The following is a 57,155-nucleotide window of genomic DNA, read 5'->3' as shown; positions in this document are numbered from 1 at the left end:
CTTTCCCGCCGCGCTCCAGATCGGGAAGGCAAACACCCGGTCCACGCCGCCTTTGGCGAAGAACGCTGCGCCATCGCCCCAATCGGCCTGCTCGGCGGTGACGGTAAGCCGGGGATTCAGCGCATGGAGCTGCGCGATGACAGGCGCCCAGAAATCGGCCAGGAGCGACTTCAGCACGCCCGCATTGTCGAGATCGTCCATCATGTGGTCGATCCGGAAACCGTCCACCCCGTCCGCAGTATCGCCATCGCCGTCGGGATCGGCCCACCGTGAGAGGTAGCGCGCGAACCAGGACTTGACCGCCGGTTCAGCCAGATTGACCGTGAAGATCTGCCGCTTCTGGCCAGGCCATGCGCTGAAGTCGTTGGTCCCGAGCAAGGTCGGCACCGGCGCGCGGTTGGTCGCATCGCGGTAGAGCAGAAACTTGCCATGAGGGCTTTCTGGATGCCCTGCAGATTCCATGCGCCACGCGTGCTTGTCGGAGACGTACTGGATTTCCTCGTCGAGAATGATCTTCATCCCCCGCCGGTGCACATCGCGCACCAGCACCGAAAAGTCAGCCATGGTACCGAATTCGGGATCGATCCCGTCAAAGTCGTCGGCGAAATAGTTGTGATAGAACTGCGAGGGGTAGAGCGGGGTAAGCATGACCGTGGTCACGCCGAGCCGCTCAAGATAGCCGAGCCGCTGACGGATGCCGTCGAGATCGCCTTGCCGGTCGCCATTGCTGTCGGCAAAACTGCGCACGAAGATGTGGTAGACCATCTCCGGCCGCGCCTGCGCCGACCCGACCGACCCAAGCAGGGCCGCCAGCGCGATCATCCACCGGATCACAGCAGCAACGGATTGAGCGGCGAGGCAGCAAGATCGCCCGGCTGCAGACCCGGCAGCCACTGCGCCAGATCGGATTGCTGCATCCGGTTCACCGGCTCGGCCACGGTCATTTCCGCATCGATGTAGATCATCGTCATGACCGAACGCGGCTCCCGGCTGCGGTTCGGTCCCGCGCGGTGGAAGGTCCATCCGCCATGGAAGCTGACATCGCCCAGCGCATAGGCCGCGCGGTCGATCGGGAAGCCCTGCGCTTCCATGTCAGCCGTGATCCGCGCCTCGCTTTCGTCCGAGATCGGCAGATCACGGCCGATCTCGCTGCGATGGCTCCCGGCATAAAACTCCAGCGGCCCCATCTCCAGCGGCACCGTCTGGAGCGGAATCCAGGCCGTGACCGCGCGGTCGGTCGCAAGTGGCCAGTAGTACTGGTCGGCATGCGCCGGCGTGATTCCGCCAGAGGGTTCCTTGTAGAGCGACTGGTCGTGATAGAGCCGCACTGCCTTCACACCCAGAAGCTGCGCCGCGACGCCCGCCAGCCGCTTGCCAAAGACGAAACGGCGCGCTTCCTCGGAGGAGCGCCACAGGTTCATCACCTGCAGGAAGGCGCGGTCGTAGGTCTCGCGCTCTTCCAGCGGCTTGACCTGCGTGTTGAGTGCCAGCGTCAGCCGGGTGATTTCGGCACCGTAGTGGGCCAGTTCCTCCGCATCGAGCAGGCCCGGCAAACGCACGAAGCCGTCGTTCCGGTAGTGGGCAATCACATCTTCGGCGATGGTGAAGGGCATATCCAGCATGGCAGCGTTTTCAGTCCGATTGCGAGCGGAGCTGTTTATACCTGTCAGATAAGCGGATATCATGCGGCGAGATTGTGGGCATTCCCGCGATAAGCTATCAATATCTTGTCATGCTGCCTGCTCTGTCCGAACCTGTCGCGCTTCCGCTCGGACGCTCGGTACGCATCGACCGGGTGGTGCAGCGCGCCGCTGATCCCCTGCCGGAACGCTTCCTCCATTTCCACGGACCCGCCGAACTCGTGTTCATGAAGCAAGGCACCGGATGTTTCATCACCGAAGCGGGCGAATGGCCCTTTGCGCCGGGTGCGGTGCTCTATGCGCCCGGCATGGCCATCCACGATTTCGCCTTCGCGCCCGGCGACCGGAACTGGACCCTGGTGCAGTTCGATCCGCGGGCCATCGACCCTGCGCTCGCCGCACTCCCACGCGCAGCCTGCGCAGCAGCGCCGGAACCGGTGGCCGCACTGCGCATCACGCTGCTGCTGGACTGGCTGGCCGCGAGCCTTGCGGACCAGGCGCCCGAACCGCAGGTGTGCTTGCTGCTCGAAACCTTGCTTCTCGCCCTCCTTGGCGCTTTCGGCCAACAGAGTGGAGACGCCCAGGCAACAGTCTCCGGGCTCGCGCATTTCCGGCCGCTGCTTCTGCACTGGGAGCGGTTTCCCGACAAGCCGCTCACGCTCGCCGAAGCCGCCTCGCGCTGCGCCCTTTCGCCCTCTTATTTCTCCCGGCTGTTTGCGAAGACTTTCGGCAGCGGCTTTGTCGCTTACCAGACTCGCCTTCGCCTCCAGCAGGCCGCGCGCATGCTGGCGACAGGCGACCTTGCGGTCTCGCAGATCGGCTATCGGACCGGCTTTGCCTCGCACGCCTATTTCTCGCAGTGTTACCGCGCGGCCTTTGGCGTCAGTCCCAGTGCGCATCGCAAGATGTTGCTGGTTGGCAAGGGGGCAAGCGGGTAGGATCGCGGCATTGACGGGGCAAGGATGAGCCAAGGATGGGCCAAGGATGGGCCAAGGATGGGGCGGTGACCGGATCGAAGACCAAGATGCGCGTCCTTGATGCGCTGCAGCCGCCGGGCCCCGATGCAACGCCTGCGCGCTGGCAGCAGCGGAAGAGCGCGCGCACCCGGCTGCGCATCATCGAAGCGGCGATCGATTGCCTCGTCGAGAACGGTTTTGCGGGCCTCACCACGCAGGCAGTGGTCGAACGCACCGGCGTTTCGCGAGGCGCGATGCACCACCATTTTCCAACCCTGATCGCGCTTGTCGGCGCGGTCGTCGAGCACGTGTTCTTTGAACGCATGCGCCTGTTTCTCGAGGACTACCTTGAGAGAATGAAGGACGCCGCAGAATCCGAGCGGCTCGAGATCGCGACCGCTGCGCACTGGCGCAGCGTGCAGACACGCGAATATGCAGCCTATCTGGAACTGGCGGTGGCAGCACGCACCGACCGCGAATTGGATCAGTTTTTCGGCCCCGTCGCGCGCCGTTTTGACGAAGTGTGGATTGCCGAGATGATCGAGGCCTTTCCGCACTGGCGCGACCAGTGGGAGCAGATGAAGCTCGCCAGCGACTTCGTGAACGTGGTCCACATGGGCCTGCTGCTCCAGCAACCGGTGTTCGGCGATGCGCGCACCCGCCGCACCCAGCGCCTTTCGGACGAAGTGCTGCGGCAGGTCTATGCCGGCAAGCTAGTGGTCTGAGGCATGTCGGAGCGGTGCTGCTCCACGCGGTAGACGCGCATGCGCGGCCTCTCGAACAGGCGCTCCTCGTCCTCGGTGATCTCGCGCCGCGTATCCGGCTCGGCGAGCGCGGCGAAGCAGGCGGCCATGGCGGCCTCGTCGGCAAACTCGATCTCCATGGCGACATCGAAATCATGGTCGACATCGGTACCGTCCAGCGGATGGAGATGCTTGCGCTCATAGCGGATCGCCCAGGGGCCGAGCACCTTCTCGCCGATCAGGCGGTGATGCGCCTCGTAATAGGTGATGAAATCGGCCTTGCTCATATCGGCGCGGCGCTTGAGCAGCGTGAGGACAGTCACGGTCATGCGGGTCTCCCCTTTCGCAAGGCAGTTCTATCCCATTCCTGCAGGCCCGGCGGCTGACGAATAGGTTAGGTGGCCGGGATCGCCTCGACCGGAACCTGCAGTCCCGCCAATGCCAGCGGCGCCGGGCGGTGCGAGGCGATCAGCAGCCCGGTGCCCGTCGCATCGAGCCACGTACCGAGCGCGGTGACAAGTGCAGCCTCGGTCGCAGCATCGAGGCCCTCGGTCGGCTCGTCGAGGAGCAGCCAGGGGCGCTCGGCCAGCAGCGCCCGGGCCAGAGCAAGCCGCTTGCGTTCGCCGCCCGAGAGAATGCCGCCGTCCTCGCCGAGCACGCTATCCAGACCCTGCGGCATGCGCATGATCCGGTCCCAGAGCTGTGCCGTGCGCAGGGCCAGCTCCATCGCGGGTGCGTCGATGCCGGGCCGGGCGAGGCGCAAGTTGTCCGCCACCGTCCCGGCGATCAGCATCGGCTCCTGCGGCGCGAGCGCGGTCTGGGCGCGGATGGCCGTCTCGGAAAGCGCCGCAAGTCCCTGGTCGCCAAGCGAAAGCCCATGTGCAGGCGCGCGCAGACCGGCGAGCGCTTCGATCACGCGTGTCTTGCCCGAACCCGACGGGCCGGTCAGCGCGATGCGGCTTGCCGGCGCGAACAGGGCCTGGCCGAGCCCGATCGGCAAGGCGGCCGCTGCTGCCGGCGTGTCCTTGCCCTGAGGCACCGGCAGCGCCAGCAGCACGCGCAGCCGTTCGGTGCCCTCGGTGACAGCTGCCTCGCGCGCGCTGGAGCGGGCGATGGCGGCAACCGCCTCGACGCTTGCGGTTGCGGCGAGCATGGCCAGTGCGGTGATCGGCGCGGAGGCCGTGCTGACCAGCAGGGTCGCCCCGGCGGCCACTGCGCTGCCGAGGATCAGCAGGCCGCTGCTCGCCGCTTCGATCCGTGCCAGCTGGCGCTGCGCCTCATCCAGCCGGTCCGCCTGCGCCACCAGCTGGGCGGTCACGCGGTCCGCCAAGCCATAAGTGATGATCTCGCTGCGGGCTGCAGCATAATCGACCAGCATGCGCCGCAGTCCAGCGGTTGCCGCAGCCGCTTCGGCAGCCGGCGCGGCGCTGAGGCGCACCGGCAAGCGCGCCAGCGCCGCGAGGAGCAGCGCGAGTGCGGCCACATGCAGCAGCGCAGCCAGCCATCCCGCCAGCGCGACGGCAGCGAGCCCGACCAGCATTGTCCCGAAGGCCGCCGGGATACCGGGCCGCCGCACCACAAGGTCTTCGAGCGCGGCAATATCGCCGATCAGCCTCGCGCTGGCATCGCCGCCGGACAGGTCCGGCGCGCTGCGCGCGTCGGCATGGGCAAGCCGGGCAAACAGTATGCCGCGCAAGCCGGCAAGGGCATGGAGCGCAGCCTCATGGCTCCACAGCCGTTCGCCATAACGGGCCGCCGTACGCACGACGGCGAGGCCCCGGATCGCGGCGGCAGGGATCAGGTAGTTGAAGGCGGCAATGGCACCAGCGCCGCTGGCACCTGCCAATGCCGCCGCGGTGAGGAACCAGCCGGAGAGGGCAAGCAGGACCAGTCCGCCCACCCCTGCAGCCAGAGCGGCAGCAAAGCCCAGCGCGATGCGGCCCTTGACGCGCGGCGGCAGCGGCAGCGGAAAGCGCGCCGCGATCACAGCGCGATCACCTGATCTGCGTGGGCGACAAGCTGCTCGTCATGCGTCGCGACGATCACCGCACGCCGCTTGGCTTCCGCAACGAGCAGCGCGATGATCTGTTCGGCGCTGGCGATATCGAGATCGGCCGTCGGCTCATCCGCCAGAAGCAGCGGGCGATCCGCGATCAATGCGCGGGCAAGGCCCAGCCGCCGCCGCTCCCCGCCCGAAAGCCATGCGCCGTGGTGATCGATGGGCGTGGCAAGTCCGGCATTGCGGCGCGCAAGCAGGGCATCGAGGCCGACCCGGCGCACCGCCTCGGCCACTTCCACATCCGTAGCCTCGGGGCGGCCCAGCCGAAGGTTGTCATCAAGCGTCGTCGGCAGCAGCAGCGGCACCTGTCCGGCCCACGCGATGGCTTCTGCGGGGCGGGTTTCCAGCGTGCCTTCGCTCGGCATGACTTGCCCGGCAATCGCGGCGAGCAGGCTGGTCTTGCCGCTCCCGGTCGGTCCCGTCACGCAGACAAGGCCGGACGCGCCAAGCTCGAAACTGACCGGCGCGATGCAGTGACCCGGCCACGCGATCACAACATCCCGAAGCGAGACCTTGTCCGCCATGGCTGCCGCATTCACAGGCTCGGGCACCTCGGCCAGCGCCTTTTCCGCTGCCTCGCCCAGCTGCTTTTCGTGGTATGCGGCCGCAAGGCGGCGCATCGGGAGGTAGAATTCCGGCGCCATCACCAGCACGAAGAACGCTCCGCGGTAATCGAGCTGCTCCGGCGGGGTGAACGGCAGCAGACCCAGCAGCGCGAACCCGCAATAGACCGCCACCAAGGCAACGCTCAGCGCCGCAAAGAATTCGAGCACGGCGCTCGAAAGGAACGCCGCGCGCAGCACTGCGATCGTGCGCTCGGCAACATCCTGCGCCGCGCCGCCCGCGGCCCGCGCGACGCGCTCCTCCGCACTGAAGTGGCGGATGATCGGCAAGTGGCGGATGCGGTCGACATAGAGCGCCGAAAGCGCGGTGATCGCCGCCATCTGCCGGTCCGCCGCTTGCCGCGCCGCGCCGCCCGCCAGGATCATGCCGATCACGAACGGGATGAGCGTCAGGAACAGGATCAGCGCGGCTACCCGGCTCTGCAGCGCGACGATCAGCACAACCAGCAGGGGGGCCAGCTTGGCCGAATGCCGCACCGGATCGAAACGCGCCGCGCGGGCCTGCTCGGCGGCCACGTGATCGATGCCCAGCGTCGCGGTCGCCCCCAGTGCCGGAGCGGCAGGCCCGGCCAGCGAGACGAGCTGCGGAAACAGCGCAGCGCGCCGCAACCGGGCAAGCGTGCGCCCTTCGTCGAAGCCGATGATCTGCGCCCCATACTGGCTGGCGAGCCGCAGCAGGCCGCCCAGCAGCATCAGCGCGGCGCCGGCGGCGATGCCCGCTGTCCCTTGCAACCGCGCTTCCAGGGCGCCCGCGGCACCCCATGCAAAAAGCGCAGCGCCCACACTATCGGATGTCCAGGCAAGGCCTGCCGCTTTGGCTGTCTTCATGATCTGGATTCGGTTAATGGGCAGGGGACGGCAGTGGCAGACTCGGCTCTGCCTCTAGGCGCGGGCCACGAAAGGGTACAAGCGATGGATATGGCAGTGGTGGAACTTTCCCGGCTGCAGTTCGCATTGACCGCGCTGTACCATTTCCTGTTCGTGCCGCTCACACTTGGCTTGTCGTTCATTCTGGTCATCATGGAAAGCGTCTATGTGATGACCGACCGCCCCATCTGGCGGGATATCACCCGTTTCTGGGGCAAGCTCTTCGGCATCAACTTCGTGCTGGGGGTCGCGACCGGCCTCACCATGGAGTTCGAGTTCGGCACCAACTGGTCCTACTACTCGCACTATGTGGGCGATATCTTCGGCGCGCCGCTGGCGATCGAGGGGCTGATGGCCTTCTTCCTCGAGGCGACATTTGTGGGCCTCATGTTCTTCGGCTGGGACAAACTAAGCGCCCGCCAGCACTTGTTCACGACCTTCATGGTGGCAGTCGGCTCGAATTTCTCGGCGCTGTGGATCCTGATCGCGAATGGCTGGATGCAGCATCCTGTCGGCGCGGCGTTCAACCCCGTCACCATGCGCATGGAAGTGACCAGCTTCTACGACGTCGTCTTCAATCCGGTCGCGCAGGCCAAGTTCGTCCACACCGTCAGCGCCGGCTACGTGACCGCCAGCGTGTTCGTGCTCGGCGTCTCCTCGTGGTACTTGCTAAAGGGTCGGCACCTTGAGCTTGCCAAGCGCAGCTTCGCGGTGGCGGCGGCGTTCGGGCTTGCTTCGGCGCTGTCGGTCGTCGTGCTGGGCGACGAGAGCGGCTACACGCTGACCGACAACCAGAAGATGAAGCTCGCTGCGATCGAGGCGGAATGGCACACCGAACCGGCACCGGCCGGGATCGCGGTGTTCGGCCTGCCGTCGAACGCGGGACGCGAGACGCTTTATGAAGTGAAGATCCCTTATGTCCTCGGCATCATCGGCACGCGCAGCCTGACGGGGCAAGTCGAGGGCATCTACCCGCTGGTCGCGCACGCGCGCACCCGCATCGAGCACGGCCTTGTCGCCTATGATGCAGTGGAAAAGCTCAAGGCCAACCCGAAGGATCTCGCCGCTCGCGTGCAGTTCGAGAGCGCCAAGGATGATCTCGGCTATGCCATGCTGCTCAAGCGTTTCGTGGCGGACCCGCGCAAGGCCGATGCGGCGACGCTCGACAAGGCGGCATGGTCGACCGTGCCCAGCGTGCCCGCGCTGTTCTGGCTGTTTCGCGGCATGGCGGCGCTGGGTTTCCTGTTCATCGCATTCTTTGCGACGGCGCTGGTGCTCGCCAATACGCGGCGCTTCAACGCCAAGTGGTTCTTGCGCGGCGCCGTGCTGATCATTCCGCTCCCGTGGATTGCAGCAGAACTGGGCTGGCTGGTGGCCGAGATCGGACGCCAACCGTGGGCGGTTGACGGCGTCCTGCCAACGTTTCTTGGCGCATCGAGCCTGACACCTGCGCAAATCTGGACGACGATAGCGGGCTTCACTCTGCTCTACAGCGCACTCGCGGTGATCGAGGTGCGGCTGATGCTGTCGGCGATCCGGCATGGGCCGGAGGGCTATACGCCGTGGCAGCCGCGCCGCGATCCGGTGCCGCCGCCCGCCACGCCCAATCCGTTCCACAGCGTTCCCGCCGAATGAAGGAGAGGCGCGATGGCGCTGCCGCTTGATTACGAGACGCTGCGGCTGATCTGGTGGGCGCTGATCGGCGTGCTGCTGATTGGCTTTGCGCTGACCGACGGGTTCGACCTCGGAGCGATGGCGCTGCTGCCGTTCGTCGCAAGGAGCGACCTTGAACGCCGCATGGTGATCAACACCGTGAGCGCGACGTGGGAAGGCAACCAGGTGTGGTTCATCCTCGGCGGCGGCGCGATCTTTGCGGCCTGGCCTTATGTCTATGCGGTGAGCTTCTCGGGCTTCTATCTCGCGATGTTCCTCGTGCTGGCGGCGCTGATCCTGCGGCCGGTGGGGTTCAAGTATCGCTCCAAACGGCCTGACCCGGCCTGGCGCGCGCGATGGGACTGGGCGCTGTTTGCAGGCGGGCTGGTCCCGGCGCTGGTGTTTGGCGTGGCGGTGGGCAACGTGCTGCTCGGTGCGCCGTTCCGCCTCGATGGCGATCTGCGGGCGACCTACGAAGGCTCGCTGCTCGGGCTGTTCACCCCGTTCAGCCTGCTCGCCGGCCTGCTCTCGGTGGCGATGCTGGTGCTCCACGGTGCGGGCTGGCTGGCGATGAAGCTGGAGCCGGGGCCGGTCCAGCACCGTGCGCGGCAATACGGTGCGGGTGCGGCGGTGCTGGTACTGGCGCTATTCGCCGCAGGCGGGGCCTATGTCGCATGGGGCGGCCTTGGCTTCCGCGTCGCCGATATGGTCGATACGGCTGGCCCGTCCAACCCGCACCTTGCCCGTGCGATGGCAGCGCCGGGCGCATGGCTCGACAACTACAGCGCGCATCCGTGGATGATCGCTGCGCCGCTGCTTGGCCTGCTAGGCCCGCTGGTGGCGTTCGCGGGCCTGCGTCGGCGGAGGGATGCACTGGCCTTTGCCGGTTCGTCGATGGCGGCTGTGGGCATCATTGCGACGGTCGGCCTTTCGATGTTCCCCTTCATCCTCCCCAGCGCCATCGATCCGGCATCCAGCCTGACGGTGTGGAACGCGTCGTCCAGCCACCTCACGCTGTTCATCATGCTGGTGGTGGTGCTGATCTTCCTGCCGATCGTGCTGGCCTACACGACTTGGGCCTACCGGGTGATGTTTGGGCGTGTGGGCGCGGAGGAAGTCCGCCTCAACCCTGACATGTATTGAGCGAAAGCAAGCACCTATGTGGTATTTTTCATGGATTCTCGGGCTTGGTCTTGCGGTGAGCGTGGCGATCCTCAACGGCATCTGGCACGAGTTTCACTCCGACCCCGCCGGTGACAAGACCGTGCAGGACTGACGCATGAAGGAACGCATTGCGGTCATCTCGGCGGCGGCGAACGGCATTGGGCTGGCCATTGCCGAAACGCTCTGCGCTGATGGCTGGCGGGTCTACGCCGGCGATCAGGACGCAGATGCGATTGAAGCATTGGGCGGACGGGAAGACCTCGTCGCCACGGTGTGCGATGTCAGCGATGCGGCTTCGGTTGCCCGGTTCTATGCCTGGGTCGAGGCTGATCTTGCGGCCCGAGGCGCCGAGGGCATCGATCTCCTCGTCAACAATGCAGGCATCTCCGGTCCGACCGCGCGGCTGGAGGACCAGCCCATCGACGCGTGGAACGCCACCATCGACGTCAATCTCAATGGCACCTTCCTGATGACCCGCAGCGCGATTCCATTGCTGCGCCGCCGTGCCCCCGGATCCGCCATCATTTGCATGAGCTCGACCGCCGGCCTCTTCGGCTGCCCGCTCAGGGGGCCCTATGTCGCGAGCAAGTGGGCGCTGATCGGGCTGACCAAGACGCTCGCGATGGAACTTGGGCCCGAAGGCATCCGGGTCAACGCCATCTGCCCCGGCAGTGTGGAAGGTCCGCGCATCGACCGCGTGATTGCGGCGGATGCGGCGGAGCGAGGGTTCACGACTGATGAAGTGGAGCGCGAATACAAGCGGCAGACGTCGCTGCGCACCTTTGCAACAAAGGAGGACGTGGCGGCCATGGTGCAATACCTGATGTCACCCGCCGGAGCCCGCATATCCGGGCAGGCACTTGCGATCGACGGCCATACCGAGAGCCTGTCGCTGGATATGGAGGCTTGATGCGCGCGGTCTGGTACGAAACGACGGGGCCCGCGGCGCAAGTGCTGCGGCTGGGGGAGATGGAAACCCCGCAGCCCGGTCCTGGCGAAGTGCGCGTGCGGCTTTGCGCATCGGGCGTGAACCCGTCAGACGTGAAGTCCCGCGACGGACTGCGCGGACCCATCGCTTTCCCGCGCGTCATCCCCCATTCCGATGGCGCGGGCGAGATCGACGCAGTTGGGGAGGGAGTATCGCCTGCGCGGATCGGACAGCGGGTCTGGGTGTGGAACGCTGCCTATCGGCGGCCCTTCGGCACCTGCGCCGAATATGTCTCCCTGCCCGAGGCACAGGCGGTGTCATTGCCCAAGGGTACCAGCTTCGAGGCCGGAGCCTGTCTTGGCATCCCTGCATCGACCGCTTGCCATGCCGTCTTCGCCGATGGTGACGTCACCGGGCAGACTGTTCTGGTAACGGGTGGTGCCGGCGCCGTGGGCCACTACGCCATCCAGCTCGCCCGCTGGGGCGGCGCCAAGGTCATCGCGACGGTGAGTGGCCCCGAAAAGGCGAAAGCGGCTGAGGCTGCTGGCGCGCATGCGGTGGTGAACTACCGCGAGGGCGATGTCGCGGCGGCTATTCTTGCAGCCAACCATGGCAAACCGGTCGACCGCGTGGTCGAGGTGGAATTCGGCGGAAACCTGCCGGTGACCTCCGCCGTGATCGGTGAAGGCGGGGTGATCGCCGCTTACGGTTCGATGGCGGATGCGGAACCGAAGCTCCCATTCTACCCGCTGATGTTCCGCAACGTCACGCTGCGTATGCTGATCATCTACTTGCTCTCCTCGCCGGAACGCGCACGCATGCTCGCAAGGCTTGACGCCGCGCTGGAGGAAGGCGCGCTCAGCCATGCGATCGCCGCCAAGTTCGATCTGGCGGACAGCGCCAAGGCGCATGAGGCGGTGGAATCCGGCGGGCTGATCGGGAATGCGGTGATCACGATTTCCTGAACAGCCATGTGACTTTGGCAATTGACGGATGGGCCGACAATCGCCCATCCCTTGCATGACCGCGCGCCTGAACCGATGCGCGCGAGCGGGGGTGAGACAGCATAATGGCGGCGCAGGCGCAGCAGTTCGAACAATTCGCCGGCCATCCCAAGGGAGTCTACTACCTCGCCTTCACCGAGATGTGGGAGCGCTTCTCGTTCTACGGGATGTCGGCGCTGCTCACGCTCTACATGGTGAAGGAGCTGCTGCCGCTCCATGCCGGGAAGGTGCTGGGTCTCGCCACTATCCGCCATGGCCTCAGCTTCAACGGTGCGATGAGCGATGTCGCCTTCGCCTCGATCATCTATGGCTGGTATGCGGGCCTCGTCTACTTCACCCCGATCATCGGCGGCTGGGTGGCGGACCGGGTGCTCGGCCCCAAGCGCACCGTGCTGATCGGCGTGCTGCTGATGGCCGCCGGACACGCGGCGATGTCGTTCTACGAGAGCTTCGTGATCGCGCTGGCGCTGCTGATCATGGGCTCGGGCTTCCTCAAGGGAAACATCTCCGCGCAGGTCGGCACGCTCTACCCGCGCGAGGATGAATCGCGCCGTTCGCGCGGCTACACGATCTTCGCGACCGGCATCAACATCGGCGCCGCCAGCGGCCCGGTGACGACTGGCCTTGTCGCCGCGATCTGGGGCTTCCATGCCGGGTTTGCCGTGGCGGCGGTGCTGATGCTGGTGGCCATGGTCGGTTACATCATGGGCCAGCGGCACTTGCCCGATTTCAAGCCGGTGGCGACCGCGCGCGAGAAGGCGCCGCCGCTTACGCCCGCAGAGCGCCGCCGGGTCGCGGTGCTGATCTTCGTCATCGCGCTGACCTTCCCCGCCGAGATCACTTACCCGATGGTCTGGAGCATCGGCATCCTGTGGGTCGACCAGTGGGTCAATCTCGCCACGCCGCTCGGCACCGTTCCCTCGAGCTGGTTCGCCGGCATGGACTCGTTCGGCTCGATCCTCGCGGCGCCGATCCTCGTCGCATTGTGGAGCTGGCAGGCCAAGCGCGGGCAGGAGCCTGCCAACGTGACCAAGCAAGGCATCGGCACGGCGGTCGTCTCGTTCGCCGCGCTGCTCTTCGCGTTCAGCAATTACGGCGTGACGCAGGAGCACAGCGTCGGCGCATTCTGGGCCATCGCCGGCTGGCTGATCATGGGCCTCGGCTGGATGTATTACTGGCCGACCACGATGGCCATCGTCAGCAAGGCCGCCCCGCCGCGGGTCGCCTCGACGCTGATGGGTGTCGCCTTCCTCTCGCCGTTTGCCGCGCATGTCACGGCGGGCTGGGTCGGCAGCTACTTCGGTGCGATGAGCCCCACCGCCTTCTGGATCATGGACGCATCGATCGGCGTGGTCGGTGCGGCGGTGATCCTGCTGCTCAGAAAGCCGCTGATCCGTGAACTGGACGGGACGCCCGAGGCGCGCGCATGACGACCGAGACCGAATGGCAGGCCCGGGTCGACCTTGCGGCCGCGCACCGGCTGGCGATCCATTTCGGCTACCATGAGGGCATCGACAACCACTTCACCCTGCTCGTACCCGGCCATGCGGACCGCTTTCTGCTCGCACCGTTCGGGCTGCACTGGTCGGAAATCCGCGCATCCGATTTCCTCGTCGTCGATTTCGCGGGGAACAAGCTGGCGGGCGAGGGGCCGGTGGAGGACACCGCGTTCCACATCCACGCCCCGCTCCATGCCGCCCGGCCCGACGCGCGCTGCGTGATGCACACCCATATGCCCTACGCCACCGCGCTGAGCATGCTGGAAGAGCCCGAACTGCTGATGGCGGGCCAGAACGCCATCGGCTTTGCCGGCCTCGTCGCGCTGTGCGACTACGCGGGACTGGCGCTCGACAGTGGCGAGGGTCGGCGGATGGCGGCGGCGCTGGGCAGCAAGTCCGTCCTGCTGCTGCGCAACCATGGCGTGGTGACCACAGGTGCCAGCGTCGCCGAGGCCTTCAACACGCTCTATTTCTTCGAGCAGGCCGCAAGGACGCAGATACTGGCCCAATCGACCGGGCAGAAGCTGCGGCTCGTTGGTGAACCGGCACTCGGGCGGACGGTCGAGCAGTACACCAAGTCCGCGCTGGTCGAAGGGCTGGACCGGATCGAACTGCACTTTGCCGCGCTCAAACGCATGCTCGACCGGCAAGGCTCCGACTATGCTGCCTGAGGCTGCCAAGCCCCGCACCACCGCGCCGCTGGTCCTTGTCGGCCTCATGGCGACCAGCCTGTTCATCAACTACATCGACCGCGGCAACCTCGCGACCGGTGCGACCCAGATCCGCGCTGATTTGAACCTCAGCGCCACGGCCTACGGCGCGCTCGCGGCGGGGTTCTACTTTGCTTATGCGTTCTGCCAGCTGCCGGCGGGCGCGCTTTCAGACCGGATCGGCGGCAAGGTGGTGCTGGCCCTCGGCGCCCTGCTGTGGTCGGTCTCCACACTCCTGACGGGGTTCGTGCAGGGATTTGCCGGGCTGTTCGTGCTGCGGCTGATGCTAGGCATGGGCGAGAGCGTGGCGTTCACCACGACCTCGAAGATCATCGCGAGCAATGTGCCCAAGGCGCAGATGGGCCTCGCCAACGGCGTGCTCGGTTTCGGCTATCTGGTGGGCCCGGCGGCGGGGACGCTGATCGGCGGCCTGCTGATGGCGCGCTGGGGCTGGCGGCCGACCTTCGTGCTGTTCGGCGCGCTTTCGCTGCTGTGGCTGCTGCCCTGGAGCCGGGTGCGGATCCACGAAGCCAAGCCCGCCGCAGGTGACGCGGCGCCGGTGGTGACCCTGCGCCAGATCCTGTCCCGCCGCGCCTTGTGGGGCGCATCGCTGGGGCATTTCGCGGGCAACTGGAACTGGTACTTCATCCTCGGCTACCTGCCGATGTACCTCGAAATGCAGCGCGGCTTTTCCAAGCAGCAGATGGCCGAGGTCGTCTCCAGCGCCTACCTCGTCAATGCGCTTGCCGCGCTTGCCGCAGGCTGGGCGTTCGACAAGCTGATCCAGCGCGGATGGTCGCCTTCACTGACGCTCAAGGCTCCTCTCGCCTTGGCGCATCTGGCGGGGCTGGGATGCATGCTGGCGATGCCGTTCATGCCGATCGGCGCCTGCATCGCGCTGCTGTTCGTTTACGAGGTGTTCCTGGGCTTCTCCTCGCCGGCCTATTTCATGATCCCGCAGATCATGGGCGGACCTGCGGCCGCCGCGCGCTGGGTGGGCATGCAGAACATGATGGGCAATATGCCCGGCGTGATCGGCGTGTTCTTTGCGGGCGTGCTGATCGACGCCGGGGGCGGCTCCTACGGGACGGCGTTCCTGCTTGCTGGCCTGGTCAATGTGCTGGGGCTGATCGGCTGGCTGGCGATCCTGCCGCGCGTGGCGCCGGTCGCGTGGGAGAGGGCCTAGCGGCGGTGCCGGATTGCTGATCAGGACCGGTCAAAAGCGACAATAGCGACACCGTGTCGCTTTTCATTTCCCGTCCAAGTCTATGACTAAAAAAGGAAAAAACGCAGAAAGCGACAGTAGCACGGTTTTTTGGTGCGACTTTTTCCGCGTGGGCATCGACGATGGGAAAGAGCGCGGAGGCGAAAGACGGCCTTCCCGCATGGCCTTGGCAGAAATCGTCGATGTAGGAAAATCCGCCAGCATGCGGGAAGCCGTCGCTAGCGCCCCTTCCATTCCGGCGCGCGGCCTTCGGCAAAGGCGCGCGGGCCTTCGAGCGCATCGTCCGATTGCAGCATCGCCTGATAGGAGGGTATCGCGCCGCTGCGCATGTGCCGGTAGGCCGCCTCGATGCCAAGCGCCTCGGTTTCGCGCAAGATATCGCGTGCGGCGGTGATGGCGAGCGGGGCGGATTTCGCGATGGCGCCCGCCAGTTCCAGCGCGGCGTCCAGCAAGGCATCGGGCGCGACCACCCGGTTGACGAGATGGAGTGCCAGTGCTTCCGCCGCATCCATGCGCCGCCCGGTCAGGATCATTTCGCGGGCGAGCCGGGCGGGGATGGCCTTGGGGAGTCGCAGCAAGCCGCCGGAATCGGGGAGCATGCCGAGCTGGGCTTCGGGGAGCCAGAACTTCGCGGTATCGCTGGCAACGATGAGGTCGGCCGCCAGCGCCAGCTCGAAACCGCCGCCGACGGCAAGGCCGTTGACGGCAGCGATGACCGGCTTGGTCAGGCTGAAGTATTCGGTGAGGCCGGCAAACCCGCCCGGGCCGTGGTCGGCATCGACCGCCTCGCCATCGTTGGCGGCGCCGAGATCCCATCCGGCGGAGAAGAAGCGCCCGGTGCCGGTGATCACGCCGACGCGCAGGGCGGGATCGTCGTTCAGCGCCTTGAACGCGGCGTAGAGTTCGAGGCTGGTCGCGACATCGATCGCATTGGCCTTGGGCCGGTCAAGCGTGATGATCAGGATGCCGTCGCGGCTTTCAAGCTTTACGGCGCTCATGGCTGGGGCTCCCTGATGCTGATGAGGGCGTCGACTGCCATCGCGCCGTTGGGCAGCGCGAGCAGTGGATTGACGTCCATTTCCTCGAGCCGGTCGGCATGCGCCATGGCCCAATCGGCGATGCGGGCGATGGCATCGAACAGCGCGGGCATGTCGCAGCCCGGCTTGCCGCGATAGCCGGCGAGGATCTTGTGGAACGGCAGACGGGCGAGCGCGGCTTCGATGTCTGCCGGTGTGGCGGGGAGAAGAACCTGTTCGGTCTGGCGCAGCAGTTCGACGAAGATGCCGCCCGCACCGAGCGTGAGGAACAGACCGAACTGCGGATCGCGCCCTACGCCGACGATCAGCTCCGCCACTGCACCGAGAGCCATTTCCTCGATCAGGAACCGGTCTGACAGCGTCGTCATGCCCTCGGCGGCGGCGAGCAGGGCCTCGCGGCTCGTGAGGTTCAGGGCCACGCCGCCGAGTTCCGTCTTGTGGGCAAGATCGGCGCCTACGGCCTTGAGAACCAAGGGAAAGGGGGCTGGCAATGCGGCGTCTGCCAGCTCGGGACGGCTGGCCACGAGGCTGCGCGGAACTGGCACGCCGACGCCGGCAAGCGCGGCCTTGCTGCGGACCTCGTCCCAGACGTGCGCTTCTCCGGAGCAGGGCCGAGGCTGCTCTGGTAGCGCTGAGGGGGCGGGGCGTGCCCAGGCCTCGCCGATGGTGGCGGCGGCGGCGATGGCGCGCAGGACTTCGGCAAGCCCGGCAGCAGGCAGGATGCCATCCGCGATCAATGCTGCGGCGACGGTTTCGGGCATCGTTTCGGCAAGGCTGCTGGCGACGATCCGCACCGTGCCCGGCGGGGCGGGATGCGCCTGCACGGCAGCGCGGAAGGCCTCCAGCGTCACATCCCAATCGGCGGCGGTGCAGCGGTCGGCACGGGGGAAATCGAGGATCAGCAGCGAGGCCTCGAAATCCGCGCCCAGCATCGCGCCGAAGCAGGCCGTCTGCGCTGCGAGATCGCCCCAGATGTAAGTGTGGTAGTCGAGCGGATTGGCGACGTGGACGCGGGGACCGAGCACTTCCTCCAGCGCGGCTTGCGTGGCAGGCGGGAAGTCGGGCGTCTCAAGGCCCGCCGCTTCGGCCAGATCGGCGGTGAGCGAGGCTTCGCCGCCCGAACAGCTGGCGCTGGTGATCCGGCGCCCGCGCAAGGGCCCGGCGACATGCAGCAGCTTGAGCGTCTCGAGGAACGTCGCGGGATCATGCGCGCGGGCGACGCCGAGCCGCGCGAACAGCGCATCGGTGAGTGCGTCGGCCCCTGCCAGCGAACTGGTGTGCGACATCGTGAGCGCGGCGCCCTTGGCCGAAGCGCCGGTCTTGAGTGCAACCAGCGGGACACCGGCGGCGCGAGCGGCAAGGCAGGCCTCAGAGAAACGCGCGACCGAGCCGAGGCCTTCGAGATGGAGGCCGATGGCGCTGACCCGGTCATCGGCGATCAGCGCCTCGATCAGATCGGCGGGCGTCACATCGGCGCAGTTGCCGACCGAAATGACATAGCCGATGGGCAGGCCGCGCGCCTGCATGGTGAGGTTGAGCGCAAGGTTGCCGCTCTGGCTGACAATGGCGACGCCGTTTCCGCTGTCGATGGGAAGGCAGCCGTGTTGATCGGGCCACAATGCCACGCGGTCGAACAGGTTGAGCATGCCATAGCAATTGGGGCCGATGAGGGGCACGCCTTGGGCGGCTTCGAGGAGCGCGGCCTGCCGCTGCCGGCCTTCCTCGCCGCTTTCGGCGAAGTCCGCCGCATAGCAGATCGCGCCGCCGGTGCCGCCAAGGTCAGGCGCCAGCGCGATGGTTGCGGGCGCGGGGGCGGCGATGAACACGGCATCCGGCGCGGAGGGCAGCGAAGCCATATCCGCGAAACAGGGCAGCCCGGCCATCTCGGCGCGCTTCGGGTTCACCGGCCAGATCGGCCCGGCAAAGCCCAGCGCGCGGCACTGGCGCACCGCTTCCTCGGCCGCCTTGCCGCCGACCAGCGCCAGACTGCGGGGGCGCAGCAGGCGGTTCAGGCGATGCGCGCTCATGCCTCCAGCGGGCGCAGCAGCGCGCGGCTGATGATGTGGCGCTGGATCTCGCTGGTGCCATCCCAGATGCGCTCGACGCGGGCATCGCGCCAGAAGCGTTCGATGGGAAGCTCGTCCATCAGGCCCATGCCGCCGAAGATCTGGAGCGCGTTGTCGGTGACGCGCGCCAAGGCTTCGGAGGCGAAGAGCTTGGCCATCGCCGCGTCGGTATCGGTCATCGTGCCCTGGTCGTCCTTCCACGCGGCGCGGAAGGTGAGGAGTTCTGCGGCTTCGAGCTCGGTCTTCATGTCGGCGAGCTTGAAGCCGGTGCCCTGGAACTTGCCGATGGCCTGCCCGAACTGCCTGCGCGTGGCGGCCCATTGCGTTGCCATTTCAAGCACGCGCTGGCCGCGCCCGACCGAAGTGGTGGCGACTTGCAGGCGGGTCGAGCCGAGCCATTGGCCCATGAGTTCGAAGCCCTTGTCGAGTTCGCCGAGGAGGGCCGAGGCGGGCACGCGGCAATCCTCGAAGATCAGCTCGCACTGGTGGTAGCCGCGATGCGAGACGCACTTGGGCCCGCGGCGGCGGGTGAGGCCGGGCGTGTCGAAATCGACGAGGAAGCAACTGATCGTCTTCTTGCCGCCCGCTTCGCCGGTGGCCGCGCAAAGGATCACGAAATCCGCGACATCCGCGTGGCTGATGAAATGCTTGCTGCCGTTGATGACGAAATCGTCCCCATCCCGCCTTGCGAAAGTGCGCATCGAGCGGACGTCGCTGCCCGCATCGGGTTCGGTCATGGCGAGGCAGTCGTGGCGTTCGCCGCGGATGGTGGGGAGGAGGTATTCCTCGATCTGGCCGCCCGTGCAGCCGCGCAGGATATTGCTGGGGCGCGCAATCATCATCTGCAGGCCGTAGCTGGCGCGGCCAAGCTCGCGTTCCATCAGCGTGGTGTCGAAGGTGCCGAGGCCGCCGCCGCCGAGTTCTGCCGGCATGTTGACCGCATAGAGGCCGAGTTCCTTCGACTTGCGGCGGATCTCTTCGGCGAGGTCGGCGGGGACGTTGTCTGTGTCCTCGACGAGCTTTTCGTGCGGATAGAGTTCGGTCTCGACAAAGCGGCGGACCGTTTCGACCAGCATCTGCTGTTCGGAGGAAAGTTCGAAATGCATCACTTCTTGTCCCGTCTGATTCCGATGGAGCGGCCGACCTGCGCCGGGCGTTCAAGCCCTGCGTGGGCGGCGAGCACCGCATGGACCGTTGCGTGAAGTTCCGGCGGCATGGGTGCAGATTTGCCCGCGTTCATGTCGACATGCACCAGCATCTGCTCGCCGGTTGCCAGCAGCTCGCCCGTCTCGCCATGGTGCATGGTGTGGAAGATGTGGAGGCGCTTGTCGTCGGCATCGATGAGCTGGAGCGCGAGATCGAGCGGATCGCCGAGGTGCGCTTCGGCAAGGTTGAAGATCATCGTCTGCACGGTGAACAGCGAATGGCCGCCCGCGCGATAAGCCTCGTCGATGCCGATCTTGCGGAAGAACGCGTCGGACTGGTCGCCGAAGACGAGGAGATAGCAGGACTCGCTCATGTGCCCGTTGTAATCGACCCATTCGCGCGGGACGGTCGGGCGGATCAGGCGCAGCGGGGCGGGGATCGCCTCGCCGGGCTGGAACGGGTCTGCGGCGACGCCTTCGAGCGGGGTGGTGAGGCCGTGGGGTTCACTTGGCGGCATGGTTGGCCTCCTTGGCTGTCCAGGCGCAGACGCCCGCAGTTGTGCCCTTGGGGAGATCGGCAGCCTGCACCACGCGCGGCAGCAGCCTTGCACGGCCTTTGTCGCAGACCAGCGTTTGTTCGCCATATCCCGCCACATCGAGCAGGACCTGGTCCCAGTGGCGGTACTGCACGTCGTGGCCTTCGCCGGGGTAGCGGCGGAAGGTGACTTTGCCCGCGACTTTGCTGGCCCAGAACTCGCCTTGCGAAGGGGGGACGACCTTGTCCGCCTCGCCGTAAGTGAAATAGGCGGGGGCGGGGAAGGCCTTCACCGTCGCGGGCGCGTCGCAGAAGCTGCGGTACTCGCGGGCGACAGCGCGGGCATCGCCGTGCTGCCCGGCGATGAAATAGGCATGGGCGCCTTCGTCGGCGGCGCGGTCGGCAAAGCCGGGGACATGCGCGGCAACGCCGTCTGGCGGCATGGCCCAGAATGCGCGGGGGGCGCCGACCTGGCTTGCCAGCATGGCTTCCAGCGCGGCGGGCTCGGCCTTGCATATGGCGCTATCGGCCGGCGCTTGCGCGATGGCCGCCAGCATGTGCCACGAGGTGATCCGCTCCGGCATAGCGGCCGCGATGTGTCCGGCATAGGCGCCACCACCGGAAATGGCGACCAGCGCGAAGGTGCCGATCCCGAGGTGGCCGAGCACCTGCCGCACTTCGCTGGTATAGTCGGCAAAGGTCCACGCCGGGTCATAGGCGGTATCGCCGAGACCGTTGCGCTCGACCGCGATGATCCGGACGTGCAGGCGGCGGCGCAGCGTATCGAGGAAGGCGACCAGCTCGGGCGCGCGGGCGCTGGTGCCGACACCGCCGATGAAGAGCATGGGATGCCAGCCTGCCTCGCCCGTATCGGTGAAATGGACGCTGCGACCCTCGCTAGTTTTCAAGCTCTGCACCGGCGTGCCGATGGGATCGAACCGGTCGGGGAAGGCGATCGGCTCTGCTCGCACCGGCATGGCAAGCGCGAGTAAGGACAAGGCTAGCAGGCGGCGGATCACCGTACCGGCTCCGTTTCCAGATTGCGGTCGAGCGCGGGGATCTGGGCCAGCTCCCTGGCGAGATCGAGGTTGCGGCACAGCAGCAGATAGACCGCTGCGGAGACCGGTAGCCCAACCAGCATCGAGACATCCGCCCGGCCAAGGCTCTGCGCCACCGGGCCGACATAGAGCTCGGTCTTGAAGAAGGGGATCATCGCGGCAAAGCCGACGAAATAGGCGGTGAGGCCGCGCCAGTTCCAGCGGCCATAGATCCCGTCCGCCATGAACATCGCGCGGATCGAATAGTGCCCTTTGCGCACGAAGAAGAAGTCCGCGAGGTTGATCGCGGTCCATGGGGTAAAGAGGTATACGAGCACGCCGAGGAACGCCTCGAACTGGTGCATGACATTGCCGGACGAGCCGAGCGAGAGCGACAGCGAGGCGATCAGGCACACGATGAGCGAGGCGAGCCGGGCGCGCGCGCCGAGCTGCACCGGGCGCAGGCTGTCGATCACGCTGAGCAGGGTGAGCGAGGAGCCGTAGAGATTGAGTGAGGTGATCGTGATAAGGCCGAAGAAGCTGCTGATCAGCATCAGCCAGCCGAACCCGCCGAACATGGCATCCGCGCTTCGGCGCAAGGCGACGACGATATCGGGATCGGTGAAGGTCGCGCCGGCAAAGGCGCCCACGAGCATCATCCACGTGCCGCCGATGAAGGCGCCGCAAAAGGTCCACAGGAAGGCCGACTTGATCCCGACTTCGCGCGGAAGGTAGCGCGAATAGTCCGAAACATAGATCGACCAGCTGAGCTGGTAGCCGGCGGCGGCGAAGAACTGGACGAGGAACAGGGTCGGCTTGAACTCGCCCGGCCTCAGCAGCGCGCCAAGATCGAAGGCGGTGAAAAAGCCCAGCGTGTAGACCGCCAGCGCCGCCAGCATGATATAGGCCAGAACGCGCTGCGTGGCGTGGATGACGTCATAGCCGATCCCTGCCACCAGCGCGGCGACGAGGCCGAACAGGATGATCGCAGGGGCTTCGGGCAGGCCCACCAGTTCGTGCAGCGTGCTCGCCGCCAGCGACTGGTTGAGCGCGTTGAAGCCGATGTAGGTGAACAGCGCGACGATCCACACCAAGAGCGCGCCGATGTAGCCGAACTGCGGGCGCGACTGGATCATCTGCGGCAGGCCGAGGTGGGGACCTTGCGTGCAATGGAGTGCCATCAGCACGGTGCCGAAAGCGCAGCCGCCGATCACCGCAAGGCTCGACCAGAACAAGTCCAGCCCGCCCAGCACGCTGATCGCGCCCGTTGCCAAGGTGGCGAGGTGGGCATCGCCCATGAACCACACCGGCCAGAGATGGTGCACCTTGCCGCGCCGTTCGGCGAGGGGGACGTAGTCGATCGAGCGCGTCTCAACCAAGGCCATGCGTTTTGCGATCCCCTCTTGCGTCTGGCTCTAGCCCGGCATCCTGATCTGGCGGCCCATGCCGTCGGGCGGCGGCAGTTCAGACTGCGCGGCGACCAAACCCTGTGCTGCCTGTTGCATGGCATCGGGTGCGGGCACAGACTTCTCGGCAGCGGCGTTGACGTGGACAAGCATATGTTCCGCGGTGGCAATCACCACGGCTGCTGCCCCGCGCACCATTTCGTGGAAGAGGTGGAGCCGCTTGCCATCGCAGCCGAGCACGCGGGTGCGCACCGAAACGCTGTCGCCCAGCCGCGCCTGACCGAGGTGGCGGATATGCGTCTCGACCGTGTACCACGAATGGCCCGCCGCAACGTAGTCCGCGCCCGCGCCGATGGCACCGAGCACCACGTCGGTCGCATCGCCGAACAGCTTGAGGTAGCAGTACTCGGTGAGGTGCTCGTTGTAGTCGATCCATTCGGGCTGGACGGGCGTTGCTATCGTGAGCATCCGCCCGTCATCGAGGATCGAACCGATGGCGGGAGCCGCGCTCTTGCCTGCCGCCACCAGCCGTACCCGATGCGCGCGGGCGATCTGGCCCGAGGCGAAATCGTTGCGTTCCAGCGCGTGGGTCAGATCGACAAGGCAGTTGTCGCGCAGCTTTTCGTAGGTGCGCAAGTCGATCCCGCCGGCCTGCTCGTCCGACTGGCGGGCGATGGTCTCGATCAGCTCGTCGGTCAGCTTGGGACCGATCAGCTTGGTCCACGGCCATTCCATCGAGGGGCCGAACTGGTGGAGGAAATGGCGCATGCCCTCCTCCCCGCCCGCCAGCCGGTAGACGAGGAACGTGCCCATGAACGACCAGCGCATCCCCGCGCCGAAGCGCACCGCGTCGTCGATCTCGGAGGCGGTCGCGATCCCGTCGTTGATCAGCCACAGTGCCTCGCGCCACACGGCCTCGAGCAGGCGGTCGGCAATGAAGCCGTCGATCTCCTTGCGGACGTGGAGGACCTTCATGCCGATCCGCGTGTAGACGGCGGCGGCGATGTCCTTGGTCTGTTGGCTCGTCTGGTCGCCGCCGCAGATTTCGACCAGCGGGAGCAGGTAGACGGGGTTGAACGGGTGGCCGACCACCAGCCGGTCAGGCCGCGCCATGCTGGACTGGAGTTTGGTCGGCAGGAGGCCCGAAGTGGACGAGCCGATCACCGCATGGGCGGGCATGGCCGCATCCATTTCGGCAAGCAGGCGGATCTTGAGGTCCTCGCGCTCGGGCAGGCTTTCCTGAATGAAATCAGCCTCTCGCACCGCGTCCTGCAGGCTGCTTGCGAAGGTGACGCTGCCTTCCGGCGGAAGGGCATTGCCGAACAGCCGGGTCAGTGCGCGGCGGGCATTGGCGATGACGGCGGCGGTTTTGCGTTCGATCTCAGGATCGGGATCGTAGATCGCCACGTCGATGCCGTTGAGCACGAAGCGCGCAGCCCAGCCGGCGCCGATCACGCCGCCGCCGACAATGCCGACCTTCTGGACGTTTGAACCAGCCTCGGATGTCATTTCCAAATCTCCACTGGGGCTTTGCGAGAAATCCCAGTCAAATTACCCAAAGTCCGCTCATGCTGAGCTTGTCGAAGCATCACACCCGACGGTCGCGCCAACACCCCCTTCGGCTGGCTGCTTGCAGCAGCCGCTCAGGACATGCTTCGACAGGCTCAGGGTGAGCGGGGTTGGGGCGGCTGCATTGGCCATTTGCCTCAGCGCTTCTGCAGCTTGAGCTTGGTGCGCACTTCGGCGGGCGTAAGGATGCGCGCGCCCATGCCGGTGAGGATCTGCACCGCGCGTTCCGTGAGCTGGCCATTGGTGGCAAGCTGGCCGCGGCCAAGATAAAGGTTGTCTTCCAGCCCCACGCGGACGTTGCCGCCAGCCAAAGCCGCCATCGCCACGAAGGGCAGCTGGTTGCGGCCGATGGAAAAGCCGCTGAACACCGCGCCCGGCGGCAGTTGGTGGACCATCGCCATCGTGGTCAGCGGATCGTCCGGCGCGCCATAGGGGATGCCCATGCACAGCTGGATCATCACCGGATCATCGAGCAGCCCGTCGCGGATCATCTCCTTCACGAAGACGAGGTGGCCGGTATCGAACACTTCCAGCTCCGGCCGCACGCCGAGGCGCTGCACTTCGGCGGCCATCGTGCGGAGCATGCCGGGCGTATTGGTCATCACATAGTCGGCTTCGGCGAAGTTCATCGTCCCGCAATCGAGCGTGCAGATCTCGGGCAGCAGTTCCTGCACGTGGAGCAGACGTTCCATGGGGCCGACCATGTCGGTGCCTGCGGGATCGAGCGGGAAGGGGCTCTCGCCCGGACCGAACACGATATCGCCGCCCATGCCGGCGGTGAGGTTGATCACGACGTCGGTGTCCGAGGCGCGGATGCGCTCCACGACTTCGCGGTAGAGCGCGACATCGCGGCTGCCCCTGCCGAATCCTGGGCCGGTTTCGGGATCGCGCACGTGGATATGGGCGATGGCGGCACCGGCCTTGGCCGCCTCGATCGCGGCATCGGCGATCTGCGCGGGGGTGATGGGGAGGCCGGGGTGCTTGTCGGCGGTATTGCCCGAGCCGGTGACGGCGCAGGTGATGAACGTCTCGAAATTCATGAAGGCTCCCTCCCGACCCTGTTCACCGAGCTTAATTCCGCTGCGCCGGAATGGAATGGCGAATTGCCTCGATGCCGGAAAATGGAGGAGGTCCTGAGTTTTTGTTATGTCGCGGCGTGATCAGATACGCAGCATCCGCGCCATCGCGCCCAGCAGGTCGCGCGTGAAGGCCTTGGCGGTGGTGGCTTCTGCGATGGCGTTGAAAGCGTGGATCGCGCCGGGATAGGCGTGCAGCTCGACCGGCACGCCTGCTTTCACGAGGCGCAATGCGTAGTCGAGGTCCTCGTCGAGGAAGAGGTCGAGGCTGCCGGTGCCGATCCAGGTTTGCGGCAGGCCGGAAAGGTCCTCGGCAAGCGCGGGGGAGAACCAGCCCTTGCGCGCGTCGTCGGCGGCGTAGTCCCCCTGCAGGCATTCCCAGCCGAACTGGTTGTGGAGGCGGGTCCACACGAATTCGCCGGTGATCGGGTTGCCGTAGGGGCAGTCCGCGCTGCCGGTGCGGTGATCGAGCATCGGATAGGTGAGGAACTGCGCGGCGAGCGCGGGACCGCCGCAATCGCGGGCCATCAGCGCGGTCGCTGCGGCGAGGCCGCCCCCTGCGCTTTCGCCGGTGATGCCGATGCGCGCAGCATCGACGCCGAGCGCTTCGGCATTGCCCGCCAGCCATTGGAGCGCGGCGTAGCAATCGTTCTGCGGGGCGGGGAAGGTGTGATCGGGCGCGAGGCGATACTCGACCGAGGCCACCGGAATGCCCAAGGCAGCCGCCATGCCGGATGGCGCCTGCTGCATCGAGCGCGCCGAGCCGATCACCATGCCGCCGCCGTGGATATGAAGCAGCGCGGCGCGGCCCGTCTCGCCGGGCGCGGGATCGTACCAGTAGACTTCGAGCGGTCCGCCTTCGCCCTCGATCACCTTGATCTCCGGCGCGATCGGCGGCGCCCCGACGAAGGCGAAGCGGCCTTCGGATTCTGCGCGGATCGCGGGCAAGGCCTCACGCGTGAAGGCGTTGTCCGGCAGCAGATCGATCAGCGGCAGGAAATCGGGATCGACAAGATGGCGGGTGGTCATCGGTGGCATCCTCTTTTGCTCTTGGCGCCTTCATTGCGGTCCGCAGTGCTGCTCGGCAAGGGCCTTTTGCTTGAATGTTTCGCTGGGCGAGCGCCACGCGTGGCTGCGGTTGTGTTTGCCGCGTCCTCAGCGCAGAACCGCAGGGACAAGCCACGGGAGAGACCATGACCACCGTCCGCGAGGCGACGTTCGCCCTGCTCGAAGCCTATGGAATGACGACGGTGTTCGGCAACGGCTACGGCCTCTCCGCCGCCATCGGTACGGCGCTGGCGCGCACGTCGGACAAGGTCATCGCCGTCATTGGCGATGGCGCCAGCATGTACGCGATCCAGGGGCTGCATGCCGCCGCGCAGCTCGGCACGCCGGTCAGCTTCGTGATCATCAAGAATGGCCGCTACGAAGCGCTGCACAGCTTTGGCCGCAAGTTCGGCATGCAGTCGCTACCGGGCACGCAGCTGCCGCATCTCAATTTCTGCGCCTTGGCCGAGGCGCAGGGCGTTGCCGCGCGGCGGACAGATACCGCCGCCGCGCTCGACGAAGCACTGAAGTGGTCGTTCGCGGCCGATGTCCCGAGCCTCGTGGAGGCCGTTGTCGACTAAGGGAGAGCAAGGCCATGTCCATACCGAGCGGCGCGTTCATTCAGGTCTGCCACGTGGTGGACAATCTCGAGGCGGCCTGCGCGCGCTACAACAAGCTGTTCGGCATGGGGCCGTTCATCGGCGGCGGCAACGGGGTGCTCGACAACCACGTCTACCGCGGCCGGCCCGCCGAACCGATCCGCATCCGCGGCGTCTTCGTGCAAAGCGGCGATCTCAATATCGAGCTTGTCGAACTGGTCTCCACTGGCCCCAGCGCCTTCCACGACATGTACCCGGACGGCGGGCAGGGCATCCACCACATGGCGATGTTCTGCGAGGATTACGAGGGTACGCGCGACCGCTATGTCGCAGCAGGCATGCCCGTCGCGAGCGAGTTCACCGTCAGCTTCGGCGCGCAGATCTGCTACATCGATGCGCGTGCCACGATGGGCCACATGATCGAGCTCTACCCCGAAAGCGAGATCATCCGGGGCATGTATGCGCGGGCGCGCCATGAGTCCGAGAACTGGGACGGCAAGCAGCTGATCACCCCCTGGTGAGGATCACGCCTGCCAGCAGCCATGCCTGAGAAACCGCGCCATCCGGGCTTCGTCGGCGCTGACATCGAGCCCCTGTGCTGCCAGCCATTCGTCGCTGTAAAGCGTCGAGGCATAGCGCTCGCCGGAATCGCAGAGGATGGAAACAATGGCACCGTCTTCTCCGCGCGCGGCCATCTCGGAAGCGATGCGGGCGCAAGCGACGAGGTTGGTGCCGGTCGAGCCGCCGACGCGCCGACCGAGATGACGCGACAACGCGCGCGCGGCGCCGATCGAGGCACGGTCGCTCACCACTTCCGCGCGGTCGATCACGCTGGGAACGAACGAGGCTTCGACGCGCGGACGGCCGATGCCTTCGATGTGGCACGGCTCGCCAGTGCCGGTGGATTGCGTGCGGTCGTGCCAATGGCGATGGAAGGCCGAGGAGGCAGGATCGGCAAGGCAGATGCGCGTGGGGTGGCGGTAGTAGCGCACGAAACGACCAATCGTGGCGGACGTGCCGCCGGTGCCTGCGCCGCAGACGATCCATGTCGGCACCGGATGCGGTTCGCGGCGCATCTGCGCGAAGATGCTTTCGGCGATGTTGTTGTTGCCGCGCCAGTCGGTTGCGCGTTCGGCGAAGGTGAACTGGTCCATGTGGTGCCCGCCGCACTCCGCCGCGATGCGCGAGGCGACCGCGTGAACCGTGCCCGGATCGGCGACCGCATGGCAGGTGCCACCCAGCGCTTCGATCGCCGCAATCTTCTCGCGCGCCGTGCGCTCGGGGATCACCGCGACGAACGGCAGGCCGAGCATCCGCGCGAAGTAGGCCTCGGATACGGCAGTCGACCCGGACGATGCCTCGACCACCGTCGTCTCCGGCCCGATCCAGCCGCTGCACAGGGCATGGAGGAACAGCGAGCGCGCGAGCCGGTGCTTGAGGCTGCCGGTCGGGTGGCTGCTCTCGTCCTTGAGGTAGATCGCGATGCCGGGGAGCGCAGGCAGCGGCACCGGCAGCAAGTGCGTATCGGCCGAGCGCGCATAGTCCGCCTCGATCCGCCCGATTGCCCAGTGGACCCATGCCTGATCCTGCATTTCCGACTTGCTCCCTTGTGTCCCTTGGCGAAGGGCCGGGCTTAGGCGAGGGGGGACGGCGGCTCAATGCCCGTTGCGGCCAACCATGCGGTGCGCAGCGTTTCGGGCGTGCCCGTGCCGAAGACGAAGCGGTCCGGCCGCACAAGCACGGCCTCTGCACCATGCTGGTCCAGCCAGCCGCCGAGCTCGCGGGCAAAGGGGGCCACACGGCCCGCCAGTGCACGGCGGGTGATGAGCAGAGCCTTGTCACCGACCGCATCGTCGAGCTTTGTGCCGGTTTCGGCAATCGCCTGCGGGAAATAGCTGCCCGCCCCCGCGCTGCCAGCCAGAATCGCCCCCGCGGAAATGGGCGGATAATCGGGCGGGCCGGACGGCAGCTTGCCCAGCGCCCGCCCGATCCGCATCCTGGTATCGCGCACGAAAGCCCCCCAGCGGCTCGTGGTGCAGACCATCTCGCCCATCATGATTGCCATCGCGATGGTGGCGCGCAGGTTCGGTTCGCGCTCGGGCTGATAGCTGTCGAGCAGGCTCTCGGGCGCGCCGTCACGGATCACGGCGGCGAGTTTCCACGCAAGGTTTGCCGCGTCGCGCAGACCCGAACACATGCCTTGCCCGGCAAACGGCGGGGTCTGGTGCGCGGCATCGCCAGCGAGGCAAACGCGGCCCTTGCGCCACTCCCGCGCAATGCGGGCGCGGAAGGTGTAGACCGCCTTGCGCTCCAGCCGGACCGCGCCCTCGACATTCCAGGGCTTCATCAGCCGCGCGATAAAGGCATCGTCGCTGACCTGCCCCGGAGTTTCACCCGGCAGGATCATGAATTCCCAGCGATGCCGCCCTTCGCCCATCAGCACGCACGTCGTCGGCCGCTTGGGATCGCAGATCTGCAAGTTTGTGGTGGGCAGGCGCGAGGGGTCGTCGACGAGCACATCGACGACCAGCCACGGCTCCTCGAAATCGAGATCGTCGAACACGATCCCCAAGGCCTTGCGCACCGGCGAGCGCGCGCCGTCCGCGCCGATCAGCCAGCGCGTGCGGATCGTGCGCGGGCCAGCGGGCGTGGCGATTTCGGCAGTCACCCCCTCGGCATCCTCGGTGAAGGCGCCGAGTTCCCAATTGCCGTGCAACGCTGCTTGCGGGCAGGCGGCAAGGCTTGTCCGCAGCGCCTGTTCCACCGAGGGCTGGTGGATCATGTTGGCGCCCGGCCAGCCGCCGGGACCGATCCGGTCCGACCCCTCGAAACAGAGCAGCACCTCGCCCCGTGCATTGCGGAACTCATAGCGCGAGGCGCGGCGGCAGGTGGCCATCACGGTATCGGCGGCGCCCGCTTCCTGCAGGATGCGCATGCCTTCGTGATCGATGTGCGCGGCGCGGGGGAGGGGATAGATTGCGCCCTCCTTCTCCGCGACGATCACCTTCACCCCGCGCTTTGCCAGCAGCACCGCCAGCGTGACGCCGGTCGGCCCGCCGCCCGCGATCAGGACATCGCAATCGAAGGACACCGCCTGTCAGCCCTCGGCGACCATGGTGGCCTCGATGTGACCCAGTCCGTCGATCTCGCAGCGCACCACATCGCCGGCCTTGAGGAACTGGCGCGGGTCCATCGCCGCGCCGACGCCGCCGGGGGTGCCGGTGAACAGGCAGTCGCCCGGTTCCAGTGTCATGCCGACGGAGAGATGCTCGACTTGGCTCCAGATGTTGAAAACGAGGTGTGATGTATTGGAATCCTGACGTTTTTCGCCGTTGACGAAGCAGCGTAGGCCAAGGTCGTGCGGATCGCCCACTTCATCGGCAGTGACGATCCATGGCCCCATCGGTGCGTGGGTGTCGAAGCTCTTGCCCAGCGACCATTGCGGCGAGGCGTGCTGCCATAGGCGTTCGGTCACGTCGTTGCCGACGCAGTAGCCGAAGATGGCACCTGCCGCGTCGGCGGCAGAGACGTGCTTGCCGCCCTTGCCGATCACCGCGACAAGCTCCACTTCGTAGTCGGTGGTCATCTGGCCCTTGGCGATCTCGACATCGGCATAGGGCGCGTTGACCGAAGTCTGGGCCTTGGTGAACCAGACCTGCCGCTCGGGCGTTTGCATATTCGATTCAGCGATATGATCGGCGTAATTGAGGCCGATGGCGAAAATCTTGCCGGGGCGCTGGACCGGGGCTTCGAGCGTGACATCGGCCAGCGGACGACCACCGCCCGCCGTCGCCTTGGCGGCCAGTTCGTCCTTCACCTCGTCCCACTGCCGGATCAGGTCGATCATCGTGCCCTCGACGCCGGTGTCGATCACGCGGTCGTCGACGACGATGCCGGTTCGGGTCGTGCCATCGGCGGTGTAGGTGGCGAGCTTCATGCGGGGGTTCCTTCAGGTTTGCGGCGGAAGAAGCGCAGCACGCGCAGGCGCAGCGCCATAAGGAAGGCGACGAGGCCGGCGGGCGGGGCGACCTTGCCGGCGAGCATCGGATGCGGCGCACCCCACTGGACGGCGAGCAGCGCCTGCATCGTCTGCTTGTTGGGCGGATCATCGGCGGTGAACAAGTCGCCGTCGGTCCAGTGTTCCAGCTCGTTGCCGAAGGGATCGAGCCAGTAGTCGAAGATCTGGCTGCCCATGATGTGGCGGCCCACACCCCATGCCGGTTTGCGCCCGGCGGCTTTCAGATGCTGGTGGCCAAGCATCAGGTCATCGAGATTGGCGACTTCGAACGCGGCGTGGAGCAGACCGGGCGGGCCGGGCAATTGTGCGAGGAACAGCGTGTGGTGGTCGCTGGGTATGTCGCCGCGGTCGCAGCGCAGGAACGCGCCGAGTGGGACGTCCTTCGCAGCCTCGACCTCATCTGAGGTCAAAAAGCCGAAGCGCGTCTTGTACCAGGCTTCGGAGGCGCGGAAGTCCTTCACGCGCAGCACCGCATGGCCGATGCGCTGGATATGCGCCGGGGCGCTCCGCAGCCGGACCGGCGCACGCTTGCGGGGTTTGTCGGCTGCGGTGTTGCGCGGCGGATCGGTGAAGGGCAGGGCGGGGCCGTGCGCGCTCTGGCCGGCCACGACTTCCACCTGATACCCGTTCGGATCGACAAGCCGAACCACATGGCCGCCGCCGGGCTCCTGCAGCGGCTCGACCGGCACGCTCTCGGCTGCCGCAAGTTTTGCCAAGTCTTCCATCGAAGCGGCGCGCAGGCCGACAGCGAGGAAGCGGGCTTCACCCGGTTCGGTGACATGCAGGAATGGCCGCCCGTCGCGGCCCCGGCCATAAAGCCGTCCGCCTTCTTCGAAGGTTTCGAACCCGAAGTCGGTGAGGAAGCTGCGCATCGCGGCAAAGTCGGGCGCGGCAAAGCGGACATGCGCGATGTCTTGGACCTTGATGACCGGCATGGGGCTCTCTCCCGACTGGCTCGCTGCAATGGTGGCGAATCGCAGTTGACTATATGGTCAAATATCTTGCTTTTGACCATATAGTCAAGTAGTGGAGGCGCATGGCATCGCTCCCCACTCTTTCACCCCGCGCCGCCCGCACCCGCAGCGCGCTGATCTCTGCCGGCTTTGAATTGCTGGCCGAAAAGCCCATCGATGCCATCCCGATCGACGAAGTTGTTGCCCGTGCCGGAGTGGCTAAAGGCAGCTTCTTCAATCACTTTGCCGACAAGCCTGCCTTCGCGTCCGCGATTGCCGAAGAGGTCCGGCGCGAGCTGGAAGACTGCATCACGGCGGCGAATGCGGCGGTCGAAGACCCGCTTGCCCGGATCGCGGGTGGCATGTGCGTGGGGGCAGCCTTTGCTTTGGCCGAGCCCAAGCGGACGACTGTGCTCCTGCGCAGCAATGCCAGTTCAACGCTGGCGTCCCATCCGCTCAACCGAGGGCTGGTGGAGGACATGGACGCTGCCGTGACCGCCGGACTGGTGCGCCAGGAAGCGCGGAGCAGCGGGGTGCTCTACTGGCTCGGCCTGTGTCAGGTTCTGCTGGCGAACCTCGTCGAGGAGCGCCCGGCACCCGAAGCGGCGCGCGACAGGCTTGGTGCCATGCTGCTGCTTGGGCTGACGGGGCTCGGTGCAAGCGAGGAACGGGCAAGCGCGATAGCGAAGGCCGCCTGCAAGGCGCTTTAGGCGGGGCCGCGCAGAACCACGGTGAGGTGGACCTTGAGCGGCTGCACCGGGTCCGCATTGGCCAGCCCGCGCGCCATGTCGAGCGGAGCATGCCAGTAGTCACCGGCGCCGACCGCGCAGGTCTCATCGCCCAGCGTCGCGATGCCGCGCCCGGAAATGACGTAGTAGAACTCCTCGTAAGCTCCGGTCCCATTGCGATCATCCGCATAGTGGACGTGGCTGCCCTCGGCGGCACCGGGGGGGATTTCGAGGATCAGGAACCGGGCCGGCGCGCCTTTGCCATCGAAGCGGAAGTGGCGAACGGAAACGCTGCCGGGCCCGCCGCGCATATTCTCCAGCACGTCGCGGCCTTCACGGTCATTCTCGATTGGACCTGCCGGCATGCCTACATCGAACCGAGCTTCATGAAGAACGACCAGCGTTCGGCGCGCAATTCATCGGCGGTGAGCGGCGCCAGGTCCGCCAGTTCCGCGCGCAGCGCGGTGCCGAGGCGCTTGATCGTCTCGGCATGATTGCGATGCGCGCCGCCGACGGGTTCGTAGATCACGCGGTGGATCACGCCGAGTTGCATCAGATCGGGCGCGGTCATCTTCATGGCTTCGGCAGCATCGGGCGCGCGGTCATTGCCACGCCAGAGGATCGAGGCGCAGCCTTCGGGCGAGATGACGGAGTAGACCGAGTGTTCCAGCATCAGCACGCGGTTCGCGCTGGCGAGCGCAACCGCCCCGCCCGAACCGCCTTCACCGACGATGACCGCGACGAGCGGGACGCCGATTTCCAGGCACTTCTCGGTGCTGCGGGCGATGGCTTCGGCCTGCCCGCGCGCTTCTGCATCGACGCCAGGGAACGCGCCCGGCGTATCGACCAGGGTGATGACCGGCAGGCTGAACCGGTCGGCAATATCCATCAGGCGGATCGCCTTGCGATAGCCTTCGGGCCGCGCCATCCCGAAGTTGTGCTTGAGGCGTGTGGTCGTGTCCTCCCCCTTGGCATGGCCGATGACCATGACCGCACGCCCGCCGAGCCGCGCAAAACCGCCGATGATCGCCTGATCCTCGCCGTAGAGCCGGTCCCCTCCGAGCGGAAGGAATTCGTCGAAGAGCCCCTGCACGTAATGCACGAAATGGGGCCGCTGGGGATGCCGCGCCACTTGCGTGCGCTGCCACGGCGTCAGGCGCGCGTAGAGATCCGCGAGCTGGCGGTGCGCCCGCTCGTCGAGCATCAGGGCTTCGGCCTCGCCGCTGCCGCTCTCGCGAAGCGCGGCGGCGCGCTTCGCGAGAGCTTCGATCGGCTTTTCGAACGACAGGTATTCCATCAAGCGTCAACTATACCGTCATCGACATCCCGCGATAGATGCGCGCACGATAGCGCGAATCCTCGGCATCCGGGAGGGGGGTGCCGACAAGCAGCACGGCGCGGGCAAAGCGCTTCACTTCTTCCAGATGCTCATCAAGATCCCGCGGCTCTTCCGAACGGACGCGGCGGGTGAGGTTGATCTGGTTGACCGGCGCGCCGTGGACAAGCCGCTCGTTCTCCACCGCCAGCGTGGCAGTGAACGAGTGGAGCGTCGTCTTGATGAAGTTGGCGAGCGCGAAGGCCGGGCTCTTGTCGCCCATCGGCACGTCGGGCGAGACGAGAACGAGCTGGCAATCATCGTAGAGCGAAGCCTTGCGGGCGACGCGGAAGTGATTGGTCAGGTTGTCCTTGACGAGACCGCGGAACTCCTCGGGCGTCAGCAGCGCATCGGTCGCGAAGAGGCGGGTGGGGAGCGCCTGCATCGGGGTCGAGACGATCGTGGTCGGGTGACCCCAGCGGCGGATCGCCTCGTCCATCGCGGCTTCGACGCCGCCATCGAGTGCGACGTACTCCACCGGCGGGTTCTCGATATCGTCGAGCTGGTCCTTCACCGCGGTGTAGCCCGCCTCGCTCCCGGTCATCATCACCACGCGCGCGACGTGGCAATCGGCGATGAACTGGCGTGCGGTCTCGGCGAGGTAGTCGGTCAGGTGCTCGCCGATCATCCACACTGTGCGGCCGCGCATCTGGTCGAGCCGCTCCTGCTTGGGGCTGCCGAACAGCTCGCGTTCGGTGGTCGAGCGTTCGACGCTGAGACCGCCCGAAGGCATGAAGGTCTCGCCCGAGACGGCGCGGTCGGCGAGGAAGAACACGGTTGCCTGCGCGACATCGGTCTCGGTCGGCATCTTGCCGAGAAAGAGCTGCGAGAGCACGCCGGTGCCGACCTTCTTGGCCTCGACCGCGATCTTGTCGGCGGGCAGGAAAGGCTGGTCCTCGGGCGGGGTCTTGAGCAGCCAGTCGCGGTCGGCTTCGGGCGTGGCGGGCCGCGCGCCCCATTCCGGGCTGTCGAGGAAGTAGCCCGCACCGCGCAGACGGCTGACGAGCTTGGCCGCGATGTCCGGCGTCATCAGGTAACGGTCCCAGGTGCACACGCCGTCACCTTCGCGCGCGCAGGCCAGCGCCAGCTCGCGGATCTCGCGCGGGTTGTTGGTGTCGTGCGACATGCGGACGGTGTCGTTGCGCGAAAGGCGGCTGAGCAGCGCCTCGACGCGCACGCCCCGGCGCAGCGACTTGACCGCCGCCGCGTGGATCGCATTGAGCCGCTTGTTGGCAAGGATCAGCTTGCCGCGCCGCTCGAACAGGCCGGGCTTGCCGCCGGTGCCGGAGAGGCGGTCGCCATCGACCGGGCCGGGGGCAATCGCGTTGAACTGCACTTCGGGCCCGAGATGGCGCGCCATCGATTCCACCATCGCGCGCTGGCCGGACTTGGAAGCGGCGTAGTCGGCGCGGTTGGGGTAGGCGACCGCGAGGTACTTCTCGCCGCCGAAGTAGGACGAGACGTTGAGCACGTAGCCCGAGCCTTGCGCCTTCATCAGCGGCACGACGTGGTGCATCAGCACGAAGTTCGAGATGAGATTGGCGTCGAGCGTGTAGTTCCACGCGTCGACGCTCATGTCGACGACCATTTCTTCCGCGCCCGCGACGCCGGCGTTGTTGATCAGGTAGTCGATCCGTCCGAAGGCCTTGATCGTGGCGTCGACCGCGGCCTTGAGGCTGTCGAGATTGCTGACGTCCATCCCGGCCATCGTCTGCACCCGGCGTTCGACGCCCGCGAAGCCGATGTCCTCCAGTTCGCTGACGATGCGCGCGCGGGCCACCGCTAATTCGCTTTCGCGGCGCGCGACCATCATGACCTTGCCGCCCGCCAGCGCGAGAAGCCGCGCGACCTGCCCGCCGATACCCGCCGAACCGCCGGTGATCAGCGCCACCTTGCCGAGGTGCAGGCCGGTGATGTTCTCGCTGAAGCCAGCCATTGCCTTGCGCGCGCCGGTCGCCTCGCCGATGCTGCGGGGGACGTAGAGCGTGACTTCGGCGATCTTGCTTTCCTTGATGAGGACGCGGGCGGCATGACCGGCGGCGAAGCGGGTGCATTCGCTTTCGGCATTGGTGAAGCGCACGATCTGGTTGCCCCATTCGCCCTGGCGGCGGCGGCCGTGGGCGACGTCGATCTCGCTTTCATCGCGCCAGATGCGGATCAGCTGCTCGATCGCGGCGCGCAGCACGTTGGCATAGACGTTGTCCTTGCCGTCGCTGGCGTTCGACATGAAGATGAAGCGCGGGGCCTGCAGCAGCGAACCGTGGCGCTTCCAGTAGCGGCTGAGCGTGCGGGCGAGCGCCATCGCGCCGACGAGTTCGACATCCATGAAGGTGTCGATCATGTCGTCTTCGGCATCGACCAGACGGCCGCCGAATTCGCCCGGGCCGAACACGGGCAGGAAGATGGCGCCGGTGATCGGCGTCTTGCTTTCGGTGTAGTCGGCTAGCGCGGCTTCGATGCTCGCGGGTTCGGTGCGGTTGAAGCGCACGATGGTGAGCGCCCCACCACTCTCTGGGCCGATTCCTTCAGCCTTGGCACGGGCCTGCGCGATGGCGACGTCGGCCTGGCGCGGTACGCCGAGCAGCACGCTGGTGCCGCAGTTGATCTGGATCCTGGCGATCTCGAGCGCTTCTTCCCAGTTCTCGCCCGCGACAATCAGGATCGCGAGCCCGGCGCCGTCCATCGAGCGCATGGTCGGGCGAGCGAGGTAGGTCGCGCGCTCTTCCTTGCGGACGGTCATGCCGTGGGTCACTTCGAAATCGTGGCCGTTGTAGGCGGCGGACTCGTCGCTGCCGAGGAACACGCAGGTGGTCGCGATATCGTCGGGCACCGGGAAGGTCTTGGCCTTGGGCGCGCCGCCGGTGCTGCGCTCCAGCGACATCATGTCGAAGAAGGTGTTTGCGGTCGTTCCGTCCTCGTCGCCGCGCGCCTTGTCCATCGCGGCGAACACGGTGCGGATGCGCTCGCTTTCGATGGGGCCGGGGAAGACGAGATTGACGCGGATGCCGCGCGGCCCGAGTTCGAGCGACAGCTCGCGCGACCACGCGTTCATCGCCGCCTTGGGGACGACATAGGCCGCGCGCGCATAGTAGGGCGTGCGCGAGAAGATCGTCGATACGTTGATGATCGAGCCGCCCTCCGGCATCGCCGCGGCGACGGTGCGGGCAAGGTTCCACGCAACGCCGAAGATGTTGCGCATCGCGGCGGGGACAGTCTCGGTGTCGTTAGCGCCGCGCTTCTGCAGGGCGGCGAGCTCTTCCTCGTCGAAGGGCAACTGCTCGATCGTCTGCTTGGGGCCAGCCGAGCCTGCATTGTTGACGAGGATATCGATCTGCCCGAAGCGGCGGACGACATCGGCCACGGCATCGCGCACCGACTGGGCATTGCCGCCATCGAGGATGACCGTGGCGAGGCGGGTCGCGTCGACGCCGCTCGCCTCGCGCATGGCCTGCGCGGCGGCTTCGAGGCGCGCCTCGGTGCGCCCGGTCATGACGACCGTCGCGCCCTCGGCGAGGTAGTGGCGCACGATATAGCCGCCAAGATTGCCGGCGGCGCCCGTGACGAGGGCGACCTTGCCGGCGAGGCGGCCGGTTGCCGTGGTGGCGGCTTGCGGTGCGGGATCGATGGTCTTTGCCTTGGCCATGTCACTCTCCTGAAGATTGCGCGGCGATTGCGGCGCGGGATTGAGGTGGAATCTGGCCTGGGGAGGGCAGCGGGAGGTGGGGGTGCCGCTAATGCGGACTCTTTGGTCTATGCATCGGCGCCCTCCGCTTCGGTCAAGGCCCCAAGGACGGCCCAAGCCTCGAGCAGCGCATCGCGGCTGCGCAGGCCCATAGCGGGGAGGGCGTGGTTGACGACATAGGTCGCGCCCGAATGGCGGTTGTCCCACATCGACTGGTGCGCTTCGGGAAGGCCGTCCCACGAGACGACTTCGGGCTCGGTAACTTCGAGCAGGCCCGCGGCGATCATGTCGTTCATGCGCGCGACTTCGAAGGCGTTGCACAAGTGCGTGCCGAGGATCGAGGCGGTGGGCATCAGGATCTTGCGCTGGCGGGTCCAGACCTGCGGCGCGTAGAAGGTGAAGCGGCTGCCCGCGCAGTCCTCGGCGAAGACGACGCGGCCGGTGAAGGGCTTCACCAGCGAGGTCGAGACGCCGAGCGTGTCCTGACCCGGGCGCTCGAACACCAGATCGGGCGCGCCGCGCGGATTGTCCGCCGAGCGCAGGATCTTGCCGATGGCCGAGCCGAACGGCTTCATCACGCGGTCCTGATAGTCGCGCACCGCCGCCTTGAAGACTTCGATGTCGACCTTGGCATCGGGCAGGCGCGGCATCGTGTCGGGCCAGAGGAAGTTGTCGCCCTCGCGGCGGCGGATGGATTCGAGGCTGACGATGCCTTCGATGGCATCCTCGAGACCGAGCGAGCCGAGGAATTCGCGCTGGCCGTCCGTTGTCGTCGCGACGACGCTGCGGGCATTGAAGCGGCGCGCGGCTTCGATGATCTCGAGACCCATGTCGTCCAGCAGCGCGTCCGAGCCGGGGCCGTAGTAGATCAGTACCGCCTCGCCGCCGCGCAGCGCGGCGCGGCGCAGCATTTCCTCTGGGCTCGCCGTGCCGGGCTTGCCCATGAAGCTGAAGTGATAGCCCGAGGAGGCGCCGTAGAACGCCAGCGTACCGCCCTCGGCCAGAAGCTGGAAGCTGCGCGGGAAGGCGGTTTCGCCGGCGTGGCTGACGACATAGTCCGCCAGCTTGCCGCCGTTGAGCGCCTTGTATTCCTCGATCAGCGGCGCGCCAGCCGCTTCCCAGCGCTGCGCTTCGGCCTTGTCTTCCGGCACCGTGGTGTAGAGCGCCGCAAAGCGCGGGTCCTTGCGGTTGATCGCACCGACCGCGCCCTGCTGGCCGGTGATGAAGGCGGCGCGGTCCGGGCTGGAGACGAGACCCGTGACCTGCAGGCCGGTGCGGACCGAGGAGCGCAGAGCGTCGAGGCCAGTGCCGGTGGCCGCGCCTTCGACGAAGAGCGTGCGGCCCGGTGCGATCTGCAGCGTGGTGAACAGGCAGCGCGAGATCGTGCCGAGGTTGAGCACATAGCTGCCCGCCTGCTCCAGCGTGAGGTTCGGCGGCACCTTGTGCATCTGCGGGGCCTGCACGGTCAGGAACTGCGCGTGGCTGCCGGTCTCGGTCTCGTAGCCCTGGATCGAGAAGTCCGCGTACATCGGGTCGTTGCCGACCGCGGGCGAGAGCAGATCATTGGTGCCCGAATAGACGGTGACGAGATCGCCGACCTTGATGCGACCCTCGGCGCGCGTCTCGCTGCCGAGCGCGGCGACGAGCGCGATGCCGCCCGAGCCGGTGATCTGCACGTCCTCCTCATGCGCATCGAAGGGCGAGACGGGAATGCCGGTGAGCGCCCAGATGTCGTTGAAGTTGACCTCGCTGGTCAGCATGTAAAGCAGCGCTTCGTTGGGCGCGGGCTCGGGCACCTTGACGATCAGTTCCTTCTCATGCGTCGCGGGCGGGCCGAAGCGTGGGGCGCCGGTATCGGGATCGCGGGCGATGCCGAAGGCATACTGGTAGGGCGGGATCGCGGTGACGCCGGGGTAGAACGGCGCGCCGACGGGGAGCAGGTCGCCATTCGCTTCCAGCTGCGCGGCGCGGCTCTCGTGCTCGCTGTCGATCCACACGCCGTCGCGGCGGACGGGGAGCGGGGGCGCGACCTTGTCCATGAACTGGCGGATGCCGGTCTTGCCGCCTTCGGGATCGACAATGGCTTCGGCGAACAGCGCCGCCTCGCGGGCGAGACCGGCGGACATGCCCGAGGCAAGGCCGGTGCGGACTGCATCGAGCGCGCGCTCGCCCGCCTTGCCGCGTCCGGCCCAGTCGAGCTGGCGCAGGATGCGCTGGAGGAAATCGTCAGTGAGCACGGCGTCGAGATCGACTGTGGAGGGCTTCTCCCACCCCATCGTCGCTTCCTCGCGCGCGGCGAAGGCCTTGCCGAGCGGGCTGTCTGCGCCGCGCTTCACCCAATCGCGGACCATCGCGTGGGCTTCGGTAAGGGCATCGCGGGGGCCATCGGCGAGCGCATCGACAAGGCCGATGGCCTCAGCCTGTGCCGCATCGATGCTGCGGCCGCCGAGGATCAGATCGAGCGCATCGCGCACGCCCGTCGCGCCGTGCCGGTCGGCCAGCAGGCGGGGGAGGCGCTGCGTGCCGCCATAGCCCGGAAGCAGGCGCAGGCGGATTTCGGGCTGGCCAAAGCGAGCCGTCGTTTCCGCCACGCGGACATGGCAGGCCAGCGCGAATTCCATCCCGCCGCCGAGCGCAACACCTTGCACCGCCGCGATGCACGGCTTGCCCATCAGCTCGATCTTGCGGAAAGCAAGCTGCGCGTTGTTGGGCAGCACCGTCGCTTCGTCGTGGCTGTGGATCTCCTCCAGCATCTGCCGGATATCCGCGCCCGCAACGAACGAGCTTGTGCCTTCGCCGGTGAACACGACTGCGACAACATCGTCCTTGCGGCTGAGGTGATCGACCACGATGACGAGTTCGTCGATCGCGCGCTCGTTGAGCGCGTTGACCGGGGCGTTGGTGACGGTGACCGTGGCGACGCGCTTGCCGGGGGCGACCGCGTTGTATTGAATGAGGAAGTAGCGATAGCGCTCGAACAGCGACTGCTCTTCGGACAGACGCTGCTGGCGCTGCCATGCGTCGATCGCGGTCTTGAGCTCGGTCAGGCTTTCCGGGTTGCGCAGGGTGGTGACGTCACCCAGATCGCCGCCCTCGACCAGCGCGCGGACCATGCGGCGCATGTACTTGCCCGAACGCGTTTCGGGGAACTGGCTGACTTCGATGAAATCCGCCGGAACCGCGACCGCGCCCTTTTCGGTGCGGACAAGGTTGAACAGGCGCTGGCGGTCTTCCTCGGTGAGCTTGCGGCCCGCAACGGGGACCACGAACGCGAGCGGGGTCAGCCCCTTCTCGCGATGCGGTGCGCCGACGACGAGGACGTTGCCGACCGGAGAATTGGGATCGAGCGCCTTGTCGCGCAGGACCGCGCCTTCGATTTCCTCGGTGCCCATGCGGTGGCCCGAGACGTTGATGACGTCATCCGAGCGGCCATGGAACGAGAACGAGCCATCGGGGTGCGCGATGGCGAAATCGCCCTGGGTATAGGCCCAGCTGCCCTGCCAGCGGTTCCAGTAACCACCGACCCAGCGCCCCGCATCGCCCTTCCAGTCACCTTGAACGCTGCCGTCCTTGACGTGGAAGTTTGCGACATCGCCCCAGATGGTGCGGGCGAGATAGGGGTAGGGGGCGGCAATGACGATCTCGCCCTTCTCGCCCGGTTCGGCGCGGCGCCAGGTGACGCCTTCGCTGCCGGTGCGGGTGAAGGGGGTCTTGCCGGGCACGGCGTTCTCGTCCTCGACCCACACATCGCCGACGATCCACGGCAGCGGGAAGGCGTGGGCATCGGCCTTCAGCGGATAGTCCGCGTTGCCGTAGAAATGCGTCCAGGCAATGCCGCCGTGCTCGGTCGCCCAGTAGGAGTTGATGTATTGCCGGGTCACATGCTCCATGCCGAAGGCCTGCACGGAGGGTGAGGTCGGCTCGGCGCAGAACGTGGCGACGCGCAGGTGGCTCATGTCATAACGTTGGACGTCGGCGAGGTTCGACGGGTCCGACATAATCGACTTCAAGAAGGTGACGCCCGCCTTGAAGATCGTCACCTTGTGGCGCTCGATCATCGAGGCGAAGCGGCCCGCGTGCGGGAAGACCGGCGAACCTTCGGAGACGACCGTGGTGACGCGGCTGAGAAGCGAGGCGGAAATCTGATAGCTCTGCCCGGTGATCCAGCCCGGATCGGCGACGACGAAGATCGTGTCGCCGGGGCGTGCGTCGAAGGCGACCCGCATCGATTCCGCGATCCCGGCGGTATAGCCGCCATGGACGTGGACGATGCCCTTGGGCTTTCCGGTCGAGCCCGAGGTGTAGATGAAGAACAGCGGGTATTCGGAATCGACGGCAAGCGGCTTGGAACTCGCCCAGATGGCGCGGACGAAATCGGCGTCGGGGAGCGCAAGCAGGGCTTCCTCGCTGGCGACACCGGCCTTCTGGAGGATCGTCTCCAGCGCGGCGTCGGTCAGCTCGTGGCTCCAGCGGTCGCGCTCTTCACGCCACACGATATCGGGCTGCGCGGTGTGGCGCACGACGATCACGGTATCGACGCGCGGGGGCAGGGTGACGAGGCTGGAAGCAATGGCAAGGCGGACGCGGGCGGCATCGCTGGAACCGATGCGGCCGGTTTCGCCCAGCTTGATAAGGGCACGGCCGACGCCGCGCATGACGTCGGAGCGTTCGACGGTGACTTCGCCCGCCAGCGTTTCGGCGACGGTATCGGTGATGACGGCAGCATCCTCGGCGGGCAGGCCGAAGTCGGTCGCGGCGAGAACGGACAGCGCGGTCATGACCGTCACGTAGTTGTCGAGCGCCGGGTCGGTATAGGCCGTCTTGAACGCGGCAACCTGCGCGTTGCGGTAGCTGCCGTCCGATGTGACGATCACGCGCGCACCGGCATCGGCGATGCGGTCGGACAAGGTCTTGTCGCTGAAGCCGCCGAACACGGCGGTGTAGACAATGCCGAGCCGCTTGGCCGCTTCGGTCCAGAAGATCTGCGGCACGATCGACGGCATGTTGAGCGCGATGCGGTCACCCGCCTTGAGGCCGAGGTCTTCGAGCGCAACGGCGCACTTGGCCACTTCGAGCAGCAGGCGCTTGCGGGTGACGGTGAAGGTATCGACCGGCGCGCCGCGCCCGCCGTCCGCCGCCATGTCCCAGCGGTCGCCTTCGAAAATCAGCGCGGGTTCGGCGCCGTGTCCCGAAAGGACATGGCGGTCGATCTCATTGAAAGCGGCGTTGGTGCGGGCGCCAGTGAACCAGCGCCAGTGCGGCGGGGTGCTGTCGTCGAAGGCCTTGGTCCAGGGGACGAAGCTGGCCGGGAGTTCAGGCGTGACGGGGGCGCCGGTGGCGGCGTCCCAGCCGCTCCAGGCGCCTGCATCATTGCGGGTGAGCCAGGCGCCATCGGGGCCACAATTGGCGACGAACCAGTGGATGCGCCGGGCGGCGATGTCGCCATGGAAGGCGCCGGGATCGGCGAGCGCGGCAGCGCGCATGGCTTCCCAATCCGCAGCTGTGCGCACCGGATTGATCTCGGCCTGCGGGGCCCTCTCGATGATCTGGGCCTCGGTCATGACCGAATCGCCTCTCCCTTCTTGTGTTACAAAAGGTAGGGAGCCTCATTGCGCGAGGCTTGGCAATATCATCACCCAAAAGGGCTGAAACCCGCAAGAAACTGCGAAAAATCGCGTGTAACAGGAAATATCGTTTGTTTCCCGCAGTATGACCGAAACGGCCCTATTGAGCAGTCTGGTTCGCCGCCGCGCGTCCATTGGAACCATATTGGTTCGTAGGGCAAATGTCGTGGCAAGTCGTTTTCGTGCGGTTATCCACAGGATAAGTGACGAGATTTTTTCCAGAATGTAACGCTGCGTGAAGCGGTTCGGTGCGGAGCTGCAGCGACGGTGAAAGCACCGAAACAGCTACGGGCGGTTAGCAAATGCGATTTTCAATGCCCCTTGGGGCATGTGCGACGCGCCGAACGAATAACGCTGCCTGTTGCAGCATGGACGCACATTCCGGCGCTATCGGCCTGCCGCAACCCCGAGTTCGGTCTCCATCATCCGCCGCATCTCGAACTTCTGCGCCTTGCCGGTGACCGTCATCGCGAAGCTTTCGACGACGCGGACATGGCGCGGAACCTTGTAGTGCGCGATGCGGCCGCGGCAGTGTTCGAGCACGTGCTCGGCCTCCAGCATGGCCCCGGCGCGGGCGATCACCCAGGCGCAGACTTCCTCGCCGTACTTTGTGTCGCTGACGCCGAAGACTTGCGCATCGGCGATGTGCGGGTGGGTGAGGAGGAACTCCTCGATTTCGCGCGGGTAGATGTTCTCGCCGCCGCGGATGATCATGTCCTTGATGCGGCCGGTGATGCGCACGTAGCCCTTGGCGTCCATCGTCGCGAGATCGCCCGAATGCATCCAGCCCTCGGCGTCGATGGCCTCGGCGGTCTTGGCCGGATCGTCCCAGTAGCCGAGCATGACGGCATAGCCGCGCGAGCAATATTCGCCCTGCTCGCCGATGGGCAGCGTCTGCCCGTCCGGCCCGACGATCTTGGCTTCAGCATGGGGATGGACGCGCCCGACGGTGCCGACGCGCTCTTCCAGCGGATCGTCGACGGCGGTCTGGGTGGTGAGCGGGCTCGTCTCCGTCATGCCGTAGCCGATGGTCACCTCGCGCATGCCGAGCTTGTCGATGACTTGCCGCATGACGGTGACCGGGCAGGGGGAGCCCGCCATGATCCCGGTGCGGAGCGTGGAGACGTCGGTCGTCTCCAGTTCCGGCCGGCCGAGCACGGCGATGAACATGGTCGGCACGCCGTAGAGCGCGGTGCAGCCTTCGGCCTCGACCGCCTGCAGCACGGTGGCGGGATCGAACGCCTCGCCCGGATAGACCATCGCCGCGCCGCTGGTGAGCGCGGCCATGTTGCCCAGCACCATTCCGAAGCAGTGGTAGAGCGGCACGGGAATGCAGATGCGGTCTGCTGCGGTCAGCGCAATCGTCTGCGCGGTGAAGTAGCCGTTGTTCAGGATATTGCGGTGGGTGAGCGTCGCGCCCTTGGGGAAGCCGGTGGTGCCGCTGGTGAACTGGATGTTGATAGCATCGTCCGGCCCGAGCGCGGCGGCGGCGCGTTCCAGTGCTTGCCGATCGGCGGGCGCGAGGAGGGCCTGCCACGGCAGGAAACCGGGGTGCGTTTCCGGTCCGATGGTGACGATGCTGCGCAGGTGCGGCAGGCGATCGCGGCCGATCTCGCGCAGCATGGCGAGGTAGTCGCTGGTCTTGAAGCGGGCGGCGGTGACGAGCAAGCTGCAGCCGACCTTGTTCAGCGCGTACTCGACTTCGTTGACCCGGTAGGCCGGGTTGATCGTGACGAGGATGGCACCGATCCTTGCGGTGGCGAACTGGATCAGCGTCCATTCCGCGCAGTTGGGCGCCCAGATGCCGACGCGGTCCCCCTTGTTGACGCCAAGCTGCAGCAGACCGGTTGCCACCTGATCTACTGCGGCATCGAGCGCGGCCCACGAATAGCGCTGGCCCTGATGGCATGACGCAAGGGCCAAGCCATCGGGCCAGCGCGCGGCGGCCTCGCGCAGGGCCTCCCCGATAGTCACGTCGAGCAGGGGTGTCGCGGTCGACCCCTTGGCATAGGACAGCGCGCTGCCAGGCATGGTCCTCTCCCGGGCGGGGAAGCCTTGTCCGGCCTCTCCCGCCGCTTGTTTTCAGATCAGAACTTCACGCCCGCGGTCACGCCGTACATCCGCGGATTGCCGATGTGGTTGTAGTCCAGACCGAAGCCGGTCAGGTCGATGCGCGAGGTGAAGTAGAACTTGTTGCCCAGATTGCGCGCCCAGGCCGAGATGCTGTAGCGCCCGTCGCTGCTGTTCCAGTCAAGGTGCCCGCCGAAGAGGGCGTACGAGGTCTGGCGCAGGCGCGGGATGTTGATGTTCTCGAAGAACTGGCTCGACTGGTAGGCCACTTCGGGGTGGAACGAGATCGCGCCGAACTTGCCCTGCACCATCGTCCAGTCGAAGCTGGCGTTGAAGGTGAGCGTCGGCGCGTTCGAGAGGCGGTTGCCCGCGACGTTGACGCCGCTGACGATGCCCTGCTGGATCCGGGTCGAGAGCAGGCCCAGCCCGCCGTGGAAGGTGAAGGTGTCGCTCGGGCGGACCGTCAGCTCGACTTCACCGCCATAGAGCCTGGACTTGGGGATGTTGAGCAGCTGCTGCGAGGCATCCGCCGGGTTCACGTTGATGAACTGCTGGTTTTTGTAGTTGTAGTAGAACGCCGCCATGTTGAGCGTGATGCGGCGATCCCAGAACTGGGTCTTGGCGCCGGCTTCGAAGGAGGTGACCTGTTCGGCCTTGGCGACGCCGAGCTCGACCGGTGCGAAGAAGGCCTGCGCATTGAAGCTCGGCGCGCGGTAGCCGCGGCTCACGCTGGCGTAGAGCAGGTCGCCGCTCGCCAGCTTGTAGTCGATGCCGATCTTGCCCGAGACGTTGTTCTGCGTGAAGCGCAGGTCCGAGAGCGGGATCAGGTTGGCGACGAAGCTGTCGTCGACGCCGAGCGCGTCGGACTTGAAGCCGGTCTGCGCGCCGGTGTCGTGGGTGTAGCGCAGGCCGCCGCGCAGCGTCAGCGCGTCGGTCAGCTTGTACTTGAGGTCGGTGTAGAGCGCGAAGCTCTTCTTCACCTGATCGAACTGGTTGCGGATCTTGCAGGCGACCGGCAGGGCGTCGGCGCAATCCTGTGCGTTGATCACGCCGTCACTGTTGGCGTCGGTGCCGTTGAAGACTTCGAGCGTGGTCTCGTTGAACACCTTCTCGCGGTTGAAATAGGCGCCGACGATGAAGTCGAACGGACCGCCGGTGTCGCTGGTCAGGCGCAAGTCCTGCGCGAACTGGCTGGCGCGATCGAAGTAGGGCACCTCAAGATTCTGCGCGCGGATGCCGTCGGTGTCTTCCTTGAAGAACAGCGTGCCCTTGTCATAGCTGGTGATGCTGGTGATCGCGAGCGTATCGGAGACATCGTAGTTCACCGTGAGCGCGACCGAGGTCGTCACGGCGCGGCGCTTGGTCGGCACGTTGGAGTCGATCTGGAACTGGCTGAGGCCCGGGCGGTTGACCGCTTCGGGCTGCGCGTAGATGCCGTAGTTCTGAGGGTTCTGGAAGCTGTGCGAGGCACGCAGCGTGATCTTGAGGCGGTCGCTGGGCTCGAGTTTCAGCGTGCCGCGGATGCCCCATTCATCGGTGCTGGCGAGATCGGGGAAGCCCGGGTTGACGTTCTTGAACCAGCCATCGGCCTTGGCGAAGGTGCCGGCGACACGCAGCGCGGCCTTCTCGCCCAGCGGCACGTTGACCGCGCCATTGAGATCGACGCGGTTATAGTTGCCGTAGCCGGCGTTGAAATAGCCGCTCGTCTCGCCAAGCTTGGCATCGCGGCTGATGAGGTTGACCGCGCCGCCGGTGGTGTTCTTGCCGTAGAGCGTGCCCTGCGGGCCGCGGAGCACTTCGACGCGCTCGATATCGTAGAGCGCGATGCCAAGGAACGCGAAGTTGCCCTTGTAGACTTCGTCGTAATAGGTCGCGACCGGACTCGACTGGTTGAGGCTGAAGTCCGACATCGAGACGCCGCGCAGCGCGAAGATCGGTGTGTTGTCGCCCACGGTCGAGGTGAGCTGGAGGTTGGCGACCTTGTTGACGAGGCTATCCACGCTGGTGATGCGCGACTTGGCCAGCGCTTCGCCGCCGATCGCCGACACCGAAATCGGCACCGACTGCAGGTTTTCCGAACGCTTGGCGGCGGTCACGACGATCTCGCCGCTTTCGCCCGCATCGGTTGCGGTTTCGGCTTGCGCGGTTTGCGGAGCCTGCTGGGCGAACGCGGGCTGCGCCGCGAGCATCAGCGCCAACGGGGCGACCAGCGCGGCGCTGGAAAGATAGACGGTCCTCATGATTGTTCCCTCGCTTCTGTTCAAATTTCCCCGAGTATTCTCATTGTTCGGAATGCGTCTTGGCAAAACCGGCCACCAGTCGTGCTCTTGTGGCGGCACGTTCGAGCCGGAGCGGGTTCTGGCGAAGACGTCCGATTTCTTCGGCCGTGTAGGGCCTGAAGTCTTGCGGCAGGTGGGCCGGATCGAACTTGTATATGGTCCAATTTACCAGATTGGCCAAACGGTCATCAGGAAGATCCACAGTGGCGACACCCGGTACGCGGCCGATGAATTCCCGCCCGCCCGGAACGCTGAGGAAGCGGGCGACAATGCCTTTCATCGGCGGGTTGGAGTGATCGTCGCCGCTGCCATCGGGCCGGTGGCAGCCCTGGCACTTGAGCTGATAGTCAGTGCGCGCTTGGTAGGCATCGCGCACGCCCGGGATGGCCGCCTCGTCCGCCTTCACAACCGCGCCCGCCGCGAGCGGGAGCGCGATCAGCAGGGCGAGGCGGCCGGGCTTCATTGGCCGCCTGCCGCAGCGTGGAGCTTGCCGACATCCTGCGCGGAAAGCGCAGCGCCGCCGGCGCGGATGCCTGCGACTTCGGCTTCGGCGAATGGCTTGAACTCGGGGCCGGTCTTGGCGATCTCGGTGCCGACGTGGTTGAGCACCGCCGCGACCGAGGCATCGTCAAGCGTCGCCTGCGCGGGCATGACCCCGGCGTAGGGCTTGCCGCCGACCTTGATCGGGCCGCTGACCCCGCGCGTGACGACCAGCGTCAGGTAGCGGCGACCCGCTTCGCTGGAAGCCATGACGCGGAAGTCTTCGCCGAGCGGTGGGAAAACGCCGGGGACGCCTGCGCCGGTCTTGGTGTGGCAGGCCGCGCACCGACCATAGATCGCGGCGCCGTCCGCTGCGGCATGGACCGGCAGCGTCAGCGCAGCAAGCGCCGCTGCGCCAACCCCGATGGCGAGGAGAGACGCGCGCATCACTTGGCCGCCGGAAGCGCAACGCCGATGACCGCGGCCACCGAGCAATTGTATACCGAGCTCTCCGAGCCGAGGCACCAGTTGTAGTCGTTGTTCGACTGCGGGCGGACCTGCGGGCGGTCGCCTTCGTTGCGGTTGCACAGGCACTGGCCGCACGAGGAAACGCCGCAGCAATCGTTGTAGCTGATCACATAGGCGCGGCCGTCGGCCGGGTTCGTGCAGGTACCGATCCAGGTGATGGGCGACATCTCGGTACCCGGCGGGCAGGTGTTGACCGAACCGCCGCAGCACGAGCAGAGGAAGCCGTCGATCGCGCAGTAGCGCCAGTAGTCGCAGCTCGCGCGGTCGCCGGGGTCCTGTTCGAGCCCGGAGATGATGGCAGGCCGGGCGGCGCCGGCGCCATGGGGGCCGTGCGGCGCTTCCGGGGCAGGGGGCGTGGCGGCGCGGGCGACCGGGAGGAGCGGGATCGAGGCGGCGCCCGTCATCCCGGCGCCGAGCCACGCCAGCAGCGAGCGGCGCGAAGTGCCCCGGGCGATCCCGCGCGCGAGGTTTTCGGTGATCTTGTCGAAACGCGCCATGGGTCAGGCCTCCTGATGGTTATGTTGGCGGCGGGCCAGATAGTCCTGGATCGAGGCGACGCCCCGCTCCTTTGCCTCGAAGAGGCTTTCGAGATGTTCGCGGCTGTTGACGAGGCCGAGCGAGGCGACGCGGCCTTCCTCGTCGAGCAGCACCGCATAGGGCAGCTTGGAGACGCCGAAGGCGCGTCCGAGCGCTTCGGAGAGCACGACTGGCAGGCTTTCGAGGCCGTGGTCGCGCACCATCGCGAGATAGCCGGGCTTGCCCCCGTCGCCCGCGACGACGATGTCGAGCCAGCCCGCTTCGGCGCGCGCGGCGCTGCGCACGATGGGGAGCAGCGACTTGCACATCGGGCAATCGGGCGAGGCGAAGAACAGCAACTGGCTGCGGCCCTGGCGCTGTCCGCCGATGGCAATGCCGACGCCGTTCATGTCGGCGAGCGTCATCGGCGTCGCCTTTTCGCCGAGCGCGACCTTCTGGTGCAGGGTCAGCGCGCCGGCGGGAGCGATCCGCTCGTGCAGGATGCCGACCTGCCGCGCGAGTGCAGCAATCAGCAGGGCCTGGACGATCACGGCGGTCCAGAGGAGGATCTGGCTTGTCAGCATCATGCGGCCTTCCCCAATGAGGGTTTCCAATGCGGGGCGGGGATGGCGAGCAGTTCGCTGGCGCCGAGGTAGAGTGCGAGGAGCCCAGCTGCGGCAAAGGGCGCGTCGAGCGTGAAGGGGGCATCGGGCAGGACCGCGACGATTGCTGCGAGCACCGCAAGGCCGGCTGCGCGCAGCACGAGCGCGGTGGAAACCGGCTTGCTGCGCGCGGCAAGGTCGCAGCCGCAGTCGAGCGTCTCGCCCCGGCGGCGCAGGAGGGCAAGCGCATAGGCAGCCCAGACCAGCGCGGCGATGACGGCGCCCGCGGTGCGCAGCGGCGGGACAAGCAGGCAGCCTGCGGCTACGAGTTCCAGCGTGCCCGCGTGGATCAGCAGCAACTGTGCCGGAACCGGACTGACGCCGGTGAGCCGCGCGGTCGCCTCGATCATGCGCGCCCGCGCCAGCACTTTGTGCAGCGCCGAGGCCGCGAGCAGCGCCGCGCAGAAAAGGGCGAGCGCCGCCATCAGGGCACCTGGATCAGGATCGGATTGGCCGCCACCGTCGCGCCGAGCGAGCGGACGAAAGCGCCGGTCGCCGCGTCATAGATGTCGATCGCGCCACTGGCCTGCGCCGCCACAAGGTGCGGCGTGCTCTCCTTGGTCACCGCGATGGCGAGCGTCTGGCCCTTGAGCGCAATGCGCAAGGTGCGGGCCTTCTTGATGGGGTCGACGACCCAGACTTCGGTGCCGCCGTCCTTGTGGGTGCCTTCCTGGCCGTAGGGGCTCATCAGCACATAGAGCTTGCCCGCCGCATCGGCGTTGATGACCTGCCAGCCGCCGGGGCGCCATTCGGGCGCGCCGCCGTCTGCCGTGCCGACGCTGAAGCTGCCGGGGAGAGGCTTGGCGACAGGGCCAGAAAGATCGAAGCCCTGCACCATGCCGTGGAAGCTGACGAACCACGCCGTCGTGCCCACCATCGCGGGGGTGCTGAACAGGGGCTGGTTGTCGATATCCTGCACCTTGGGCACCGACTTCGACGAGGCTGCCGCGCCGTTCGCATCAAGCGTGACGCTGAACAGCGAGCCATCGGCGCAGAGGCTGGTGAAGCCGCTGCTCCCGGTGGGGTAGATCTGCGCGCAGCCGGGGAGGTCGATCTCGTTCAGCACCTTGCGCGCGGCAAGATCGACGACCGTGACCGACTGGGCGGGGGTGAAGTTGGCGACGAGCGCCCACTTGCCGCCATTGGTCAGCTGGAACAGGTGCGGGTAAGTCACCGACTGCTGGCGCTTGCCGCCGGGGAGCACGATCTCGCCCTTGGGCTGGAGCGACGCGGCGTCCCAGATGGTGATCGCGTCGGTCCGCTCGCCGCGGGTGAGGCGGCTGTAGAAAGTCTCGGTGGTATAGAGTTCGCCCCTGTCCTTCGCGATGAGGAAGTTGGCGAACTGCGCCGCACGGACGAGGCCCTTGAGCGGCTGCACCGGATCGGCGGTGTCGACCACGGCGACGCGGCCATCGAGGATCGCGCCGAAGTGAAAATCGTGGATCGTCACCCAGCTCTGCGGCCAGGTGGCGGGGAGCTTGGCGACGCTCGGCAGGCTCTCTTCCGCAAGCGGCTGCGGGAACTTGTCAGCCGCGATGGCCGGCGAAGTCATTGCGGCAAATGCATAGAGCGCCGACGCAAGAACGGGTGCGATGGACCGCATTATCTTTCCCTTTCAAAGCGGATGGACCCCGCTTTCCCGGTGCCAAAGTGGCCCAATCCTAATAAAATTGTCAACTGTCCTATTTTGGACGTTGGACATAATTTGGGTTTGCGGTAGGCACCGATTGCTGCGCGCGGAAATGCGGGAGATTTGTGTGAATGCGATCCCGAAACTGGTGACCGACCTGCTCATGCCGGGGCGTGAGGGCGGCTATGCCAAGGGCTATGAAACGCGCGAACTGATTCTGCGCACCGCGCTGCATATCCTGATCGAGGAAGGCTATCGCGCGATGTCGATGCGGCGGATTGCTGCGGCCTGCGGCATGCGCCTCGGCAATCTTACCTATCACTATCCGACGCGCGAGGATCTGGTGCGCGAGCTGCTCAATGCGGTGATCAGCAGCTACGAAGTCGAATTCGGCGCGATCGTGCAGGCGCCGGGGCTCGAGCCGGAGGAACGCCTGACGCGGCTGTGCAGCCTGATCATCGAGGACATTGGCAGCAAGAAGACGACGCGGCTGTTTCCGGAACTGTGGGCGCTCGCGAACCATGACGCGTTTGTCTACGAGCGGGTGCATGAGCTTTACGACCGAGCGCGGGCGCCGCTGGTGGAGATCATCGCGGAAATGCGGCCCGATCTGCCGGAGCAGGACCGGCTCGATGTGGCGCTGTTCATCTCGGCCTCGATGGAGGGGCTGACGGTCTTCGCCGGGTACGAGATGCCGTTTGCGCAGCGGATGCCGGCGGTCGAGCAGATCGCGATCCGCTCGTTCATCGACATCGTGCGGAGCTTCCAGCCCGCTTAGGCGACACTTCCTTCGAGGATCTGCAGCGTCTTGAGATCCGAGTGGAAATCGAGAGCATAGTCGCCGCCCTCGCGGCCGATCCCGGAAATGCCGATGCCGCCGAACGGTGCGGTGAGATCGCGCACGAGGAAGGTATTGACCCAGACCGTGCCGCCGCGCACCGCCCGGCCGACACGATTGGCGCGGCTTTCGCTGCCGGTGTAGACGATGCCGGAGAGGCCATAGGCGGTGGAGTTGGCGAGCATGACGCCTTCGGCTTCATCCTTGAACGTCTGGAACGTGAGAACCGGGCCGAAGACCTCATTCTGGACGACTTCGCTCTGGTTGTCTTTCGGGATGATGAGCGTCGGCTCGATCCAGTTGGCGCCTTCCTTGAAGCGCTTGCCGCCGCGCACGATGGTGTCACCAGCCGCACGGGCCCGGTCGATGAAACCGAGGACGCGCTCCGCGTGGACTGGGTGGATCAGGGCGGACATGGTGGTCGCGGGATCGCGGCTGTCGCCCATGACATGCGCGTCGGTATAGGCGTGGAACTTGGCGAGGAAGGTGTCCTTCACGCTCTCCTCGACGATGATGCGGGTGCCGGCCATGCAGACCTGGCCGCTGTCGTCGAACTGGCCGGCGGCCTTCTTCGCGGCGGCATCGATATCGGCATCGGCAAAGACGAGGAGGGGAGACTTGCCGCCAAGCTCGGCGGTGAAAGGCACGATGTTTTCCGCCGCTGCCTTGCCGATGATGCGGGCGGTGGGGACAGAACCGGTGAAGCTGATGCGCTTGATTCGGGGATCGGAGGTGAGCGCGTTGCCGAGTTCGGCGCCGAGGCCCTGGACGATGTTGAACACGCCGGCAGGGAAACCGGCCTCGGCGATCAGGTCGGCGAGGACCGAGGCGGAGAGCGGGGACCAGTCGGCAGGCTTGAGGATGACCGTGTTGCCCGCCGCGAGGGCGGGAGCGCATTTCCATGTCGAGAGCATGAAGGGCGCGTTCCACGGCGTGATGATCAGCGCAGGGCCGGCGGGCATGCGGATGACGCGGTTCAGGGTGCCGCGCGAGGACCAGACGCGTTCCTCGTGGGCGGTCGCAAGGTCGGCATAGTTGCGGAAATTGGCGGCGCCGCGCAGGATCACGCGCAGGCGCAGGCTTTCGAGCAGCATGCCCATGTCGAGGCATTCGACCGTGGCCAGCTTTTCGACATTGGACTCGATAAGGTCCGCCAGCCGGTGCAGATAGGCGCCGCGCTCGGCGGCGCTGAGGGCGGCCCATGCCGGAAATGCTGCGGTGGCTGCGGCTGCAGCATGGGCGGCGGTCTCGGCATTGCCGCGCGCGATATCGGCGAGCTTGCGGTCCCAATCGAAGGGGCAGCGAGTCTCGAAGGTTTCGGGCGAAGAAACCCGCTCGCCGCCGATGAAATGGTCGGGCGAGACGGAGACGCCGTCGATATCGATGCGGGTCGGCATGGTGGCTCTCAGATGTAGTGGAGGTAGTAGGCGGTCTGCTCTTCCGCCGACTTGCCGTCGAGAATGCGCACTTCCTCGCGCTTGATCGCGATGAAGTTGTCGACGAGGTCCTGCCCGATGGCGGCGGAGAGCACCGTGTCGGCTTCCAAAGCATCGAGTGCCGCGCCCAGATCGTGCGGGGTGTGGCGATCGGTGCTGATGGTTTCGAGACCGTCGTTCAGCTCTTCGGGCGGAAGTTCGTAGCCGTTCTCGAGGCCGAGCAGGCCGGCCTGCAGCATGGCGGCCATCGCGAAGTAGGGGCTGGCGGCGCAATCGGCCATGCGGTGCTCGATGCGGGCGGCAGAGCCTGTTTCAGCAGATACGCGGACGGTGACGCTGCGGTGGTCGATGCCCCAGTTGGCCCAGTAGCCCGAAAGGCTGGCGGGCTGGAGGCGGGCATAGCTCTGGGTGAGCGGGGCCATGATGGCGGCGAGCGCTTCGTGGTGGTGCAGCATGCCGGCGATGGCGCCCTGCATGGTGGGCGACAGAGTGCCGGATGCTACGTCGTTGGCGAAGACATTGCTGCCGTCGGACTGGGTGAAGCTGAGGTTGAAATGGAGGCCGCTGCCGCTCTTGTCGGCGAAGGGTTTGGGCAGGAAGGAAAGCAGGTAGCCGCGCTTGTAGAGCACCTCGCGCGCCATCTGGCGGAACAGGAAGGCATCGTCCGCCGCCTTCATCGCGTCGGCAAAGCGCAAGGTGAGCTCGAACTGCGGGGCATCGAATTCGGCGTTGATCGACTCGATGGGGATGCCGCAGGCGGCAGCCGTGGCCCAGACTTCCTCGATCAGACCGGCGGGATCGGCGAAGGGGCCGGTGCCGTAGACGAAGCCGCCGGGGGTGTCATAGGGGACCCATTCGCCATTTGCGCCGCGCTGGAAGACATAGGCTTCCATCTCGATGCCGACCATCGGATCAAGGCCTTTGGCGCGCCACGCTGCGATCGCGCGGGCGAGGGCGGAGCGGCCGCACAGCGCGAAGGGCTCGTTCTTGAAGCGCAGCGAACCGAGCGCGATCTGGGTGTTCGCCTCCCATGAGGGACGCAGGTCGGCAGGGTCGAAGGTGACTTCCATGTCCGGCAGGCCGGTCAGAAGGCCGCCGCCGGGGGCTGCCACCAACTGCTTGTCATAGGTGACGGCAAACGTGCCGACGCACATGCGGGCGTGGCCCTTGTGTGCCTCGCTCATCGGCACGTATTTGCCGCGCGCGAGGTTCAATTGGTCGGCGAAGAGGATGCGGCACCTTTCGAAACCTTTGGGTTCGAAGCTTTCGGCGCGCACCTGACCGGGCTCGATCTTGGACATGCGGTTCATTTCTCTCCCCTTCAGCGCGCGGTCACGCGTACCGGCAGATGCTTTATGCCGTGAATGAAGTTGCTGCGCAAAAAGGCGTGGTCGCTGACTTGCTCGATGCCGGTGAGGCGCTTCGCCAGTTCCTGCATGACGATGGCGACTTCGAGCTTGGCGAGCCACATGCCGAGGCAGATATGCGGGCCGCCCTGACCGAACGAGAGGAACGGATTGCGCTCGCGGCCGAGGTCGATGCGGTAGGGATCGGGGATCGCGGTCTCGTCGCGGTTGCCCGAGATGAACCACAGGAGGACCTTGTCGCCTTCGCGCACCTGCTTGCCGTGGAAGGTGAAATCGCGGGTGGCGGTGCGGCGGAAGTGGGTGGTGGGGGAGGCATAGCGGATCATCTCGTCCGCCGCGCCTTCCCAGCTGTGGAAATCGCCGGACTGCAGGCGCTTCAACAGCGACGGATCGTTGGCGAGGGCGTGGATCGTGGCGGAGATAGAATAGCGGGTGGTGTCGTTGCCGGCGGCGACGAGCAGGCAGAAGAAATTGCGGAACTCGTCGCGCGACATCTGGGTGCCGCTGTTGGTCTTTTCGCGCACAAGGTTGAGCACGCCGATCTGTTCGCCGGCGTCCATGCGGTCGAGCAGCTTGTTGGCGTAGTCGAACAGGTCGACGGCGGCGGGCGAGCGGAAGGGGAGCATGCGGTAGGCATCGCCGTCGAGCTGGTCGACGACGAAATCGGTGTAGTCCGGGTCTGCGTTGGAGATCAGTGCATCGCCCTTCTCGACGAGCCACGGCCCGTCTTCCTGCGGCACGCCCATGATCTGCGCGAGCATTTGCATGGGAAGGCGCCGGGCGATGCGGTCGACCGCGTCGAACTCGCCTTCCTCCAGCGCGACATCAAGCAGGTCGGTGACGATCTGCCGGATCTGGTCCTCGAACTGGGCGACGGTGCCCTTGGCGAAAGCCTTGGAGACGAGCGCGCGGAAGCCGCGGTGATGCGGCGCGTCGGTCTCCTGGAAGGTCTTGCGCGCCTCGACTTCCTCGGGGCTCTGGTCTTCCATGCGGATACCGCGTGCGGAGGAGAGAAGATCGGCCTGCCGGTTGAGTTCGAGGAGGTCGGCGTGGCGGGTGACGGACCAGAAGCCCTTCTCGCCGCTGGTCATTTCGGACCATGCCATCGGCTCCTCGCGGCGCATGCGGGCAAAGGTCTCGAACGGCGCGCCGTCGTTGAAGGCATCGAGCGAGGACAGATCGACGTACGGGTCGGCCTGGCGCGAGAATGCAAAGGACATGGAACCTCTCCTGTTCGCCTATGGGGTTAGGCGGGCGCGGGCGGGGGGACTTGGCTTAAGCGGACAGAGTGAGGTGGGGCTCTTCTTGTCCGGGCAGGCCGGGCCTATTGAGGCGGCCTAGCGCAAGCAGGAGCAGCGATCATGGGTGCAATCATCGGAGCCGGACTGGTGGCGCATGCGCCGACCATCATGATGTCCGAGGCGGATCGCTTCGAGATCAACGAGGGCAAGGAGATCAGCCTTGTGCCGGGGCTGCACCGGCTGAAGCGCGAAGTGCTCGATGTGCTGAAGCCCGATGTGATCGTGCTGTTCGATACGCACTGGTTCACCATCGTGGAGTTCTGCATCGCGGCGCAGGCGCGGCGGACGGGGCTTTATACCTCGGACGAGCTTCCGCGCGGGATGAAGCAGATCCCCTATGACATTCCGGGCTGTCCGGAGCTGGCCTTCGCGATGGCGCAGCGGGCGACGGAGCATGGCGTGCGCACCAATGCGATCGATGATCCGCACCTGGCGATGCACTACCCCACCGTGAACCTTTCAACCTTCCTGCAGGGCAAGGAGCAGTGGATCTCGGTGAGCCATGCCTATTCGGCCGAGCCGCACAACTTCCTCGCCGTGGGGGCGGGGATCGGGCAGGCAATCCGCGAATCGGACAAGCGCGTGGTGCTGATCGCCAGCGGTTCGATGAGCCACCGCTTCTGGCCGTTCGACCAGATCGCGCAGCATGAGGCTTCGGACCCGATCCACATCTCTAGCCCCGAGGCACGCGAGGCGGATCTGGAGCGGCTGCGGTGGTTTGCCGAAGGCAACCATGCGGCAGTGATCGACACGATGCCGGACTATCTGCGCCATGCGCCGGAGGCTCGCTTCGGCCATTACCTGATGATGGCGGCGGCTTGCGGGGGGCGCGAGTGGACGGCGAAGGGGCGGCAGTATTCGGACTACGAGAACGCTACGGGCACCAGCCAGGTGCATGTGTGGTTTGATATGTAGGGTTTGCCGTTTGGCGCCGCGCACCCCCACCCGGCCTCCCCCGAGCGGGGGAGGGGAAGAAGGGGTGAGGCTGTTGGAATTGCGGGCGCGGCGCTGCGGTGTTCGGGCTGGGAGGGTGATCGCGCGACCGGTGCGGCGCCTGCACTGGCGCTGCGGGGAGGGCGT

Annotated in this window: 48 protein-coding genes (1 of these 48 running past the window's edge); 15 read left to right on the top strand and 33 right to left on the bottom strand. The window is 66.5% G+C overall.

Translation table 11 applies throughout. From position 1 onward, the window contains the following. Positions 1-822 carry the 5' portion of an alpha-amylase family glycosyl hydrolase gene (locus IP83_RS13965; RefSeq protein WP_231625056.1) on the bottom strand. Its footprint begins 699 nt before the window's first position, so only the first 822 of its 1,521 coding nucleotides appear in the window; it begins with the start codon at positions 820-822; its stop codon lies beyond the left edge, outside the window. Between the two features lie 8 nt (positions 823-830). Then, positions 831-1,622: a phytanoyl-CoA dioxygenase family protein gene (locus IP83_RS13960; RefSeq protein ID WP_054122838.1), complete on the bottom strand. Its 792-nt coding sequence runs from the start codon at positions 1,620-1,622 to the stop codon at positions 831-833. Positions 1,623-1,732: 110 nt separating this feature from the next. Between IP83_RS13960 and IP83_RS13955 the strand changes: the two genes are divergently transcribed. Both IP83_RS13955 and IP83_RS13950 read left to right on the top strand, forming a co-directional pair. Then, entirely contained in the window at positions 1,733-2,578 is an 846-nt protein-coding gene (locus IP83_RS13955) for an AraC family transcriptional regulator (RefSeq protein ID WP_054122837.1), read from the top strand. Between the two features lie 65 nt (positions 2,579-2,643). Then, positions 2,644-3,321 carry a TetR/AcrR family transcriptional regulator gene (locus IP83_RS13950; RefSeq protein ID WP_082364711.1) on the top strand — a complete coding sequence of 226 codons (678 nt, stop codon included), beginning with the start codon at positions 2,644-2,646 and terminating at the stop codon, positions 3,319-3,321. On the opposite strand, the gene IP83_RS13945 is transcribed toward IP83_RS13950, so the two are convergent. The 3 genes from IP83_RS13945 to IP83_RS13935 form a co-directional block, all read right to left on the bottom strand. Next, positions 3,297-3,668, bottom strand: a complete 372-nt coding sequence (locus IP83_RS13945) for an EthD domain-containing protein (RefSeq protein WP_054122835.1) — start codon at positions 3,666-3,668, stop codon at positions 3,297-3,299. The two genes, IP83_RS13950 and IP83_RS13945, sit on opposite strands and share 25 nt — an antisense overlap. Before the next feature lie 65 nt (positions 3,669-3,733). Then, positions 3,734-5,326 (bottom strand): ATP-binding cassette domain-containing protein, encoded by a 1,593-nt coding sequence (locus tag IP83_RS13940; protein WP_231625055.1) that lies wholly within the window; start codon positions 5,324-5,326, stop codon positions 3,734-3,736. After that, positions 5,323-6,849 carry an ATP-binding cassette domain-containing protein gene (locus IP83_RS13935; RefSeq protein ID WP_054122834.1) on the bottom strand — a complete coding sequence of 509 codons (1,527 nt, stop codon included), beginning with the start codon at positions 6,847-6,849 and terminating at the stop codon, positions 5,323-5,325. The genes IP83_RS13940 and IP83_RS13935 overlap by 4 nt, the downstream gene beginning before the upstream one ends. Before the next feature lie 84 nt (positions 6,850-6,933). On the opposite strand from IP83_RS13935, the gene IP83_RS13930 reads away from it, so the two are divergent. From IP83_RS13930 to IP83_RS13900, 8 genes are all read left to right on the top strand, one after another. Then, positions 6,934-8,523, top strand: coding sequence for a cytochrome ubiquinol oxidase subunit I (locus IP83_RS13930; protein WP_054122833.1), 1,590 nt, complete (start codon positions 6,934-6,936; stop codon positions 8,521-8,523). A 12-nt stretch (positions 8,524-8,535) separates the two neighbouring features. Next, positions 8,536-9,684 (top strand): cytochrome d ubiquinol oxidase subunit II, encoded by a 1,149-nt coding sequence (gene cydB / locus IP83_RS13925; RefSeq protein ID WP_054122832.1) that lies wholly within the window; start codon positions 8,536-8,538, stop codon positions 9,682-9,684. Between the two features lie 16 nt (positions 9,685-9,700). Beyond that, positions 9,701-9,817, top strand: a complete 117-nt coding sequence (cydX, locus tag IP83_RS19635; RefSeq protein WP_072380472.1) for a cytochrome bd-I oxidase subunit CydX — start codon at positions 9,701-9,703, stop codon at positions 9,815-9,817. Positions 9,818-9,820: 3 nt separating this feature from the next. Beyond that, positions 9,821-10,615, top strand: a complete 795-nt coding sequence (locus tag IP83_RS13920) for an SDR family oxidoreductase (protein ID WP_054122831.1) — start codon at positions 9,821-9,823, stop codon at positions 10,613-10,615. Then, positions 10,615-11,598: an NADPH:quinone reductase gene (locus tag IP83_RS13915; protein WP_054122830.1), complete on the top strand. Its 984-nt coding sequence runs from the start codon at positions 10,615-10,617 to the stop codon at positions 11,596-11,598. The genes IP83_RS13920 and IP83_RS13915 overlap by 1 nt, the downstream gene beginning before the upstream one ends. Positions 11,599-11,702: 104 nt before the next feature. Then, on the top strand, positions 11,703-13,067 hold the full coding sequence (locus tag IP83_RS13910) for a peptide MFS transporter (RefSeq protein WP_054122829.1): 1,365 nt from the start codon (positions 11,703-11,705) through the stop codon (positions 13,065-13,067). Beyond that, positions 13,064-13,807 (top strand): aldolase, encoded by a 744-nt coding sequence (locus IP83_RS13905; RefSeq protein WP_054122828.1) that lies wholly within the window; start codon positions 13,064-13,066, stop codon positions 13,805-13,807. Before IP83_RS13910 ends, IP83_RS13905 begins: the two co-directional genes overlap by 4 nt. Further along, positions 13,797-15,032, top strand: a complete 1,236-nt coding sequence (locus tag IP83_RS13900; protein WP_054122827.1) for an MFS transporter — start codon at positions 13,797-13,799, stop codon at positions 15,030-15,032. The genes IP83_RS13905 and IP83_RS13900 overlap by 11 nt, the downstream gene beginning before the upstream one ends. Positions 15,033-15,289: 257 nt before the next feature. Here IP83_RS13900 and IP83_RS13895 read toward each other — a convergent pair whose 3' ends face one another. The 9 genes from IP83_RS13895 to IP83_RS13855 all read right to left on the bottom strand — a co-directional run bounded on the left by IP83_RS13895 (position 15,290) and on the right by IP83_RS13855 (position 25,971). After that, a complete protein-coding gene (locus tag IP83_RS13895; RefSeq protein WP_054122826.1) occupies positions 15,290-16,069 on the bottom strand; it encodes an enoyl-CoA hydratase-related protein in 780 nt (259 codons plus the stop codon). Next, positions 16,066-18,135 (bottom strand): acetate--CoA ligase family protein, encoded by a 2,070-nt coding sequence (locus IP83_RS13890; protein WP_054122825.1) that lies wholly within the window; start codon positions 18,133-18,135, stop codon positions 16,066-16,068. Before IP83_RS13890 ends, IP83_RS13895 begins: the two co-directional genes overlap by 4 nt. Beyond that, complete coding sequence (locus tag IP83_RS13885; RefSeq protein ID WP_054122824.1) at positions 18,132-19,280, bottom strand: acyl-CoA dehydrogenase family protein; 1,149 nt, start codon at positions 19,278-19,280, stop codon at positions 18,132-18,134. Before IP83_RS13885 ends, IP83_RS13890 begins: the two co-directional genes overlap by 4 nt. Next, the gene (locus tag IP83_RS13880; RefSeq protein WP_054122823.1) at positions 19,280-19,837 is read right to left on the bottom strand and encodes a thioesterase family protein; all 558 of its coding nucleotides are present in this window, start codon (positions 19,835-19,837) and stop codon (positions 19,280-19,282) included. The genes IP83_RS13885 and IP83_RS13880 overlap by 1 nt, the downstream gene beginning before the upstream one ends. Next, a complete protein-coding gene (locus IP83_RS13875) occupies positions 19,824-20,831 on the bottom strand; it encodes an alpha/beta fold hydrolase (protein ID WP_197274378.1) in 1,008 nt (335 codons plus the stop codon). Before IP83_RS13875 ends, IP83_RS13880 begins: the two co-directional genes overlap by 14 nt. Before the next feature lie 38 nt (positions 20,832-20,869). After that, positions 20,870-22,276 carry a cytosine permease gene (locus IP83_RS13870; protein WP_054122822.1) on the bottom strand — a complete coding sequence of 469 codons (1,407 nt, stop codon included), beginning with the start codon at positions 22,274-22,276 and terminating at the stop codon, positions 20,870-20,872. Between the two features lie 30 nt (positions 22,277-22,306). Then, positions 22,307-23,806: a carnitine 3-dehydrogenase gene (locus IP83_RS13865; protein ID WP_054122821.1), complete on the bottom strand. Its 1,500-nt coding sequence runs from the start codon at positions 23,804-23,806 to the stop codon at positions 22,307-22,309. A 197-nt stretch (positions 23,807-24,003) separates the two neighbouring features. Then, a complete protein-coding gene (locus tag IP83_RS13860; protein ID WP_054122820.1) occupies positions 24,004-24,906 on the bottom strand; it encodes a 3-keto-5-aminohexanoate cleavage protein in 903 nt (300 codons plus the stop codon). Positions 24,907-25,026: 120 nt separating this feature from the next. Beyond that, positions 25,027-25,971: an alpha/beta hydrolase gene (locus tag IP83_RS13855; protein WP_054122819.1), complete on the bottom strand. Its 945-nt coding sequence runs from the start codon at positions 25,969-25,971 to the stop codon at positions 25,027-25,029. Positions 25,972-26,135: 164 nt separating this feature from the next. On the opposite strand from IP83_RS13855, the gene IP83_RS13850 reads away from it, so the two are divergent. Both IP83_RS13850 and IP83_RS13845 read left to right on the top strand, forming a co-directional pair. After that, entirely contained in the window at positions 26,136-26,570 is a 435-nt protein-coding gene (locus tag IP83_RS13850) for a thiamine pyrophosphate-dependent enzyme (protein ID WP_054122818.1), read from the top strand. Between the two features lie 14 nt (positions 26,571-26,584). After that, positions 26,585-27,109 carry a VOC family protein gene (locus tag IP83_RS13845; RefSeq protein WP_082364703.1) on the top strand — a complete coding sequence of 175 codons (525 nt, stop codon included), beginning with the start codon at positions 26,585-26,587 and terminating at the stop codon, positions 27,107-27,109. Between the two features lie 3 nt (positions 27,110-27,112). Here the strand turns inward: IP83_RS13845 and IP83_RS13840 are convergent, their stop codons facing one another. From IP83_RS13840 to IP83_RS13825, 4 genes are read right to left on the bottom strand one after another with little or no spacing between them, the layout of a single operon-like run. Then, on the bottom strand, positions 27,113-28,180 hold the full coding sequence (locus tag IP83_RS13840; protein ID WP_054122816.1) for a PLP-dependent cysteine synthase family protein: 1,068 nt from the start codon (positions 28,178-28,180) through the stop codon (positions 27,113-27,115). Positions 28,181-28,221: 41 nt separating this feature from the next. Then, positions 28,222-29,679 carry a bifunctional 3-(3-hydroxy-phenyl)propionate/3-hydroxycinnamic acid hydroxylase gene (locus tag IP83_RS13835; protein ID WP_054122815.1) on the bottom strand — a complete coding sequence of 486 codons (1,458 nt, stop codon included), beginning with the start codon at positions 29,677-29,679 and terminating at the stop codon, positions 28,222-28,224. A gap of 6 nt (positions 29,680-29,685) precedes the next feature. Further along, positions 29,686-30,525, bottom strand: coding sequence for a fumarylacetoacetate hydrolase family protein (locus IP83_RS13830; protein WP_054122814.1), 840 nt, complete (start codon positions 30,523-30,525; stop codon positions 29,686-29,688). Further along, positions 30,522-31,541 (bottom strand): VOC family protein, encoded by a 1,020-nt coding sequence (locus IP83_RS13825; protein ID WP_054122813.1) that lies wholly within the window; start codon positions 31,539-31,541, stop codon positions 30,522-30,524. The genes IP83_RS13830 and IP83_RS13825 overlap by 4 nt, the downstream gene beginning before the upstream one ends. 101 nt (positions 31,542-31,642) lie before the next feature. Between IP83_RS13825 and IP83_RS13820 the strand changes: the two genes are divergently transcribed. Further along, the gene (locus tag IP83_RS13820; RefSeq protein ID WP_054122812.1) at positions 31,643-32,269 is read left to right on the top strand and encodes a TetR/AcrR family transcriptional regulator; all 627 of its coding nucleotides are present in this window, start codon (positions 31,643-31,645) and stop codon (positions 32,267-32,269) included. Here the strand turns inward: IP83_RS13820 and IP83_RS13815 are convergent. The 12 genes from IP83_RS13815 to IP83_RS13760 all read right to left on the bottom strand — a co-directional run bounded on the left by IP83_RS13815 (position 32,266) and on the right by IP83_RS13760 (position 51,106). Then, positions 32,266-32,652, bottom strand: coding sequence for a cupin domain-containing protein (locus tag IP83_RS13815; protein WP_054122811.1), 387 nt, complete (start codon positions 32,650-32,652; stop codon positions 32,266-32,268). The genes IP83_RS13820 and IP83_RS13815 overlap by 4 nt on opposite strands. Before the next feature lie 2 nt (positions 32,653-32,654). After that, on the bottom strand, positions 32,655-33,587 hold the full coding sequence (locus IP83_RS13810) for an acetyl-CoA carboxylase carboxyltransferase subunit alpha (RefSeq protein ID WP_054122810.1): 933 nt from the start codon (positions 33,585-33,587) through the stop codon (positions 32,655-32,657). A 7-nt stretch (positions 33,588-33,594) separates the two neighbouring features. Beyond that, a complete protein-coding gene (locus IP83_RS13805) occupies positions 33,595-37,305 on the bottom strand; it encodes an SDR family NAD(P)-dependent oxidoreductase (RefSeq protein ID WP_054122809.1) in 3,711 nt (1,236 codons plus the stop codon). Between the two features lie 107 nt (positions 37,306-37,412). Beyond that, a complete protein-coding gene (locus tag IP83_RS13800; RefSeq protein WP_197274377.1) occupies positions 37,413-42,905 on the bottom strand; it encodes an AMP-binding protein in 5,493 nt (1,830 codons plus the stop codon). A 450-nt stretch (positions 42,906-43,355) separates the two neighbouring features. Further along, positions 43,356-44,999, bottom strand: coding sequence for an AMP-binding protein (locus IP83_RS13795; protein ID WP_054122808.1), 1,644 nt, complete (start codon positions 44,997-44,999; stop codon positions 43,356-43,358). A 56-nt stretch (positions 45,000-45,055) separates the two neighbouring features. Continuing rightward, positions 45,056-47,278 carry a TonB-dependent receptor gene (locus IP83_RS13790; RefSeq protein ID WP_054122807.1) on the bottom strand — a complete coding sequence of 741 codons (2,223 nt, stop codon included), beginning with the start codon at positions 47,276-47,278 and terminating at the stop codon, positions 45,056-45,058. A gap of 40 nt (positions 47,279-47,318) precedes the next feature. Next, entirely contained in the window at positions 47,319-47,780 is a 462-nt protein-coding gene (locus IP83_RS13785; protein ID WP_156309729.1) for a cytochrome C, read from the bottom strand. Beyond that, positions 47,777-48,244 (bottom strand): cytochrome c, encoded by a 468-nt coding sequence (locus tag IP83_RS13780; RefSeq protein ID WP_054122806.1) that lies wholly within the window; start codon positions 48,242-48,244, stop codon positions 47,777-47,779. The genes IP83_RS13785 and IP83_RS13780 overlap by 4 nt, the downstream gene beginning before the upstream one ends. Next, entirely contained in the window at positions 48,244-48,822 is a 579-nt protein-coding gene (locus IP83_RS13775) for a methylamine dehydrogenase light chain (protein WP_054122805.1), read from the bottom strand. Before IP83_RS13775 ends, IP83_RS13780 begins: the two co-directional genes overlap by 1 nt. Before the next feature lie 3 nt (positions 48,823-48,825). Continuing rightward, a complete protein-coding gene (locus IP83_RS13770) occupies positions 48,826-49,428 on the bottom strand; it encodes a methylamine dehydrogenase (protein WP_054122804.1) in 603 nt (200 codons plus the stop codon). Next, positions 49,425-49,928 (bottom strand): MauE/DoxX family redox-associated membrane protein, encoded by a 504-nt coding sequence (locus IP83_RS13765; RefSeq protein ID WP_054122803.1) that lies wholly within the window; start codon positions 49,926-49,928, stop codon positions 49,425-49,427. Before IP83_RS13765 ends, IP83_RS13770 begins: the two co-directional genes overlap by 4 nt. Continuing rightward, complete coding sequence (locus IP83_RS13760; RefSeq protein WP_054122802.1) at positions 49,928-51,106, bottom strand: amine dehydrogenase large subunit; 1,179 nt, start codon at positions 51,104-51,106, stop codon at positions 49,928-49,930. Before IP83_RS13760 ends, IP83_RS13765 begins: the two co-directional genes overlap by 1 nt. Positions 51,107-51,281: 175 nt before the next feature. Between IP83_RS13760 and IP83_RS13755 the strand changes: the two genes are divergently transcribed. After that, positions 51,282-51,911, top strand: coding sequence for a TetR/AcrR family transcriptional regulator (locus IP83_RS13755; RefSeq protein WP_231625054.1), 630 nt, complete (start codon positions 51,282-51,284; stop codon positions 51,909-51,911). On the opposite strand, the gene IP83_RS13750 is transcribed toward IP83_RS13755, so the two are convergent. Genes IP83_RS13750 through IP83_RS13740 form a run of 3 tightly spaced genes read right to left on the bottom strand, consistent with a single transcriptional unit; the run spans position 51,908 to position 55,994 of the window. Further along, complete coding sequence (locus IP83_RS13750) at positions 51,908-53,368, bottom strand: aldehyde dehydrogenase family protein (RefSeq protein ID WP_054122801.1); 1,461 nt, start codon at positions 53,366-53,368, stop codon at positions 51,908-51,910. The two genes, IP83_RS13755 and IP83_RS13750, sit on opposite strands and share 4 nt — an antisense overlap. 8 nt (positions 53,369-53,376) lie before the next feature. Continuing rightward, positions 53,377-54,717, bottom strand: coding sequence for a glutamine synthetase family protein (locus tag IP83_RS13745; protein ID WP_082364702.1), 1,341 nt, complete (start codon positions 54,715-54,717; stop codon positions 53,377-53,379). Between the two features lie 11 nt (positions 54,718-54,728). Continuing rightward, positions 54,729-55,994, bottom strand: coding sequence for a cytochrome P450 (locus IP83_RS13740; RefSeq protein WP_054122799.1), 1,266 nt, complete (start codon positions 55,992-55,994; stop codon positions 54,729-54,731). A 141-nt stretch (positions 55,995-56,135) separates the two neighbouring features. Between IP83_RS13740 and IP83_RS13735 the strand changes: the two genes are divergently transcribed. Further along, complete coding sequence (locus IP83_RS13735; RefSeq protein WP_054122798.1) at positions 56,136-56,990, top strand: 3,4-dihydroxyphenylacetate 2,3-dioxygenase; 855 nt, start codon at positions 56,136-56,138, stop codon at positions 56,988-56,990. Positions 56,991-57,155: the final 165 nt, after the last annotated feature.

The organism is Novosphingobium sp. AAP93, assembly GCF_001296055.1.
Taxonomy (GTDB): domain Bacteria; phylum Pseudomonadota; class Alphaproteobacteria; order Sphingomonadales; family Sphingomonadaceae; genus Novosphingobium.
The sequence above is the reverse complement of the archived record's forward strand: the minus strand, read 5'-3'. Positions and strand labels throughout refer to the sequence as shown.

Excerpts from the sequence above, each read along its gene's own strand:
- IP83_RS13960 (WP_054122838.1), bottom strand. The coding sequence starts at position 1,622 with ATGCTGGATATGCCCTTCACCATCGCCGAAGATGTGATTGCCCACTAC.
- IP83_RS13955 (WP_054122837.1), top strand. The coding sequence starts at position 1,733 with ATGCTGCCTGCTCTGTCCGAACCTGTCGCGCTTCCGCTCGGACGCTCG.
- IP83_RS13945 (WP_054122835.1), bottom strand. The coding sequence starts at position 3,668 with ATGACCGTGACTGTCCTCACGCTGCTCAAGCGCCGCGCCGATATGAGC.
- IP83_RS13935 (WP_054122834.1), bottom strand. The coding sequence starts at position 6,849 with ATGAAGACAGCCAAAGCGGCAGGCCTTGCCTGGACATCCGATAGTGTG.
- IP83_RS13930 (WP_054122833.1), top strand. The coding sequence starts at position 6,934 with ATGGATATGGCAGTGGTGGAACTTTCCCGGCTGCAGTTCGCATTGACC.
- cydB (WP_054122832.1), top strand. The coding sequence starts at position 8,536 with ATGGCGCTGCCGCTTGATTACGAGACGCTGCGGCTGATCTGGTGGGCG.
- cydX (WP_072380472.1), top strand. The coding sequence starts at position 9,701 with ATGTGGTATTTTTCATGGATTCTCGGGCTTGGTCTTGCGGTGAGCGTG.
- IP83_RS13920 (WP_054122831.1), top strand. The coding sequence starts at position 9,821 with ATGAAGGAACGCATTGCGGTCATCTCGGCGGCGGCGAACGGCATTGGG.
- IP83_RS13915 (WP_054122830.1), top strand. The coding sequence starts at position 10,615 with ATGCGCGCGGTCTGGTACGAAACGACGGGGCCCGCGGCGCAAGTGCTG.
- IP83_RS13910 (WP_054122829.1), top strand. The coding sequence starts at position 11,703 with ATGGCGGCGCAGGCGCAGCAGTTCGAACAATTCGCCGGCCATCCCAAG.
- IP83_RS13905 (WP_054122828.1), top strand. The coding sequence starts at position 13,064 with ATGACGACCGAGACCGAATGGCAGGCCCGGGTCGACCTTGCGGCCGCG.
- IP83_RS13900 (WP_054122827.1), top strand. The coding sequence starts at position 13,797 with ATGCTGCCTGAGGCTGCCAAGCCCCGCACCACCGCGCCGCTGGTCCTT.
- IP83_RS13895 (WP_054122826.1), bottom strand. The coding sequence starts at position 16,069 with ATGAGCGCCGTAAAGCTTGAAAGCCGCGACGGCATCCTGATCATCACG.
- IP83_RS13890 (WP_054122825.1), bottom strand. The coding sequence starts at position 18,135 with ATGAGCGCGCATCGCCTGAACCGCCTGCTGCGCCCCCGCAGTCTGGCG.
- IP83_RS13885 (WP_054122824.1), bottom strand. The coding sequence starts at position 19,280 with ATGCATTTCGAACTTTCCTCCGAACAGCAGATGCTGGTCGAAACGGTC.
- IP83_RS13880 (WP_054122823.1), bottom strand. The coding sequence starts at position 19,837 with ATGCCGCCAAGTGAACCCCACGGCCTCACCACCCCGCTCGAAGGCGTC.
- IP83_RS13875 (WP_197274378.1), bottom strand. The coding sequence starts at position 20,831 with ATGCCGGTGCGAGCAGAGCCGATCGCCTTCCCCGACCGGTTCGATCCC.
- IP83_RS13870 (WP_054122822.1), bottom strand. The coding sequence starts at position 22,276 with ATGGCCTTGGTTGAGACGCGCTCGATCGACTACGTCCCCCTCGCCGAA.
- IP83_RS13865 (WP_054122821.1), bottom strand. The coding sequence starts at position 23,806 with ATGACATCCGAGGCTGGTTCAAACGTCCAGAAGGTCGGCATTGTCGGC.
- IP83_RS13860 (WP_054122820.1), bottom strand. The coding sequence starts at position 24,906 with ATGAATTTCGAGACGTTCATCACCTGCGCCGTCACCGGCTCGGGCAAT.
- IP83_RS13855 (WP_054122819.1), bottom strand. The coding sequence starts at position 25,971 with ATGACCACCCGCCATCTTGTCGATCCCGATTTCCTGCCGCTGATCGAT.
- IP83_RS13850 (WP_054122818.1), top strand. The coding sequence starts at position 26,136 with ATGACCACCGTCCGCGAGGCGACGTTCGCCCTGCTCGAAGCCTATGGA.
- IP83_RS13845 (WP_082364703.1), top strand. The coding sequence starts at position 26,585 with ATGTCCATACCGAGCGGCGCGTTCATTCAGGTCTGCCACGTGGTGGAC.
- IP83_RS13840 (WP_054122816.1), bottom strand. The coding sequence starts at position 28,180 with ATGCAGGATCAGGCATGGGTCCACTGGGCAATCGGGCGGATCGAGGCG.
- IP83_RS13830 (WP_054122814.1), bottom strand. The coding sequence starts at position 30,525 with ATGAAGCTCGCCACCTACACCGCCGATGGCACGACCCGAACCGGCATC.
- IP83_RS13825 (WP_054122813.1), bottom strand. The coding sequence starts at position 31,541 with ATGCCGGTCATCAAGGTCCAAGACATCGCGCATGTCCGCTTTGCCGCG.
- IP83_RS13820 (WP_054122812.1), top strand. The coding sequence starts at position 31,643 with ATGGCATCGCTCCCCACTCTTTCACCCCGCGCCGCCCGCACCCGCAGC.
- IP83_RS13815 (WP_054122811.1), bottom strand. The coding sequence starts at position 32,652 with ATGCCGGCAGGTCCAATCGAGAATGACCGTGAAGGCCGCGACGTGCTG.
- IP83_RS13805 (WP_054122809.1), bottom strand. The coding sequence starts at position 37,305 with ATGGCCAAGGCAAAGACCATCGATCCCGCACCGCAAGCCGCCACCACG.
- IP83_RS13800 (WP_197274377.1), bottom strand. The coding sequence starts at position 42,905 with ATGACCGAGGCCCAGATCATCGAGAGGGCCCCGCAGGCCGAGATCAAT.
- IP83_RS13795 (WP_054122808.1), bottom strand. The coding sequence starts at position 44,999 with ATGCCTGGCAGCGCGCTGTCCTATGCCAAGGGGTCGACCGCGACACCC.
- IP83_RS13790 (WP_054122807.1), bottom strand. The coding sequence starts at position 47,278 with ATGAGGACCGTCTATCTTTCCAGCGCCGCGCTGGTCGCCCCGTTGGCG.
- IP83_RS13785 (WP_156309729.1), bottom strand. The coding sequence starts at position 47,780 with ATGAAGCCCGGCCGCCTCGCCCTGCTGATCGCGCTCCCGCTCGCGGCG.
- IP83_RS13780 (WP_054122806.1), bottom strand. The coding sequence starts at position 48,244 with ATGCGCGCGTCTCTCCTCGCCATCGGGGTTGGCGCAGCGGCGCTTGCT.
- IP83_RS13775 (WP_054122805.1), bottom strand. The coding sequence starts at position 48,822 with ATGGCGCGTTTCGACAAGATCACCGAAAACCTCGCGCGCGGGATCGCC.
- IP83_RS13770 (WP_054122804.1), bottom strand. The coding sequence starts at position 49,428 with ATGATGCTGACAAGCCAGATCCTCCTCTGGACCGCCGTGATCGTCCAG.
- IP83_RS13765 (WP_054122803.1), bottom strand. The coding sequence starts at position 49,928 with ATGGCGGCGCTCGCCCTTTTCTGCGCGGCGCTGCTCGCGGCCTCGGCG.
- IP83_RS13760 (WP_054122802.1), bottom strand. The coding sequence starts at position 51,106 with ATGCGGTCCATCGCACCCGTTCTTGCGTCGGCGCTCTATGCATTTGCC.
- IP83_RS13750 (WP_054122801.1), bottom strand. The coding sequence starts at position 53,368 with ATGCCGACCCGCATCGATATCGACGGCGTCTCCGTCTCGCCCGACCAT.
- IP83_RS13745 (WP_082364702.1), bottom strand. The coding sequence starts at position 54,717 with ATGAACCGCATGTCCAAGATCGAGCCCGGTCAGGTGCGCGCCGAAAGC.
- IP83_RS13740 (WP_054122799.1), bottom strand. The coding sequence starts at position 55,994 with ATGTCCTTTGCATTCTCGCGCCAGGCCGACCCGTACGTCGATCTGTCC.
- IP83_RS13735 (WP_054122798.1), top strand. The coding sequence starts at position 56,136 with ATGGGTGCAATCATCGGAGCCGGACTGGTGGCGCATGCGCCGACCATC.